The organism is Dactylosporangium siamense (assembly GCF_016862795.1).
Classification (GTDB): domain Bacteria; phylum Actinomycetota; class Actinomycetes; order Mycobacteriales; family Micromonosporaceae; genus Dactylosporangium; species Dactylosporangium siamense.
This window is the reverse complement of the sequence record NZ_BONQ01000071.1, coordinates 115,344-171,318: the sequence shown is the minus strand read 5'-3', so window position 1 is coordinate 171,318 and position 55,975 is coordinate 115,344. Positions and strand designations below refer to the sequence as shown.

Genomic DNA, 55,975 nt, shown 5'->3' with positions numbered 1-55,975 from the left:
GCCCTTCCAGTTCCAGCTCGACATTCGCAGAGAGTGAACTGCCTGGATGTCGCCGTCACGTCTGAGCTTCGGCCACGTCGCGTGACCGGAGGACTACGGGCCTCGGGAACTGTCGGACCCTGGTCGTAGCGTGCGGGCATGAACACCTTCGACTGGGATTTCGACGACCACCCGACCCGCGGCACGGACGTCCGGCGCCGCCTGATGCTCGACCATCGCAGTTATGACGTGACCGCGTTCGACGACGGTTCGGGCTTCGTCGGGCTGCGGCTGGTCGGCTGGGATTCGGGCTATGTCTTCACGGAGCTGGTGGTCGAGCTGCCGGTCGGCGATGCGACCGACGTCGGGCAGTTGCTCGCGTCCGCGCTCGCCGGCTTCCGAGGTGGCGGCTCACCACCGCCGGGCTCACCGCTGGGTTCTCCGCCGCTGGGCCCGCCGTCCTCGGGTGAATGGCTGCCATATGACCGCTCGGCGCGGGACCCCCGACCGGCGGCGCCGAAGTCCGGCCAGCCGTGGGAGCCGGCCGATCTCGAGCTGCTGGTGCGACGTTTCCGCGAGGGCGCCACCATCAAGACTCTGACCGTTGAGCTGGGACGGACGGATGGTGCGATCCGCCAGCGGCTGCAGATCCTTGGTGAGGTCCGGCCTGCTCCGGCTGCGGTGCTGTCCACGGACGGTGTGCCGGAAGGTGTGCCTGCCGGCGAGCCTGAGGGGGCACCGGCGGAGGCGCCGCGTGGGTCGCCTGAGGAGGTGTCGGCCGTGGTGCGGGGTGGGCCGTCCGAGGGACCACCGGTGCGGGTGCCGGGTGGCTCGCCGGTGCGGGCGGCGCTGGAGGAGGTGCCGGAGAGGACTGACTGACGGGCGTGCCGGGCGGTCCACCGCGCCCTCCCGCGGTGAACCAGCCGAAGGCCGCGCCGAGCGACCTGCGGCGACGCGTTGACGACTGAGGAGCGGTGGCCGACTGAGGATCCGTGGCCAGCTGAGGAGCCGTGGCCAGCTGAGGAGCCGTGGCTGACTGACGGGCGGTGGGCGGCTGGGGAAAGGCGGGTTGCTGACGGCCGACGGATGGCTGAGGACCGGTGGCTGACTGACGGGCGGTAGATGGCTGATGGCCGGTGGATGCATGCGCCGGTCGGGGTCCGAAGGCGACACCGGAGGAGCGGAGCGTGACGCCTGGCTGGCGGCGAGGCAGTCGGCCGTAGGTGCGCAGGGTCCCCTCGGCGGCGCGGCGGAATGCGCACGGCATCGGCTGGGCACAAGCCGAGCAGCGGTCGCTGGTGGCCGACTCGACGTGGACGGCCACGGCGTGGTTCGCGGCCGCGATCTGGTCCGCGACGACCCGGTCAGCAACGGCCCGGTCCGCAGCGATCTGGTCAGCGACGGCCCGGTCCGCGGCAATCCGGTCCCCGGCAATCCAGTCAGGCGCGACCCGCTCCGCGGCAATCCAGTCGGGCCTGGTCTGTTCAGCGATGCCTCGGTCCGCGGTGATCCAGTCGGACGTGACCCGCTCCGCGGCAATCCAGTCAGGCTTGGTCTGATCAGCGACGCCCCGGTCAGCAACGACCTGGTCCCCGGCAATCCAGTCAGGCGTGACCCGCTCCGCGGCAATCCAGTCAGACTTGGTCTGATCAGCGACGCCCCGGTCCGCGGTGATCCAGTCGGACGCGACCCGGTCAGTGACGTCCTGGTTCGCGGTAATCCAGCCAGGTGCGACCCGGTCAGCGACAACCTGGTCCGCGGTGATCCAGTCGGGCCTGGCCCGGTCAGCGACGCCCCGGTCAGCAACGACCGGGTCCGCGGCAATCCAGTCAGGCGCGACCCGTTCCGCGGCGATCTGGGAGGAGCGCAACGTGCTCACGCCGGTCGGCATTCGCGCGGCGTGATCCGTGTGGCGTGGGCTGGGTTCGGTCGGCATCGGCGGCCCCCTCGAGGAATCGAGAAAAGGGGGCGGGCGCCCGGGGTCACCAAGGCCAGTTGGCTAGGCGAGCGCCCGCCCGTTCACCCGACCGCGCGGACCCCTCAGTACGACACACGGTCAGGGGTTCGGGCGCTGCGACGCTCGGTAACGACGTATGCACAACCTTGCCGCACTCAATGCGATTCTGCAAGTGCGAGATTGCACTAAGCGGCGCCGCGGCGGCGGAGTGTAGCGACGGCCGAGCCGGCAAGCGTCATCAGGCAGTCGGGGAGCTTGCCGTCGACCAGCGCGACGGTGAACAGCGCCGTGCCGCTGGGGATGTCCTCGTTCACGTAGGCGCTGACAAATCGGGCGACCCAGCGCTTGTCGTAGTTGGCGTCGTCGATGTCGGGGAACTCCAGGCGCCAGGGTCCGCGGGCGAGGTTCTCGCCGACCATCTCACCGGCGAGGCGCCATGCGACGTCGTAGGCGGCGCTCATCCCGCGCCGGTCGACCACCGCGTCGAAGGTGTGGACAACGCCTTCACCGTCGCCCGCTAGGGCAGACTCCAGGACCATGGCGGCGTCCTGGTAGGTCTCGTCTCCGGGCTCATCCACGCCGACACCGTATGCGCCTCAGTCAAGCCACGCGGGCGAAACCGTGGACTACGACCCGCCCGACGATCGGCGGAGTGCGCAGGTCAACCGGGCCGTGCAGATGCGGTCGCCGGTTTCGTCGGTGATGGCGATCTCGTACGAGGCGATCATCCCGCCGAGGCGCAGCGGTGTCGCGACCCCGGTGACGAGACCGGCGCGGGCCGCCTTGTGGTGGGTGGCGTTGACCTCGATGCCGACCGCGATGCCGTTGAAGAGGCGGGCCGCGTGGAGGGCCGCGCCGATCGAGCCGAGGGTCTCGGCGAGGACGACCGAGGCGCCACCGTGCAGCAGTCCGTAGGGCTGGGTGTTGCCGGCGACGGGCATCGTGCCGACGACCCGCTCGGGTGCCGCTTCCAGCAGGTTGATACCCATGCGCTCGGCCAGCGTGCCGTGCATCGACATGCCGTCGGGCAGGGAATCACTCTCGGTGACGCCAGTGTCCTCCATGCCGCTAGAGGTTACCGGGTGGTACGCCCGCGGCGGCCACCTCCCCACTTAAGTCCGTGGCCGGACCGCGCTATGGTGCGCACGGCACCTTTGGGGAGGAGAAACACTCATGCGCGCACGGTCGGCCAAAGCCATCGTGGGAGCAATCACCGCGATTGGTCTGTTGCTCACCGCGTCCGGCTGCGGTTCAACCGCGCAGAGTAACGGCGACACTGAGACAAAGAGTGACATTCACTTCTATGGCTCAGATGGCAACATGGCCAACTCGTTCGGTGAGGCGCTCAAGGATTCACCGGCGGTGCTCGCCGGGATGAAGGGCACGACCCCGCTGACCCCGCTCAGCGACGACTTCAAGCGCCGGGTCAAGTCCATCGACTCCGGCCTGACGGACTTCAACTACGCGGGCGAGTCGTATGACGCGGTCGTGGTGGCCGCGCTGGCCGCCGAGGCCGGCAAGTCGGTCGAGTCCGCATCGATCGCCAAGCAGCTGATCGGCGTGACCACCGGCGAAAACGTGTGCGACACGATCGCCGCGTGCCTGCTGGCAGCCAAGTCCGGCAAGGATTTCAAGTACCGCGGGATCTCACTGCGACGCAGTGGCTTCACCGATGCCGGCGAGCCGTCCTCCGCCATGTATGGCGTGCTCAACTTCGGTCGTAACAACACCATCGACGACGCGAAGACCGAGTTCGTCGGCGCCGGCGACGAGAAGACCGAGAACAAGGCCGCGGCGCCGCCCGCCAACGGCAACAAGGGCGGCGGGAAGGGGCCGGCGCTGAAGTTCGGCCTGCTGCTGCCGAAGACCGGCGCGCTGGCGTTCCAGGGCCCGCCGATGTTCGCCGCGGCCAAGCTGGCGGTCAAGGAGATCAACGAGGCCGGCGGCGTGCTGGGCCAGCAGGTGCTGGTCGAGGAGGGCGACGACGGCACCAACCCTGACGTTGCCAAGGCGACGGTCGAGCGGTTCCTCACCTCGAACGTTCAGGTGATCATCGGCGCCGGTGCGTCGGGGGTGAGCAAGGCGGTCATCCCGCGGGTCGCGCAGGCCGGCAAGGTGATGATCTCGCCGTCGGCGACGTCGGACGAGCTGACGAAGTTCGACGACAAGGGGCTGTTCTTCCGCACCTCGCCGCCCGACATGCTGCAGGCCAAGGCGATCGCCGACATCATCATGCGGGACGGGCACACCAAGGTCGCGATCATCGCCCGGGACGACTCGTACGGCAGCGGCCTGGCCGAAGGGGTCCGCACCGACCTCATCGCCGCCGGTATCAAGGCCGGCAACATGCAGGTCCTCAAGTACGAGGCGAAGGACAACTACGACCCGAAGGCCGACGCGGCGAAGCTGTTCACGCCGATCGCGGGTCAGGTCAAGACCTTCGAGGCGACCGCGATCCTGCTGGTGGGCTTCGACGAGTCGGCGCTGGTGATTAAAGCTCTGGTCGCCGCGGGCATAAAGGCTCCAGCGGCCTAGCAGCACGGTTCCGAGTGAAGCCCGATTGACGTGAGAGGACCAGCATGAGCGAGAACGAGACCGTCGAGACGCGTGGCGACCAGCGCATCGAGCTCCTTGTCGGCGACACGAACAACGACGGCAAGCCCGACCTCTGGGCGATCGACACGGACGGGGACGGCAAGGCCGACGTGTTCCAGTTCGACACCAACGGCGACGGCAAGGTCGACATCACGATGAGTGACATCGATGAGGACGGCACGCCGGAGCAGGTCGTGGACGGCGACGGCGGCCTCCCGCCCGCAGCGGTCTGACCGATACAGAAGACCGATACAGCAGCAACCGGCACAGCAGTAACCGAGCAGCGCGGCGGAGGGGGAACCCTCAGCCGCGCTGCTGTGCTACATAGTCCCGCCACTGCTGCTCGAGCGCGCTCACGCCGATGCCCAGCACCGAGCGGGCCGCGGACTCGACCTCCGAGACGTTCTGGAACGCCTCGTAGAACGCGATCAGCTTGGCCTCCCCGTACTTCTCCGCGATCATCCGGTTGGCCAGCCAGCTGGCGATGTAGTTGCGCGGCTCCGCGTAGAACTGCTCGTCGGTCGGCAGGGTCGAGATCACGAGATCGCCCAGCGCGTTGCGGATGCCGTTGGCACGCACCTTGTCCTTCTTGTACGCGACGTACTCCGCGAACCCCTCCACCACCCACCGTGGCGTCCGGGCGGTCGTCACCGGGCCCATGGCGGCGTGCGCGAACTCGTGCGTGAGGTCGTGGGCGAGCTCGTCGGGCTGCGCCGTCAGCTGCGTCGGGTTGAACACCACCCGCGTCGAGCTGTACGCCGGCGACGTCGCCCAGTCACCGACCTGGTTGTAGTACGGCACCGCGATCGCCGCCACCTGCGCGACCCGCTCCTGCGACTCGGCGAAGTACGTGTCGAAGATCCGCTTGTCCTGCACGGCGGTGAACAGCACCTTGCCGTCCCAGCCGGTCGGGCGCACCTCCACGACCTGCTTGAGGCTCGTCTCGGCCAGCTGCAGTAGGCTACGGCCCCGCTCGGCGTCGTCGACCGAGACCACGGCGATGACGCGGTCGTTGCGCAGCACCGCGACCGGCCCGGTCGAGTCCCACGGCTGACCGTTGGCGCCGAGCGGCATGTCCTTGCCGGCCGCGTCGCCGACGATGCGCCACTTCCCCTTCACCAGCGCCACGACGGGCATCCAGGGGATCGCGACCGTCTTGCTGTCCACGCCCTCGATCCGGTGCCGGATGGTGACCGCTTCGACGTGCACGGCTGCGTGGTACCGGTCGAACAGCTGCGTCGGCAGGAACTTCGCCAGCTGCCGCGCGGGCAGCCTGGTCCGGTCGAAGCTGATGTCCGAGAACGGCATCTTGACCAGGTTGTCGTACAGCTGCTTCTGCCGCTTCGTGAACGCCGCGTCGCTCTGTTCGACGTCCGCCATCCAGGCGTTGAGATCCTTCTTCTTGATCGCCTGCGTGCGCCGCTCCAGCAGTTCCTCGATCGCCTTGACGCCGACCCCGGTCCGCATGTCGACCCACGTCGAGGAGGCCACATCGGTCTCACCGCCGCCCCCGCCGCGCAGGGCCCAGGTGGCCGCTGCGGCCCCGCCGAGGGCGAGGACCATGCTCACCACCAGAAGGGTGGTCAGGACCGGCCAGAGGAAGCTGCGACGTGGTTGCGGCGGCAGTTGCGGCGGCCACCCATAGGCATAGCCGGGATGCGTCTGCGGCATTTGATGGTGTACGGGTGGCGCCCCCACCTGCGCCGCAAACCCCTGTGGCACCCCGAACTGCGCCGGCACTCCGACGTGCGGAGGTCCGATCTGCGACGGCGCGGGGAACCCGTGCTGCTGTGGTGGCCCGAACTGCGGCGGAGTTGTTACCTGCGGCGCCGGCCCGGACTGCACCGGCCCGAACTGCGGTGGCCCGACAACCAGCGGCGGTCCGGCAAGCTGCGGCGGCGCGGCGAATGGCGGCGGCGCACCGTATTGCTGCGGCGGCCCCTGCAGCGGCGGCCCCTGCAGCGGCGTCCGCTGCCGTGGCACGAACTGCGGCGGCACCCCTTGGCCGGGCGCGACCTGGGCCGGCGCGACCTGGGCCGGCACGGCTTGGGCTGGCACGGCCTGCGGCAGCCCGGCCTGCGGTGGCCCGGCCTGCGGTGGCCCGGCCTGCGGTGGCCCGGCCTGCGGTGGCCCGGCCTGCGGTGGAACGGCCTGGGGTGGAACGGCGGACGGTGGCGCGGCCTGGGGCAGCGCGGTTTGAGGCGGCGCGGCCTGGGCCGATACGGCCTGCGGTGGCGCGGCCTGGGGTGGCGCGGCGGACGGGGGCACGGCAGGCGGCGGGGCGGGTGGAGCCGCCTGCCCGGGCAAGGCTTCCGCAGCCGGTGGGCCCGGCTGGGGCGGGATGACAGGCGGCTGGGCCGGGGCGGCGGGCGCCGGTTCAGTCACCACCGCGGCGTCCGGCGTCGCGGCGACGCCGACAGGTGCGGCGTCAGTCGAAGGGGCGGCGGAGGGCGCCGCTGCGGCCGGTTCGGGGTTGGTCACATTGCCTGCCGACGTCGAGGAGCGGAATCACATCCTCCGCCAGGCCGCCTGTCCTTGTCGACCCCGCCCAGAGTTCGCCCCGGAGCCCGCCGCGCCCTACCCCAGCGTGGTCAGCTCGGCGGTCAGCACGTTGGACAGCAGCGCGCCGTCCATGCGCACCTGTCGCAGGTACCAACGCTGCAGTGGGGTTCTGTTCTGACTGAACTGCCAACCGCCGCGCGGGCTGTCGATCTGGCCGAGCTTGCCGATGGCGGCGTTGAGCGAGAACGAGTCGAGGTTCGGCTGGCTCGCGTCGGCGATCGCCTTGTCCAGCACGGCGGCGGCGTCGTAGGAGGCCATCGCGTAGGTCGACGGGATGCTGCCGAAGACCTTCTGGTAGTCGGCGATGAACCGGCGGTTGGCCGCGTTGTCCAGGTCCGGTGAGTAGTTCATCGCGGTGTAGATGCCCTGGGCGTCGGCGCCCTGCTGCTTGAGGACGTAGCCCTCGGTGAGGCTGCCGGGCGCGATGAGCTTGAAGCCGGCCGGGAACTTCGCCGCCTTGAACTGCTTGACGAAGTCGACCGCCGAGGCACCGGCGTAGAAGGCGAACATCGCGGTGGCGCCGGAGTTCTTCACCTGGCCGAGGACCTGGCTGAAGTCCTTCTGCTGGAACGGCGTGAACCGGACGCCGTTGCCGTTGACGGTGCCGCCGGCGCCCTTGAAGTTTTCCAGGAACGAGTTGACCTCGTCGTCATCGCCGGGATAGTCGGCGGCGACGATCGCGAGGGAACCGCCGGCGTTGTCGGCCGCCCACTTGCCCAGGGCCTGGCCGGGCTCGTTGGCGACGAACGAGGTGCGCCAGATGTACTTGGCGCTCTGCAGGCTGGTCGGGGACGCGTTGGACCCGACCAGCGGGACCGCCGCAGCCTCGACGACGTCCTTGATGGCCAGCATCGACGCGGCGGCCGCGACGCCCGTCAGCGCGAGGACCCGGTCCTCCTTGATCAGCTTCTCGGCGGCGGCCCTGCCGATCTCGGGCGTCTCGCCCTCGTCGACCCTGACCAGCTCGACCTTGCGGTTGCCGAGCTTGAAATCGTGCAACTTGAGATACAGCTGGAAGCCGTTGTCCATCTCGTTGCCGAGGTCCTTGCGGCTCCCGGTCAGCGGCACGATCATGCCGATCTTGACCGGTGGACCGGACGGCGTGGAGTTGGACCCGTCGCTGCCGGTGCCGCTGCATGCGGAGAGTAACGGTGCGGTCGCGCCTGCAACGCCCGCGGCCGCGAAGAGTCGGAGCGCCTGGCGGCGGTTCAGGTGGGACACGTACTTTTCCTCCCCAGCACCCTGCGGCGGCGAGAAAACCTCGACACCCACGCTGCGTTCTACCGCCATCGCGGCGGACAGTCAATCGTCAGCTTCGGCCTCACCCCTGGTCACCGTGCCGAACGCGGCAAGGACGGCGGGCCAGGCGGCCGACAACGGATCGATCACAGCGAAGTGTTCCACACCGGCCAACTCGACCAGCGTGGTGTCGTCGCCGGCCCGGCGGGCCATCCGGCAGAAGGTCCTGGACAGCTCGACCGGCACGATCGGATCGTCACCGCCGTGGACGATGACGGTGCGGACGTTCGACGGAAGGTTACGCATCGGATCCGCTGCCGCGTACGCCTCCGGGACCTCGTCCGGCGACCCCCCGAGCAGGTCCGCGACGGCGCCGTCGTCGAGGTGGAGCTCGTGCGCCCGGGCAAGATCGGCGACGGGCGCCAGGGCGACGACCCCGCCGACCGCGTCGGGGGCGACCGCCGCGTACCACAGTGCGAGATGCCCACCGGCCGAGTGCCCGGCGAGGATCGGCGGGGCGACCGAGACGGGCCGCAGCCCCCGGTGCGCGATCTCCTTGGCGAGCAGATCGGGCACGGCAACCGCGGCGGACGCCACGTCGGAGAACGTGCCGGGCCAGCCGCCGCCAGGCTGTCCGGTGCGGCGGAACTCGACGGTCGCGACGGCGTAACCCCGGTCGGCAAGATCCGCGGCGAGCGGGCCGACGTGTGTGCGGTCCCACTCGCTGCGCCAGAACCCGCCGTGAATGAAGAGCACGAGTGGTGCACCCGCCACGGCCGCGAGCCGGACGTCGGCCACCTGGTCGGGGTGCTCGCCGTAGCGCAGGGTGAAGTCGGCGGGTCGGGCAGGCCGGCTCAGCACCTCACGGGGATCACTCGTCACGGGGCGACGTTAGCGCGTCACGAAGCGTGGCAACAGGGCCCCTTGGTGGTCGTCCACACGACGGGTAGGCAAGACTAGGAACCATGGCAGAAGAGGCGCAGGACGAGTCGCGCACCGTGCTGGTGGTCGGGCCCGACGGACGTCCGCTCGGCACCATGTCCACCGACGAGGACGGCGCGGAGGACCCGAGCAAGCTGATCGAGCAACCAGCCAAGGTCATGCGCATCGGCAGCATGATCAAGCAACTGCTCGAAGAGGTCCGGGCCGCCCCGCTCGACGAGGCGGGCCGCAGCCGGCTCAAGGAGATCCACCGCCGCTCGATCCTGGAGCTGGAGGACGGGCTCGCCCCCGAGCTGCGCGACGAGCTGGAGCGGCTGTCCCTGCCGTTCGAGGACGGTTCGACCCCGAGCGAGGCCGAGCTGCGCATCGCCCAGGCACAGCTGGTCGGCTGGCTGGAGGGCCTGTTCCACGGCATCCAGGCGGCGCTCGTCGCACAGCAGATGGCAGCTCGGGTCCAGCTCGAGCAGATGCGCGGCCGGCCGGCACTCACCGGCGGCCCGGGCAGCGTCCCCGGCCAACCCGGCCAGCCCACCCCAACCGGCACCGGCCAATACCTGTGACCCCGAGCCAGTTGTAACCCGTCCGGCCGTTACCCGGGCCGGCGGGAACGCTGGCTGACTCAGTCCACGGTGGCTGCGGCCCAGAGCGGCTGCAGCCCACGCCGGCTGAGGCCACTCGGGACACCGGGTTGGCGCCGCGGTGCGGACACCGACGACGTCGCGCGATCGAAGGACGGACCTGGTCATACAAACGACCAGCGCCGTCCTTCGATCACGAAACCCACCGCCAACCAGCCGCCGCAGAACAAACGGCGATCCGAGGACCGAACCGGCAGGGCACACCACGCCGAAGTGCGATCCAGACGACGGTGGCCGGCCACCGGATGGGCGCGTGTGCGCGATCCCAGCCAGCGCGGCACGCGCGGCTGTGTGAGCGCAGCGAGCATTGGGGGTCCGGGGTGAGAATCCCCCGGCGGGACCCGCCGCGCCAGCGGTGGGGCGGCGAGCTCTGGCGAAGCCACACGCGGGAAACAGCGGGTCCGGGGTGAGCATCCCCCGGCGGGACCCGCCGCGCCAGCGGTGGGGCGGCGAGCTCTGGCGAAGCCAACGGCGGGAAACAGCGCGGCGAGCTTTCGCGCAGCGACAGGCGGGTAACAGCGCTAGCGACTGGCGGGAGACAGCGGGAAGTACTGCTCCAGGTAGGCGGCCACGCCGTCGTCCTCGTTGGTCGCGGTGGTCACGTCGTGTGCCGCGGCCAGGACCGCTGGGTGGCCGTTGGCCATGGCGACGCCACGGCCCGCCCAGGTGAGCATCGCCAGGTCGTTCGGCATGTCCCCGAAGGCGATCACCTCGAGCGCCGTGACCGCGTGCTCGCGGGCGACCCTGGCCAGGGCCGTCGCCTTCGTGACGCCGACGGCGGAGACCTCGACCATGCCGCTGGAGGAGGAGTTCGTCGCTTCCGCCAGGCCGTCGAGGCACTCGCCGACCAGCGCGGTGAACTCGTCGGCCTGCTGGACGCCGGCGCGGACGAGGAGTTTCGCCGCGGGGCGGGTCAGTAGCTCGGCGTAGGAGACCGGACCGACCGACTCGTGGTTGACCTCCCAGGGGCCGACGGGAAACTCGACCTCGTGGCGCATCTGACGGCCGCCGTCGCGCTCGACGGCGAAGACGACGCCGGGGATCTTCGCGCGGAGGCGTTCGCAGGCCTCGGCCAGGGTGGTCGGCTCGATCGGGGTGCTGTGGACGATCGAGTCGGTGCCCGGGTCGTAGGTCGCCGCCCCGTTCGCGCAGATGGCGATCGGGTGGACCGTCAGCTGGTCGTACACCGGATGCAGCCAGCGAATCGGTCGGCCGGTGACCAGCACGATCACGATCCCGGCGGCGTCGAGGCGGTGCAGGACCTCGACCGTGCGGGGGCTGACCGTGCGGTCCCGGCCGACAAGGGTGCCGTCGAGGTCCGTCGCCACCAGTCGAGGGGTCACAGCTTCAACATAGCTTCGAGGTAGGTCGCGACCCCGTCTTCGTCGTTGGTGAGCGTCGTCTCGTCAGCGAGCGCCTTCAGGGCCGGATGGGCGTTGGCGACGGCGACCCGGCCGAACCCGGCCCACCGGAACATCGGCACGTCGTTGGGCATGTCGCCGAAGACCAGGACGTCGCCGGGGTCGATGCCGAGGGCCGTCGCGACGAAACGCAGGCCGGTGGCCTTGTCGACGCCGGGCGGGCAGATCTCGATGTAGCCGAGGCCGGCCTGGGTGATCGTGGCCAGGTCCGGCGGGATGACGCGCTCGGCGACGGCCAGCAGCTCGTCGACGTCGCAGGTGGGGTGCCTGGCGAAGCCCTTGAGGACGGGGCCGGTGAGGCATTCGGCCCGGACCCTGGCCTCGACGACGTCTGGGTAGCGCCAGTGCGGGTCGGCGTCGCCCCACAGCGGCGCCTCGTGGTGGTCGCCGGCCTCGATCAGCACGGAGAGGGTGCCGAGCTCGTGCTCGAGGCGGGTGAGGACCTCGGCGAGGGCGTCGCCGGCGAGCCGCTCGTCGCGCAGGACCACCGGGTGGTCGGTGTCGCGGATGTCGAGGACCCGGCTGCCGCCGCCCATGACCAGGAAGTCGGCGGCGGGGATGTCGAACCGGACCAGCTCGGTCAGTCTGGGGCCGCGGCCGGTGGCGCCCACGATGTGGATGCCGGCCGCCTTGACCCGTTCCAGGACGGCACGGGTGTAGTCGCTCACGGTGTCGTCGCTGTGGACGAGCGTGCCGTCGAGGTCCGTCGCGATGAGTTTGGGCAAACTGCGCATTCGGTGCTCCTTCCGCGTCAGCGGGGCAGCAACCGTACCTCCGCGATCCACCGGGGTCACACCATGCGAGTAAATCTCAACCGAACGTACGACGTCCTGATGACGGACCCTAGTGCAGTGGGGTGACCGTCAGCTCGAGCGGCTCGGAGCCGTCGTGGTGATCTTCCACGGGACGGCGGCGGGTCAGTCCCCGCACGGCGACGATCGCGCCGGCCGCCAGCATCGCGGTTGCCGCCGCCGCCAGCGGGTATCCGGGGCCGACGTGCACGGCGTCGTCCGGCAGCCGGTACGAGCTGAGCGGGCTGTACCCGAGACGGTCGATGATCTGCTTGAAGCCGACGAGCACCAGCGCGTTGCCGGCCAGCATCGCCAGGGCGCCGGCGGCCGCACCACGGCGGACCGCGCCGCGGGTCACCAGCAGGATCCCGATCCCGACCAGGGCGAGTGTGAGGGTGCCGAGGTAGACCACGACCGGGCCGCTGTTGAGGCTGGCCAGGTCGATGTCGATGGTCTCCGGCGTGCTGCCGTTCTCGGCGAGGTCCGGGTCGCCCATGACGGCGGTGCGCAGGTTGATGGAACTCCACGGCAGGTACTGCGCGGCGGCCGCCAGCGCGAACCCGACGGCAAGCAGCGCGATGGCGACCGGGCCGCCGCCGCGCTCCGCCACCCCGGCGGGCGGCGGAGCATCGGCCGGGGTGGCGGAAGGCGGGGAGGACGGCACTGCGGGCGCGACGATCGATGGTCCGCGGACGACCGGCTCAGTCATACCGCGCAGGGTAGCTCAGGAAACGACCCGCAGGTTGAACCGCAGATCACGCTTGGCGCCCCATACCGCGATCCACAGCGGGACGTACTGCTCCATCGCGAACGCCTTGTCGATCCCACCGAGGTCCAGCACGTCGTCCTCGGGCCAGCCGAACTTCGTCAGCACCGTCCTGACCTGCGCTTTGGCGACCGCGTCGTCGCCGGCGACGAACATGGTGTGCGGCTGGGACAGCAGGTCGGGGCGGACCATGACGTCACAGTTGACGGTGTTGAGGGTCTTGACGACCTTGAGCGAAGGGAACGCGGCCTGCAGGCCGGCGGCGACGGGCTTGACCGCGGCCGAGGTCAGGTCGTTGGAGATGTCGGCGAGGACCTTGCCGGTCAGGTCGCCGGCGGAGCGCAGCACGTCGAGCGAGGCGCCGCCGGGGGTGGCGTTGAACAGGAGCGAGCCGTGCGCGGCCGCGTCGGCGAACGTGCCGGCGCGACCGCCGGTGCGCTCCGCCCAGGCGACGGCCTTCGGGTTGGCGGCGTCGCGGGAGCCCATGACGACGTCGTACCCGACCTCGATCAGCCGGGTCGCGATGGCTTCGCCGACCGCACCGGTGCCGAGGACCCCCACATTGAGATCAGTCATGTCCAGCGGCAACATCGGCCGGCGCCGAAACATGCCGTCCGGCGCGGCCGATTGCGAGCAGCCCGCACCCGAAGCCGAGCAAAGGCATCGACACGAGTGCCAGCCAGCTGCCCGCTGACGTGCCCACATCCGCGATCCGGCCGGGGCCGGCGAGTTGGCCGTCGAAAGTAGTGATGAGGCCCACTACGATCGACGCGGTCACCAGCGACAGGACCGGTCCGGCCAGCCCGGCGATCTTGCGGCCCTGGTTGGTGCCCATCGCCGCGGCACCGAGCAGCGCGATGAGGGTGAGCAGCAGGATCACGTACCAGACGCCCTTTTCGAGATTGAGGATCGTGAGGCTGTCCAGGCGCCGCTGAGTCCGGCGGCCGGAGCCGGTCACCACCAGCTGCTGGACCCATGGCACGAAGATCGAGGCAATGCCGGTGAGCAGGCCGGACACGCCCAGCCAGCCGCCGATCTGCACCAGTTTGCGCTGCATCAACTTGATCCCTCCCAAGACTGCCGAGCTCGTCCCAAGGAACACACGGAATGGGCTAGCGTCTGGTTCATGCCTACTCGCACTTCATCCGCCCGCTGGGAGGGCGACCTCAAGTCCGGCGCCGGCACGGTCTCCACCGGCTCGGGCACCTTCCAGGGTTCCTATTCCTTCCCGTCGCGCTTCGAGAGCGGCGAGGGGACCAACCCGGAGGAGCTGATCGCGGCCGCGCACGCCGCCTGCTTCTCGATGGCCTTCTCCAACGGCCTGGCCAAGGCCGGCTTCACGCCCACGTCGGTGGAGACCACCGCCGCGGTGCAGTTCGGCCCGGTCGAGGGCGGTTTCGCCATCACCCGGATCGACCTGACCAGCCGCGGCGACGTCCCCGGCATCGACGCGGGCGAGTTCGACAAGATCGCCGCCGAGGCCAAGGCCGGCTGCCCGATCTCCAAGGCCCTCGCGGCCGTCGAGATCACCCTGGACGCCAAGCTCGTCTGAAGTCCCTTGAGAGGGTCCCCCGCAATGGGGGACCCTCTTTCACATGCCGGTGACGATGAGCAAAGAGCGTTTCGAGGAGCTCGTGGGCGAGGCCCTGGACGAGGTCCCCGAGGAGCTGCTCGACCTCATGGACAACGTGGTGATCCTGGTCGTCGACGACCCTCCGGCGGGCGAACCGGACCTGCTCGGTCTCTATGAGGGGTACTCCCTGACGGAGCGTGGCTGGGACTACTCCGGCGTGCTGCCCGACCGGATCTCGATTTACCGGAACCCGATCCTTGCGATCTGTGACGATGAGGACGACGTCGTCGACGAGGTCGCGATCACCGTCGTGCACGAGATCGCGCACCACTTCGGCATCGACGACCGCAAGCTGCATGCGCTGGGCTGGGGTTGAGACAACGCCGAAGAAGGGACGCTCACATGCGCAGTGCTTTGTTCGCCGCCGAAAACATGGAGAAGGAGTCGCAGCAGCCGGGACTGCGGCTGCAGAACTCCAAGATGCTCAAGGCCGAGCTCAACGGCGAGATCATGGCCCGGACCGGCACGATGGTGGCCTACCAGGGTCAGGTGCAGTTCCAGGCGCTCGGCTCGGGCGGCGTCGGCAAGTGGCTCAAGTCGAAGCTGACCGGCGAGGGTGTCCCGCTGATGAAGGTCTCCGGCCGCGGCGACGTGTTCTTCGCGGACCGCTCCGCCGACGTGCACCTCATCGACCTCGAGCCCGGTGACGCGATCTCGATCAACGGTGCCAATGTGCTCGCGTTCGACGCGTCGTTGCAGTACGACGTCAAGATGGTCCAGGGCGTCGGCATCATGTCGTCCGCGGGCCTGTTCAACTGCGTGTTCACCGGCCAGGGCCGGCTCGCGATCACGACGAAGGGCACCCCGGTCGTGCTGACCGTCGACGCGCCCACATACGTCGACCCGCAGGCCGCCATCTGCTGGTCCGCGAGCCTGCAGACCGGGTATCACCGCGCCGACCAGCTCGGCATCGGCACGCTGCTCGGCCGCAGCACCGGTGAGGCTTTCACGATGAGCTTCGCCGGGCAGGGCTTCGTCGTCGTCCAGCCGTCGGAGGAGCCGCCGCAGGGCCTCGCCGGTGGCCAGGGACAACAGCAGCAGGGCGGCGTCCTGGGCAACCTTCTCGGCGGTTGATCGCGCTTTGGTAACGGGTCCTCCGCGCGGCCTTGGAGGACCCGTTACGCTGCGCAGCGTGCGCGGTGACATCTTCAAGGCCGAAAACATGGCCCAGCCCCCAACCCAGGCAGGCATGAGCCTGCAGCACTCCAAGTGCGTCAAGTACGCCGTGAACGGTGAGGTCATGGCGCGACAAGGCGCCATGGTCGCGTTCCGCGGCAACCTCCAGTTCGAGGTGAAGAGCCAGGGCGTCGGAAACTTCCTCAAGCGTGCGGTCACCGGTGAGGGCTTGTCCCTCATGGCCGTGCGCGGACAGGGCGAGGTGTGGTTCGCCGACGCCGCCTCCGACTGCCACATCGTCGACATCGAGCCCAACGACGCGTTGACGATCAACGGCAGGAACGTCCTCTGCTTCGACCCGTCGCTGCGGTACGAGATCCAGCGCGTCCAGGGTGCCGGCATGTTCGGCGGTGGCCTGTTCAACAGCGTCTTCACCGGTCAGGGCAAGCTCGCGATCGTCACCGAAGGTGCCCCGATCATCATCCCGGTGAGCCCGCAGGCGCCGGTGCTGGTCGACACCGACGCGGTCGTCGGGTGGTCGGCGAGCCTGCAGACCAGCATCCAGAAGAACCAGAGCCTCAAGTCGATCCTCAAGGGCGGCTCGGGCGAGCTGTTCCAGCTGGTGCTGCAGGGTCAGGGCTTCGTCATCGTCCAGCCCAGCGAGGGCAAGCCGGCGGCGGCCCAGCAGAAGCCGGCCGGCCTCCTGGGCGGCATCGGCGGCTGATCGCCATCCACAGGTCGAAGGATGGGCCCTGGGACCACCACCGCCCATCCTTCGACCACTTCGGCGGTTGCGGCGGTACCCCTGAAAAGGGCCTCAGCTGCCGTTGCGGAGCTCACTGAGCCAGCTGGCGGCGTCGGTGAAGTCCTCGTCGGACAGGCCGGGCGCGCGCCGTGGCGGCGTGTCGCCGTGTGACGCCCGCGGATACGAGCCGAGGAACCGCACGTCGGCGCAGATGCGTCGCAGCCCCTGCAACGCCTCGCCCATCTGGGCCTCGGCGACGTGGCCGCCGCAGTCGAGGAAGAACACGTATCGGCCGAGGCGCTCGCCGGTCGGCCGGGACTCGATCCTGGTCATGTTGATCCCGCGGACCGACAGCTCGGTCAGCACGGCCAGCAGCGCGCCGACCCGGTCGTGCGCGATGTAGACCGCGAGCGTGGTCAGGTCGTCGCCGGTCGGTGGCGGCGGCGGGCCGGGCCGGGACACCAGCGCGAAGCGGGTCATCGCGTCGGGGTTGTCGGCGATGTCCTTCGCCAGGACGTGCAGCTTGTAGCGGCTGGCGCCGATCGCGGCGCAGATCGCGGCGTCGAACTCGCCGGTGCCGGCGCCGATCGCGGCGGTCGCGTTGGACAGCACGTCGACGACCGTCGCCTGCGGCGCGTGGTCCCGGAGCCACTTGCGGCACTGCGCACCCGCCTGCGGGTGGGCGGCGACCGACCGGACCGAGTCCAGCGGCCGGTCCTCGGCGCTGGCCAGCACGAACTGCACCGGCAGCACCACCTCGCGGGTGATGATCAGCGGCTCACCGCCGGCGAGCTCGTCGAGGGTGACCCCGACCTGCCCACCGATCGAGTTCTCCAGCGGGACCAGCGCCGCGTCGGCCTCACCGGCGCGCAGCGCGTCGAGGGCCTCCGGAACGCTACGGGCCGGGGTCAGCACCCCGCGGTCGGCGGCCGGGACAGTCCTGAGCGCCTGCTCGGAGAACGTGCCTTCCGGCCCCAGGTACACGAACCGCGTCGGCGGCACACCAGGCATGCCGTCAAGCCTAGACGCTCCGGCCGGCCGCTAAGCAGTCGGCGGTGCCGGGCAGTCGGCGGTGTTGAGCAGCGCGAGCGGTGCGGTCGCCCTGACCTCGACGGTGCACGGATCGGTGCCGACCGTGACGACGGTCAGCGCGGCCGGGGCGCCCTTCGACATGACCTGCAACGGTTCACTGCCCGTGACGGTGAGCACGGTGTACTGCCACACCCCGGCACACAGCGGCCCGGTCTTCACGGTGAGGCCGGCCCCGGCGGGCAGGTTGGGCCGGGCCCGGCGGACCGCCGCGATGACCTGGTCGCCGGTCGGGCGGCCGTTGCACTGCGACACGTACGCATCGGAGAACGGCAGCTGGCTCGGGCTGGCGCTGGCGGAGCGGGAGGGCGTGCCGGTGCGGGCCGGCACGTTGGGCGTGCTCGCCGGGGTCGGGCTCGCCGTCCTCGCCGGAGGGGCCGACACCGGCGGCAGGAGCGGCCCTGAGTCGTCATGCGACCGGGTGCAGCCGGACACCAGGCATCCAAGGCTGACGATCGCGAGCAGGGCGGCCCCGGTGCGCATGGAGCACATCGTAGGGCGTCAGTCCCTGGTCGTTCACGGGTGGTTCAGACAGTGCCAGACGTCGTCACGCGGTGCCCGGCGGCGTTGAGGGCGGCCAGCGCCTCATTCAGCCGCACCGCCGGAACCAGCACGTAGTCGGTGTCGAACGTGGAGAACGCGAAAATGTTGACCCGGGCGTCGGCGAGCGGGGACACGATCGAGGCGAGGATGCCGGTGAGGGCGAGCTGGACCGGTCCGGCGACGCGCAGGCAGCGCCACGGCGTCTCGACCGAGGCACCGCTGGGCACCCGGTCGGCGGGGCACAGGATGGAGACCTCGTCGGGCGTCCAGGTCACCGAGATGACGTCGGGACCGGTCGCCGCCGCCTCGAGGAAACCCGCCGGGAGGGGCGATCCGGCCGGCAGACGGCCGATCGCATAGTCACCTGGCAGCACCTGGAGGTCCAACATGACAAGGAGCGTACGGTGCGAACGCGCTGCGTGGCGGGAGCCGTGAGCCACGTTACGCCGGTCTGTCTTTTCGCCCTATACCGTGCTGAAGAATGTCAGTGAGCCGACGACCTGTCCGTCCTGCAGCAGTGGGGTGGCGATCGCGTCGAACGTGCGCGGTCCCGTCGCGCAGCGCACCCGGACCAGCCCGCGGGCCAGGCGCCCCGAGGACAGGGCGAGCAGCGGCGGCGTCTTGTTGATCTCGGAGGCGTCCAGGGCGCCACCGTCGCCGAAGTCGAGCAACTGCAGGACGCCGTCCACCAGTGGCCGGTCGATGGCGGACTCCGTGAGCCCGAGCAGGTCCTCGAACGAGGCGGACACCGCGACGATGACCGCCTTGTCGTCGATCACCAGGCTCGGCTCCGCCGCGTCGGCGACCGTCGCCGCCCACCGGTCGAGTGACGACTCGGTCGGGTCGGGCGAACGGGCGAGGTGCGGGTCGGAAATGGAAAGCTCGACATGCGCCACAGCGCCTCCTCAGGCACCGGTGCGGCGGATGTGTCCGCGCAACGCACTCATCATCGCATCAGTCAGGGTGTGATCGGTCCCCAGCGATTGCTCAATCCGGCGCTTCGTGTCGAGCGGCTCCACGCCGCAGAGGCTACTCCGCGTCACCCCCGCTTGTCAGCGCCCACACCGGGCTGTCCGTCCTTGTACCACCGGTAGCTGTCAGCGAACGTGGCATACGACTGCGCGGACCACGTCGTCGGGTGCAGCGCGAGCTCGAACACCTTGTCGACGGTGTCCGTCGCGAGCCGGTTGCCCCGGGCGTTGAGGACGCGCGGCAGCTCGTGATACGCGGTGACCAGACAGCCCTTCGGCACCCCGTAGAAGCTGATCTTCCCGGTGCCCGCGAAGGCCAGGATCGGCATGACCGGGATCGACACGCCGGCGCTGCGGGAGAGCGCCTCGGCGGCACCCTTCGCCTCGGCGCGGGTCTCCTCGACGTACTTGGGCCGCTTGCCGTCGATCTGCACGATGTCACCGGCGAACGAGACGCGGCTGCGCCCGTGGTCCTTGACCGTCACCGCGAACACACCACCCGGACCGACGGCGAGGAAGGAGCGGCGTTCGGCGCCGGTCAGCTCGCGCAGGTCGAGGACGTGCCACTCCTCGCCGAGGCGGCCGATGAGGCTGCCCATTCTGCGGTACAGACGGTTGTGCCCTGCCTCTTCCCTGCGGGCTCCGCGCTCGGCGCGTCGCTCGCGCATCCAGTCAATCGGGGAAGGCCGACCGGCATCAACAATGATGCGATCGTCAAACCCTTCGGGCTGCGAATAATCCTTACCGCCGCGGTGCAGCAGTTCGGTCATCTCGCACACCTCCAAGTCGCCGCTCGGTTGCGTGTGTGTTCAAACACCGTACGTGTTCAATCGCGCAACTGGGATGACCGGATGGTTGAAAGACCAGGAATGACTGGGATGAATGCCGCATTCACGACGTCTCATGAATTTGCAGATGGCGCCCAACCGGTGGATATCGGGTCAGCCGTTAGGCTGAGTCGGTGAGCCATCATCACGTCGACAGCGAGGTCGGACGGCTCGGCACGGTGCTGCTGCACCGCCCAGGCCCGGAGCTGGCCCGGCTGACCCCGCGCAACAACGACTCACTGTTGTTCGACGGGATCCCATGGGTCGGACGCGCTCAAGAAGAGCATGACACGTTCGCGCACGCCCTGCGTAGCCATGACGTCGAGGTCCTCTACGTGTCGGACCTCCTCGCCGAGACGGTCGCCGTGCCCGCCGCCCGCGCCGAGGTGACGCAGGCGGTCCTCGACGACGTCCGGCTCGGCGACACGCTGCGGCGGCACGTCGCCGACCACCTCGCCGCGCTCGACCCGGCGACGTTGGCGACCACTCTCATCGCCGGACTCTCCCGGGCCGAGCTGCGGGCCGGTGGCGGCCTGGTCCACGCGCTCATGGACCGGTCCGACTTCGTCATCGACCCACTGCCCAACCTGCTCTTCACGCGCGACTCATCCGTCTGGATCGGCGGGCAGGTCGCGGTGACCAGCCTGGCGATGCACGCCCGCCGCCGCGAGACGACCCTCACCTGCGCGATCTACCGCCATCATCCGCGGTTCGCCGGCACGTCCCTGGTCTACGAGCCGGGCCTGGAACACCTCGAAGGCGGCGACGTGCTGCTGCTGGCGCCGGGCGTGGTCGCGGTCGGCGTCGGCGAGCGCACCCGGCCGGCGGGCGCGGAGCGGCTCGCCCGGCGCTGCTTCGAACGCGGCCTGGCCCACACCGTGCTGGTCGTGCCGATCGCCCAGGAACGCGCGACGATGCACCTCGACACGGTCTGCACGATGGTCGACGTCGACGCGGTCGTCATGTATCCGAACGTCGCCAGCACCCTGCAGGCCTGGACCGTCACGGCGGCCGGCGGCGCCCATGACCCGGCCGTCCCGGGCCCCGCCGCCGATCTGGCCGTCTCGGGGCCGGAGCCCTTCATCGTCGGCGCCGCGAAGGCGATGCGGATCGACACCCTGCGCATCATCGACACGGGTCTGGACCCGGTGACCGCCGAGCGGGAGCAGTGGGACGACGGCAACAACACGCTGGCGATCGCGCCACGGCTCTGCGTCGCATACGAGCGCAACGTGGAGACCAACGCCCAGCTGGAGCGGCACGGCATCGAGGTCATCCGGATCCCCGGCTCCGAGCTGGGCTCGGGCCGGGGCGGTCCGCGATGCATGTCCGCGCCGATCGCGCGAGGTCTCGCCCAGCGCTTCTGAGGCTTTCCTAGCGCAGGGGCTGCAGCCGGCCGAGCAGACCCTGCTTGCTGCGGCGCTCGGCGGCGGTCAGGGGCTCGTTGACGGCGAGCGCCTCCGCGTAGCGCTTCGTGAACTCGGCGACCGGAGCGTCCCACTCCTCCGCTTCGACGTCGAACGGCAGGTCCCAGACCGGAGCGAGCAGGCCGTGCGCACGGAACATGCCGGCGAACTTCGTGTTGTCGCCCAGCAGCAGCCCGCCACCCGCCGACAGCCGCGACAACGCGTCCAGCGCCCGGTCCTCGTCGTCGCCGAGCACCAGACGGACGTGGGACCGGTCGGTGACGCGGCACCAGTACGTCGCCGGCGCCGCCGACAGCCGCACCGTCGGGAAGATGCTGGCGTTGGCTCGCTCCAGCGACGCCCGCACGTTGGGGTCGTCGGTCGCGTTGTCCTCGAGCCAGAACTCAAATCCCGTGTGCACCGTGATGTCCAGCGGCGCGTTGACGATCACGTCCTGCAGCCGCGGCCCCACCCCGGGCAGCGCCGGGATGTTGACGGTCTGTCCCGTCGGCGTGTCCAGCGCACACTGCAGCGCCACCGCGAGGTCACGGGAGACGTCACCGGACTGCACGTGCCGCTGCAACCCGATGAACACCCGACCGTCGGGCTTCGTCATCGCCGGCCACGCCATCGGCAGGACCGTCGCGAGGATCACCGGGCGGTCGCCGTATCGCTCGACCAGATCCGGGGCCAGCTTCAAGGGTGCCGAGGCGGCCGGCACCAGTTCACGCAGCGCGATCCATTCCGGCTCGTCGGCCAGCCCTTCGAACGGGCGGCCCACGTAGACGTCGCGGATCTTCTGGCGCTTCTCGCCGTCGGCGGACCGGCCACGGGGGGTTTTCGCTCGCTTGCTCACGGCGACCCAGCCTAGGCGGTCCCATCGCGCCGCGGGCGAACACCCACCACCCTGGGCGCGTCACTCACCCCAGCGCGCACCCCATTTCCGACAAGTCAGAAATATCCCCCGGACGCGCGGACGCTCGGCAGCAGCGAGAGGGGCGCGGGACAGTGGAGGTGGAACCGGATCAGAGGGTGGCCCAGACGCACTGGCCGAGGCCGTCGCGTTCGACGCCCCAGCCGGTTGCCAGCGCGGCGACGATGGTCAGGCCGCGGCCGTCGATCGCGTCCGGAGCGGCGACCCGCAGCTCGGGACCGGCCGCCGAGCCGCCGTCGGTGACCCGGATCTCCAGGGTGTCGTCGTCGAGCAGGCGCCAGGCCACGCGGATGACGTCGCCGGGGAGGGGGGCCGCGTGGCGGACGGCGTTGCCGACCAGTTCGGCGGCGATGGCGACGGCGTCGTCGAGGCGGTCCTCGGTGAGCAGGGCGTCGAGTTCGTGGGCAAGGCGGTGGCGGGCGACGTGCGCGCCGCGAGCGTGATGCGGGACGACGACGCACCAGGCGCGTTCCGCGACGGTTGTGGACACCCTCTCAAGCCTCCCCATGGGCATCTGCGTCGGCGCGGGGCAGCCGCACCTCCGCGACGGTCCCGCCTCCTTGGCGTGGACGCAACGATACCCATCCATGTTGACGCTCAACGATCCTACGCACGAGATAGAGTCCCAGTCCGACGCCGCCGCGGGTTCGCTGGTCCCCGGTCTCGAGTTGCCAGAAGCGCTCGAACGCCCGCTCGACGTGCTCCGGGCGGATGCCGATGCCCCGGTCGGCAACCCTGAACCAGACGGTTTGCGCGTCCGCACCCGCGGTCAGCACAGCTTCTACCCAGTTCAGGGAGTATTTACCCGCATTCGTAACAAATTCCGCAAGGATGGTAGCGAGGGTGGCGCGTTCGCCGAGGGCCTTCGGAAGGGTCTGCGGCAGCGCGACGGTCAGGGTGCGGCGCTGCTCGGGACTCAGGTCGTCGAGTGCGGCCGTGAGGGTGTCCACCAGGTCGAACGGCAGCAGCGCCGACGCGTCGCCGGGGGTGCCGTCGTCGCCGACCGCGTTGAGGAGGCGGTCGACCAGCCGGCTGAGCTCGCGGGCGCGCTGGCCGACGACGTAGATCGCCTCGCGCCGGGAGCCGTCGTCGAGGGAGTCCCAGTGCTCGACGAGCGTGTCGGCGTACCCCCGGATGACCGTGATCGGGGTCCGCAGTTCGTGGCCGGTGAGGGCGATGAACAGGTCGCGCCCGTCGGAGGTCTGGTCGGCGCGGGAGCGGAACGACACGCTGATGTCGGTGCCGCCGGGCACGGTGGCGGCTCGGATCTCGATCCAGGTGCCACAGGCCATCTGGTGTTCGACCGTTTCGGCGCCGGTGGGCAGCGGAAACGGCCACGGCTCCCCGATCGCGGACTCGGGCGAGCGGGCGGTGAGCAGGGCCGCGGCCGGGTTCCAGGTGCGCACGACGTGCTCGGCGTCGAGCAGTGCGAACGGCTCCGCCACGGGGTCGACCGAGGGGGCGTCGACGTGGATCGGCAGGCCACGGCCCAGGGTGTACTGGAGGCCGACCAGTCCGGCGAGGAACCCGAGGGCGGCGCGCTCGTCGGGACCGGCGGTGCCTTCGGCGTCGTGGTAACCGCCGACGAGGACACCGACGGCGGTCTTGCCGGCGTTGACCTCCGCGGCGACGAAGCGGGCCAGGCCGCGGCCGCGCAGGTGCTCGCCGCCGACCGTGCCGAGAAGACTGACGGGGATTTCACGGACCCTGGAGCCGTACTGCAGCAGCCCCCGCAGCGTCGGATGGATCAGGTCGACGGGCCGGCCGAGGGACCAGTCGAGCGCGGCGGTGGCCGCGACGACCCGGCCGCTGTCCTGACCGTATTCGATGAAGGCGGCACCGGCGGCCGCGGTCGCCTCGACGGTGACGTCGACGGTGCGCTGCAGGGCGTGCAGGCCGCCGGCACCGGTCGCGAGTTGCTCGGCGATCTCGGCCAGCCCACCGAACACGGCGGCGGCGTCGACCGGACGGCGAGCATCGACCATGGTGCGAGTCTGCCTCCCCGCGCTTCGCTTTGAAAGGCTATTGACAAAACTTGTCGACGTGGGATTCCAGCGGGGCGGCCAGGTGCGACGACGGATTCCGTGGTAGCAACCCGATAGCAAGACGATGGTCAGTCTCGCAGGCCCAGCTCCCTGAGCCGTTCGATGACGAACGCGGGCCGGTCGGAGATGATGCCGTTGACCTTCAGTTTCACTACCAGGTCGATTTCGTCGGGTTCGTTGACGGTCCACACGTACACGGGAAATCCCCTGCGGTGGAGGCGTTCGACGAGTTCCGGGGAGGCGCGCAGGAGGGACACCCCGGGCCCGCCGATGCTGCTGCCGGGCGGGAGCCAGCCGATCCGGCTGGGCACGGACCAGATGTCGATGAGCATCACGGTCGGGAGGGCCGGTGCGAGCTGGCGGACCCGGCGCACGGCGGTGGCGGAGAACGACATCATCGTGACGTGGACGGGCTGGTCCTCGCGGGGGCGGTCGAGTCCGTACCGGCGCAGCAGGCTCAGCAGCGCGGTCTCGACGGCGGCACCGTAGCGGGTGGGGTGCTTGGTCTCGATGAGCAGCCGCATCGGGCGGCCGGCGTCGACGGCGAGGCCGAGGAGCCGGTCCAGGGTGAGGACCCGGCCGCGCCAGCGGTCGTCGGCGAGCTTCCGGCTGGTGATCAGCTCGTCGGGTGACTCGGGCAGGTCGGTGCGCCAGGAGCCGAAGTCGAAGCGGTCGAGGTCGGCGAGGGTCTGCACGCTGACCCGGCCCCGGCCGTCGCTGGTGCGGTCGATGCGGGAGTCGTGCAGGCAGACGAGGTGGCCGTCGCGGGTCAGCCGGACGTCGCACTCAAGGCCGTCGGCGCCTTCCTCGATGGCGAGGAGGTAGGCGTCGAGGGTGTGCTCGGCGTGTCGATACGACGAGCCCCTGTGCGCGAACACCCAGGGCCGCTCAGGCGACCCTCGGAGCACCGCCGTCCTCGCTCACCATGGGCCGCCCGGCGGCCGCCCAGTCCGACATGCCGCCGTCGAGGTTGATGGTGCGGGTGAGCCCGCCCTGCTGCAGGTAGGCGACGACCTGCGCGGACCGGCCGCCGACGCGGCAGATGACGACGACGTCGCGGTCGGTCGGGATCTCGTCGATCCGGGCCGGGATCTGCATCATGGGCACGTGGTTGGCGCCGGGTGCGTGGCCCGCGGCCCATTCGTCGTCCTCGCGGACGTCGAGAAGGTAGGCGTCGTCGGCTACGTCGTTGACCGTGACGGTCGGCACAGCGGATCCCCTGAACACCCCACCAGCCTATAAGAGGCTCAGATCGGGTTGACCCAGGTGGGGTTCTCCACCGCCCACGCGTCGAGCGTGTCGCCACGGATCGCGCTGTAGAGCGCCTGCGCGTCTTCGAGACCGACCACGTAGGAGATGCCGCCGATGTCCTGCGGCTCGGACGGCACGGTCAGGCCGAGCAGGCTGCTGGGACGCACGTTGCGCAGGCCGAACATCAGCTCTTCGAGGGCCACGCCGTTGGTGTCGACGGTGAGCGCGCCGCCGAGAGCCCGGATGAGCCGGTCGAGCGCGATCGGGTTGGTGGTCAGGTTCTGCTGCTGCGCCTTGGTGAGGATGGCGCGGATGAACTTCTGCTGGTTCCTCTGCCGGTCGTAGTCGCCGTTGGCCAGGCTCTTGCGCTGCCGGACGAGGTCGAGCGCCTGCCATGACTCGAGGTGCTGGCAGCCGGGCTCGTACACGGCCGGGTGGCCACCGCGGTCGGGTGAGAGGTAGTTGCCCTTGTCGTCGAAGCCGACGTGGATCGACGTGACCTTCTGGTCGATGCACATGTCGACGCCGCCGAGGAGGTCGACCGCGGCCTTGAAGCCGTCGAAGTTGACGATGGCGGCCCCGTCGAAGCGGATGCCGATCAACTCGGTCAGGGTCTCGGCGAGGAGCTGGACGCCGCCGGCGCCGCCACCGCCGTGCTGGAACGCGCCGTTGATCTTCTCGTGGCTGGAGCCGCGGAACTCGGTGGGCTCGAACGCGGGGATCTTGACCCGCAGGTCGCGGGGAATGGACAGCAGGTATGCCCGGTCCAGGCCCACGGGGATGTGCACGATGATGATCGAGTCCGAGCGCTGACCGTCTTCGGGGTCGTTGGCGCGCAGGTCGGAGCCGATGAGCAGGAAGTTGAGCGGGCCGCTGATGGAGCTGCGGCGCTCTTCCGTCTTGTCCTCGGTGCTGACGCGGGCGTTGTTGCCGAGGAGGTTCTCCTGGCGGACGCTGTCGCGGTATCGGTTGGCGAGGACCTGCGAGCCGGTGACGATCGTGGCGGAGGCGATGAGGAGGAACGCGCCGACGACCACGAGGAGCTTGGCCCAGATGGGGTCGCGGCCCGGGAGGGCGGCGCGGGACTTCTTGCTCCGTCGCAGGGTGAGCACGCGCGGGCCGGCCGGGCCCGCGGCGGCAACAGCCTCGGGCTCCGGGACAGCAGGAGCGTCGGCAGCCTCGGACTCCGCCGCCGCAGGAGCGTCGGCAGGCTCAGACTCCGCCGCCGGGAGATCGTCGGCAGGCTCGGGCGCCGAGGCAGCAGGAACGGCGGCAGCCTCAGACTCCGAGACAGCCGGGGACGAAGACTCCGCGACCACCGGGGACGAAGATTCCGCGACCGCCGGGGACGAGTCTGAAATATCCGACGCGGTGGATTTGTCCGCGCTCACCTCGGTCGATGTGGAGGACTCGACCGGCGCCGGTAACACGTCCTCAGGGCTGTCCGCCGGCTGATCCACCGGCGGGTCCTGGTCCTGCTGCATGTCGCCCCCGACTGCGCGCCCGCACTCCGGCGGGAATTTATCCGAGTCTACGTTCGCGGCGGGGATCGTGCCGACCATCGTCACTGCACAAGATCCGAGGAGATGCCACCAATCAGGCGTTTTCTACCCGGTCAGCGGCAGTTCCGGCAATGAGATCTATACGACAGCCCGGGCATGCAACCCCACAGGTAGGGAGACATGCCCGGGATGCCGGAATTATCACTTCTTGGTGCTGGCCTTCGTCGACGGCTGCGACGACCCGCTCGCCGCCGGCTTGGGCGCGTTGGTCGCGGCCCAGTCCGCCATCTTGTCGGTGCGCATCGCGGTGTACAGCGCGTTGGCCTTCTCCTCGTTCGGCACGACGACGTCCTCACCGTTGATCTTCTTGCTGCCGTCGTGCGGGCTGACGAGGAACGTCAGGTCGTCGCTGCGCAGGCTGCGGAACTGCAGCGCCATGTCGGCGAGCGAGAAGTCCTTGTCGACCGTCATCGCCTTGGTGATCGCCTTCAGGAACGCGTTGAGCTTCGTCGGGCTGCTCACCGTGCCGGAGCTGACGGCCTTGTCGAGGATCGCCTTCATCATCTGCTGCTGGTGACGCATCCGGGCGAAGTCGCCGTCGGGGAACTGGTACCGCTGCCGGGCGTAGTCCAGGGCCTCGTCACCGTTGAGGTGGTTCATGCCCTTCTTGAACTTGCGCTTCGGCGGGTGGATGGAGGTGATGTCCTGCTCGATGTTCATGTCGATGCCGCCGAGGGCGTCGATGACCTGCTTGAAGCCGCCGAAGTCGATGAGCAGCACGTGGTCCATGCGGACGTTGCTGTACTTCTCGATCGTCTGCACGGTCAGCGGCGTGCCACCCCACGAGAAGGACGCGTTGAGCTTGGCCTTGGTGTCGCCGTACGGCGTCGTCTTGCTCTTGGGGATGTACACGTACAGGTCGCGGGGCATGGAGACCAGGTACGCCTTGTCGTGGCTGGAGGGGATGTGCAGCATGATCATGGTGTCGGTGCGCCATTCGCCCGGCTTGCCCTTGTTGTCGGGGTCACGGGAGTCACTGCCGAGCAGCAGCATGTTGAGCGCGCCGTCGGCGACCTTCGCCGGCCGGCCGTCGGTGATCTGCGAGAACGGGTCGTCGCGCTGCAGGCCCGCGTCGACGTAGCGGTAGTAGCTGTAGGCGCCGACGCCGGCGAGGAGCGCGAGCACGACGATCGCGGCGCCGGCGACGAGGGCGATCCGGCCCCAGCGGGGACGGATCTTCTTGCGGCCGGGGTACTCGTTGCCGCCGGGGCGTCGCGGGGGCACGACACCGCCGCCACCACCGCCGGAGGCGGCCGCGGGACGGGCGGAGCCGTAGACGCCTGGCGTCGCCGGGCTGGTCGGAGTGGAGGCGCCGGAAACGCGCGCACGAGCTCCCGCGCTGGGCGGGAGGGCGTTGGGCACCGAGGCGCGACCCGACGAGCCGTTGGAGGCAGGCGTGGTGGACATGAAACCCACGATACGAACCGCCGGCCTCTACGCCACGCAACTCGGACGGGCGCGGCACGAAGCCGGGAGATTCACCGGGAGCGGAAGTAGTCCACGGTCCGGCGCAGTCCTTCCTCGGGGCCGACGGTCGGCTCATATCCGAGCAGCTCACGGGCCTTGCCGAGATCGGGGCGGCGGCGCTCGGGATCATCGGCGGTGCGGGGCCGCAGCGACACCGTCGAGGTGCTGTCGGATAGCCGCACGATCGTGTCGGCGAGCTCGAGCATGGTCATCTCGTGTTCGGTGCCGCAGTTGATCGGGCCGGTCTCGCCGGAGTCGAGCAGCAGCAGGATGCCACGGACGAGGTCGGACACGTGGCAGATGGACCTGGTCTGGGTGCCGGTGCCGTGCACGGTGATCGGCTCGCCGCGCAGCGCCTGCGAGATGAACGTGGGGATGGCGCGGCCGTCGTCGGGGCGCATGCGCTCCCCATACGTGTTGAAGATCCGCACGATGCCGACGTCGGTGCCGCGGCCCCGGTGGTAGCCCATGGTGGCCGCCTCGGAGAAGCGCTTCGCCTCGTCATAGACGCTGCGGATGCCGATCGGGTTGACGTTGCCCCAGTAGCTCTCCGGCTGCGGGTGCACCAGCGGATCGCCATACGCCTCGGAGGTGGACGCCATCACGAACCGGGCACCGTCGGCGGCGGCCCGCTCCAGCAGCTGGAGGGTGGCGAGCGAACCGACCCGGAGGATCTCGACGGGCAGCAGCTCGAAGTCGGTCGGGCTGGCCGGCGACGCGAAGTGCAGGATCGCGTCGAACCTGGCGGCGAGGGCTTCGACGGTCGGCAGTGGCTCGCTGACGTCGGCCTCGACCAACGTGAATCGCGGATGATCGACCAGGTGCGCGACGTTGTCCTTACTGCCCGTGACGAAGTTGTCGACCACGACAACCTGCGCACCGCGGGCGATCAGGGCATCGGCGAGGTGAGACCCGACGAATCCGGCCCCACCGGTGAGCAGGACCCGGTGTCCCTCGCCGTAACGCTGCGCAACAACGACCATGGGACCAGCCTAGCGGCAGTGCGCCGGGGTCGGGGTATCGGCGGTGCCCTGACCCCGGCGCACTACATCTCAGTGGGCGCCGGCCCCCGTGAGGGAACGGGCCTCCAACTCGGCGAACTTGTCCGCGTCGCGCTCCTTGCTGCTGAGCGCACCGAGCGCGGCGAAGATGAACCCGATCGGGATCGAGATCAGGCCGGGGTTCTCCAGCGGGATCGGTGCCGCCGTGGTGCAGCTGAACAGCGCCGACGCGTTGGAGACCTCCTTCGACTTCGCGTCCACGCCGCAGGTCTTGGCCTGCGCCGCGGTGAGGGTCGCCGCCGGGCGGGCGTCGCTGGTGCCGCCCCAGGCGATCGGGCTCATGAGCACGATGCCGACCGCGGAGATCAGGCCGGCGTAGATGCCCCAGGTCGCGCCGCGGGTGTTGAACTTCTTCCAGAAGAGGGAGAAGAGGATCGCCGGCAGGTTCGCCGACGCCGCGATCGCAAACGCCAGCGCCACCAGGAAGGCGACGTTGAGGTTGCGGGCGAAGATGCCGAGCACGATCGCGACGGCGCCGATGACGAACGCGGAGTACCGGGCGACGACGACCTCTTGCCGCTCGGTGGTCTGGCCGCGCTTGATGACGTTGGCGTACAGGTCGTGCGCCAGCGACGACGACGACGCGAGGGTGAGCCCGGCGACGACGGCGAGGATGGTGGCGAACGCGACCGCCGCGATGATCGCCAGCAGCAGGGAGCCGCCGAAGTCACCGCCGAGGTAGCGCTTGCCGAGGGCCTCGGCGAGCTGTGGTGCCGCCGTGTTGCCGCCCGGGTCCTGCGCGAGGATGGCCTGCCGTCCGACGAGTGCCGCGGCACCGAAGCCGAGGGCCAGGGTCATCAGGTAGAAGACGCCGATGATGCCGATCGCCCAGACGACGCTCTTGCGAGCCGCCTTGGAGTTCGGGACGGTGTAGAACCGGATCAGGATGTGCGGCAGGCCGGCGGTGCCGAGCACCAGGGCCAGGCCGAGCGAGATCAGGTCCAGCTTGCTGACCAGCGTCGCCGTCGCGTTGCCGGCGATGTCGCGGCCGTATCGCAGCCCGGGCTGCAGGAACGACTCCGGCGGCGTGCGGCCCGACTTGGCGGCCGCCTCGCCGAGCAGCGACGACAGGTTGAACTTGAACGCGGCGAACACCATCAGCGTCAGGACCAGGGCGCCCAGCATGAGCATGAACGCCTTGACGATCTGGACGTAGGTGGTGCCCTTCATGCCGCCGACCGTCACGTAGACGATCATCAGCACGCCGATGAGCCCGATGGTGACGATCTTCGCCGTCTCCGCGGTCATGCCCAGGAACGTGTCGCCGGCCTTGATGCCGAGCAGCAGTGCGACGAGGGCGCCGGCGCCGACCATCTGTGCCAGCAGGTAGAAGATCGACACGATGATCGTGGAGATCGAGCCGGCCGTGCGCACCGGTGCCTGCCGCATCCGGAACGCCAGGACGTCGGCCATCGTGTAGCGGCCCGAGTTGCGCATGAGCTCGGCGACGAGCAGCAGCGCGACGAGCCAGGCGACGAGGAAGCCGATCGAGTACAGGAAGCCGTCATAGCCGTTGAGGGCGATGATGCCGGCGATGCCGAGGAAGCTCGCCGCCGACATGTAGTCGCCGCCGATGGCCATGCCGTTCTGGAAGCCGGTGAACGACCGGCCGCCGGCGTAGAAGTCGGCGGCGCTCTTGGTCTGCCGGCTGGCCCAGATGGTGATGGCGAGGGTGGCCGCGACCAGGACGACGAAGAGCGTGAGCGTCAGCGTCCGGGTGGTGGTCGCACTCACCGCGAGGGTGATCCCGTTGTTCATTCGGGGGTCCCTTCGATCTTGGCGCGCAGCGAGTCGGCGAGAGGATCGACGCGACGGTCGGCGTAGCGGACATACAGCCAGGCGATGAGGAACGTCGACACGAACTGCAGCAGCCCGAAGATCAGCGCGATATTGATGTGGCCGACGACCTTCGTGCTCATGAAGTCGCGGGCGTATGCGGAAAGCAGCACGTACAGCGCGTACCAGACGAGGAACGCGGCGGAGACCGGGAAGACGAAGCGACGCAGGGCGCGACGCAGCTCAGCGAACTCCGGGGTGTTGGCAGCGGAGACGTAGCGGTTGTCTTCCGTGCCGGTCGGCACCGGTGTATCGGTGCTCATGGGGGATCACCACCTGCCGGTAGGGGTGTGGGTACGGCGCACGGTAGGAACCGCCGGGCAGGGCGTGAAGATCCCTGGGTGGGCCCGGCGGACCCCTGCGCTGAACGGCAGGTTCGGTGCGCCGAGTGACAGCGGTCACACCGTTTACCGGCGTTTATATCGAGGTGTACCGACCCCTGTGGTGGAGCAGCGGCTTCGCGGCCGTGGCCGGCAGCTCGACCCGCTGGATCGTCGCCTCGACGAGCAGCGACCAGCCGAATTCCCGGGCGCTGTCCAGGCCGCAGCCGGCCCACGGGTAGCCGCGCGGGACGGGTCCCCAGTCGGTGCCGTCCCAGTCGCCGGTCGCGAACAGGCCACCGGGTGCCGGCATCAGCCCCGCGAACCGCTCCGCGAGCTGGTTGTCCCCCTCGGTGAGCGGCGTGACGGCGAACCGGCCGGTCGCCTCGATCGCCGTCCACAAGTCGCTCTCGTCGTCGACGAGCCCGACGACCCGCCCCGGGTCGCCGTCGACGACCAGCATCGACGACACGGTGAGCCCGGCCGGCGCGCCCGCACCGCCCGCCGTCCACAGCGACACGGCGGCCGGCAGCCGCCCGCGCAGCCGCCGCAACGGCGAGCGCTGGTCATCCGGGGTGGCGAACGGATCCGTGGCGTGGATACTCACCCGTCCATTGTCGGGTATGACCGGAGTGTGCAAACCTTCCTGCCCTACCCCGACTTCGCCGCCAGTGCGCACGTGCTCGACCCGCGCCGCCTCGGCAAGCAACGCGTCGAGGCACTGCAGGTGAGACGCGGTCTCATCGTTCCCGGGTACGGCTGGCGCCACCACCCGGCCGTCAAGATGTGGAAGGGCTACGAGGAGGCGCTGATCCGGTACGGGTTGGAGATGTGCGCCGCCTGGACGGCCCTCGGCCACGCGGACACGGTCGCCGCCACGCTGCTGGAGGGCCGGGGACCCGTCCGGTCGCAGGAGGAACTGGCCCGGCTCGTGGCGGTGCCGCCCTGGCTGGGGCGCGACGACGTGCACCGCAGCCACCGCTCGGCCCTGGTGCGCAAGGACCCGGACTTCTACGGCCCGGTGTTCCCGGACGCGGACCCCGAGGAGCCCTACGTGTGGCCGGTCCCCGACGGGGCGTGAGCGTCAGCCGTGCTTCGGCGTGACGGCGGCGAGGACCTCCGGCGCGCGCCGCTCCAGCAGGTGCCCGGCGAGGCGGGTGCCGAGCCACGCCAGCGCGAAACCCCAGACCAGGCCGCTGGGCAGCAGGATCCACTGCAGGCGGTCGGGTAGGAACACGTAGGCGATCATCAGCGGCGACGCGAGGATCCACGTGACGAACATGCTGACGAAGGACAGCATGCTCTTGGCGCTGCCCTGGCCGGTGTTCATCGCGAACGGGTTGGTGGAGTCCGGCATCGGGTAGGGCGCGAGCACCGACGTGATTCCGGCGGTGCCGACGGAGATGCCGAACGCGCACAGGCCGACGCCGAGCGCGGCCGGCAGCTGCCCGGTGTGGTCGCTCAGCACCGACACGCCGATGGTGCCGGCGGCCAGCAGCGGGAAGGTGAGGAGGCCGACACCGACCGCGCGGGCCGCGAGCTCGACCTGGCCCGGCACGTTGGTGAGCATGTGCAGCGCGTAGGCGGTGCCGTCGTTGCCGAACTGGTTGACCAGGACCAGCCCGACGAACGCGCCCGCGATCAGCAGCGAGAACACCAGGGCGCCGTCACTGAACCCGGCGCTCTGCCGGGCGGCCTCCTGCTCCTCGGCGCTGGATCCGGTGCCGAAGCCGAACGTGAACGCGAACGGGATGACCACGGACGCGGCGAGCAGCGAGATGAGGCTGGCGCGGCGGCGCGGGTCGCGGAACCAGTAGCGCAGCTCCCGGCCGACGAGGCCGGTGAACCGGCCGGCCGGCAGGGACCGCAGGATGGCCGGCAGGAACGCGCGCACCGGCTTGCCGTCGACGGCCTTCGCCTTCTTCGCCGCGCCGGTCGACGCGGTGCCGAGCATCGCGGACTCGATCGTCTGCAGCCACCACCACAGCAGCGCGGCGACCCCGGCGACCCCGATCGCGAGGCGGGCGGCGACCAGGTGCCAGTTGCCGTCGATGGCGTCGACATAGGCGACGAACGGCGCGGCGAGCGGCGTCCACGACAGAACGCCGGCGATCGTCGTGGCCTGCTTCGACTCGCCGTTCTCGACCAGGGCGAAGACCAGTTGGAAGACCGGGTTGCAGGAGATGCCGGCGAGGGCGATCAGCAGCGCCGCCAGGTCACGGACCTTCCGGGAGCGCAGCATCCGGGCGAAGGCGCTGGTGACGGCGCGGCTGGCGGCGACGCAGACGGCGAGGCCCACGGCGGCGCCGAGGACGGCCACCACACCGGCCGCGATGCCGCCCTTGCTGATCGCGCCGATGGTGGAGCCGAGCGCGGCGAGGAGGGTGACCACGGGCGGGATGCCGACGAAGGCGGCGGCGAGCATGCCCAGCACGAGCGTGCGGCGAGGCACCGGCAGCAGCGCGAACCTGGCCGGGTCGAGGGTCTCGTCGACGCCGAAGAACAGCAGTGGCACCAGCACCCAGGCCAGGACGAGGGCGGCGCCGGCGAACGCGGCGAGGGTGGGCCGCAGGTCGTCGCCGGCGACGCTGCTGCCGGCGAAGGCGCCGAACCCGACGAGCGCGGCCCACAGGCCGAAGAAGATGCCGAGGATGAACAGGACGATGCGGGACGCCTTGCCCCGCATCGCGTTGCGCAGGATCCGCAGCTTCAACCGGACGAAGTAGCTGACCTTCGGCTCGCCGCCGCGGATCGGCTCGGGCCGCGGCGCGAAGATCCCGGCGCCGCCGTCGGCCCCCACCACCTGCGACGGGACGGCACCCGGAGGGGCGGCCAGCGGAACGGCGGCCGGGCGTTGCGCGGGGATGTGCGGCGGGTCGCCCGGGACGGGCGGCTGCGGGGTCACAGCCACGACAGCTCCGCGCCGGTCGCGACCCGCCCTCCGACGACGTCGACGAAGACGTCCTCGAGCTCCCGCCCGCCCTTCACCTCGTCCGTCGTGCCGACGACCTTGATCTGGCCGTCGGCGAGGATCGCGATGTGCGTGCAGAGCCGCTCGACGACCTCCATCACGTGGCTGGAGAAGATGACCGTGCCGCCGTTGCGCACATACCGGATGAGGATGTCGCGGATCAGCGCGCCCGAGACGGGGTCGACGGCCTCGAACGGCTCGTCGAGGACCAGCAGCCGCGGCGCGTGCAGCAGCGCGCAGGCCAGGCCGATCTTCTTCTTCATGCCGGCGGAGTAGTCCACGACGAGGGTCCGGCCCGCGTCGGCGAGGCCGAGCACGTCGAGCAGCTCCGCGGCGCGGGCGTCGATGACGTCCTGTGGCAGGCCACGCAGCAGGCCGGTGTACGCGAGCAGCTCGCTGCCCGTGAGCCGGTCGAACATGCGGGCCGAGTCGGTCAGCGCCCCGAGCCGGCGTTTCGCCTCGACGGGGTCGGACCAGACGTCGTGGCCGAGGACATACGCGCGCCCGGCGTCGGGGCGCAACAGCCCGACCGCCATGGACAGCGAGGTCGTCTTGCCGGCGCCGTTGGGGCCGAGGAGGCCGAAGAACGACCCGGTCGGCACGTCGAGGTCGACACCCGCGACCGCGACCTTGCTCTCGAAGCGTTTGGTGAGCCCTCGCAGCGCGAGGGCGGGGCCGGGCCCGCTGTCCGTCACAGTTCGACCGTAGGTCACGCCCGCATCCCCCGCATCCCCCGCACCACGTCACGAGCACTTACATCCGCAGCGCGTCCGGCGCGTGTAGGCGAAGCATGATCGCTCCGAGGTTCTTCGGCAAGCGGTGCCGGGTGAGCAGCGAGACCGAGATCATGACGAGGAACGCCAGCGGCACGCTCCACGCGGCGGGCTGGGTGGTCAGGACGCCGGCCCAGCCGGGCAGCGGACCGCCGAGGACGGTGAGCAGGACCGCCGATGCGGCCGCACCGCCGCCGGCGACGATGCCGGCCGCCGCGCCGACCGCGGTCAGGCCGCGCCACCAGATGCCGAGGACCAGCAGCGGGCAGAAGCTGGACGCGGCGACGGCGAACGCCAGCCCGACGACCTGGGACACGTCGAGGCTCGCCACGAACAGGGCGAGCAGCAGCGGCACGATCCCGGCGACCAGCGCGGAGCGGCGGAAGTCACGCACCGAGCCGTGCCCGAGCACATCGGTGGACAGGACCCCGGCGACGCTGGTGAGCAGCCCCGACGACGCGGACAGGAACGCCGCGAACGCGCCGGCGGCGACGAGCGCGCTGAGCAGCTGGCCGGTGAGACCGCCGCCGAGTGCCGCCGACGGCAGCAGGAGCACCACCGCGTCGGTGTTGCCGGTCATCAACAGTTGCGGTGTGTACACGCGACCGAGCACACCGTACAGCGTGGGGGTGAGATAGAAGACGCCGACGAGCCCCAGCACGACCAGGGTGGTGCGCCGGGCGGCCGCGCCGTCGGCGTTCGTGTAGAAGCGGACCAGGACGTGCGGCAACCCCATCGTGCCCAGGAACGTGGCGAGAATCAGCGAGTAGGTCGCGAACAGTCCCTGGGAGTGGTCGCCGGGCAGCAACCAGTCCGTCGGAGACTCGTCGGAGACGGCGGCGACCTTCGGTACCACCGCGGCAGCCTGGAATTCCAGGGCGGTGCCGGCGTCCGCGACGTGCTCGCCGACCGTGAGCAGCACGGCACCGTCGACCGTGGACCCGTCGAGCCGGCCGTGCGCGATGACGAGGGTCTGCGTCGTGACGGTCAGGCGCGTCGCGTGGTCGACGGTGACCGTCGTCGCGACCGGGAACGTCGGGCCTTCGGGGGCGGTCAGCGCGGGGCGGCCGGCGGACTGCCACTGCATGAGCAGGAAGATGACCGGCACGGCGAGGGCGGTGAGTTTCAGCCAGTACTGGAACGCCTGCACGAACGTGATGGAGCGCATCCCGCCGAGCGCCACGTTGAGGGTGACGACGACGCCGACGAGCAGCGCACCGAGCGCGTACGGGGCACCCGTCACCGTCTGCAGCGTCAGCCCGGCGCCCTGCAGCTGCGGCACGAGGTAGAGCCAGCCGATGAACATGACGAACGCGGTCGCGAGCTTCCGCAGCCGTTTCGAGCGGAGCCTGACCTCGCAGAAGTCCGGCAGGGTGAACGCACCGGAGCGGCGCAGCGGCGCGGCGACGAACAGCAGCAGCGCCAGGTAGCCGGCGGCGAACCCGACCGGATACCAGAGCACGTCGACGCCGTGCTTGAGCACGAGCCCGGCGACGCCGAGGAAACTGGCCGCCGACAGGTATTCACCACTGATCGCGGCCGCGTTCCAGGTCGGGCTGACCATCCTGGACGCGACGAGGAAGTCCGAGGTGGTGCGCGCGAACCGGAGCCCGTAGATGCCGATGGCGACGGTGACGAGGGTGACCGCGATGACCGCCGGCAGGGCGTAGTCACTCATGCCGCGGCTCAAAGACGCACTGCGACATGATCCGCTCGCGGAGCTCGCTCATGACTGCTGGTGGGACCTGTCCTCGACCAGCGCGACGAACTCCTGCTCGTTGCGCTCGGCGAGGCGCACGTAGCCGTAGCCGACGACGAACAGGAACGGGTAGGCGGCGACCCCGAGCAGCAGCCACGGCACCGACACCCCGAACAGCTGCGCCCGGCCGACCGCCGGGGCCGCGGCGAACAGCAGCGGCAGGCCGCCGAGCGCGACCGCGACGACCGCGGCGAGCCGGATCGCGACCGCCAGCTGCGCCCGGACGAGGCCACGGGCGAGCGCCTCGCCGACCGGGCTCTGCTCCTCCAGCTCGGCGCGGGTGCGCGCGGGATCGATCCGGCCGCGGGCGACGTCACCGAGCACCACGCGGACCCGCGGGGCAGGTGGCTCCATGGACCGCAGTCTCGCAACCGGTGCGAAACAAACGCAAGGGGCCGACGTCCCCCGTTTGAACGTCGGCCCCTCGCGTGGTTGGTTACCGATAACTCCGGTAGCAGGGGAACCGTCCGGAATCGACCGGCTCCGGCACGATCCGGCGGGCCTCGACGCGGCCGAGGTTCCAGCCGCGCCAGTCGTCGGCGTCGTGGACTTCGTCCGAGATCTGCGACAGCGCGCACGCCCGCGCGTCCGCCGGCAGCTTGTCGAGCGCGGGCGCCGCGTCGGCGGAAAGCGTCGACAGGTACCAGATGTCGGAGTTGTTGTGGTTGGCGTACCGGGCGACGTTCTGCTCGGCGATGAACCGGTCGGGGTTCAGCACCGCGAGACCCAGCAGCGTGATCACCCAGAGGGCGACCGCGGTCCGCGGCAGCCACCGGGTCACCGGGACCACCCCGGCGATCATGATCAGGACGATGAGGCCACCCAGCCAGAGTTCGAACGCGCTGACCAGGACGCGGAGCCGGCTGAAGCCGTAGGCCGTCTCGTATGCGTTCATCCGCCACAACGCCGAGGCCACCACGACGAGCGCCCCGGCCGACAGCAGCCCGAGCAGCACGCGCAGCAGCACCCGCTCGCGGGTCGTCTCCCGCGCCGCCTTCCGGACCGCCACCGCGATCACGACGATCGTGAGCAGGGTGACGACGAGCAGCTGCCAGAAACCCTTGCGGGCGTAGTCGGCGAAGGTGAGCCCGGCGGTGCGCATGACGTATTCCTCGTCGCCGAACAGGACCGGGATCTGCACGCCGACGAAGATGCCGAAGACCAGGAGGAGGGCGCCGACCGGGACGACCCACTCATACCAGCGCACCGTGCGGGCCGGACTCCGCTTGCCGTCGCCGACGGTGGACGGGCTGTGCAGCAGGTACGCCCCGCCGAACGTCAGGAACGCGAAGATCGCGCCGACGAACGCCCACCGGAACGGCGTCGCCAGGGACAGATCCGGCAGGATCGTCTGCACGATGTGGTCGAACGCTGCGTCGGCGCTGGCGAACAGGGCCCCGAACACCACGAGCAGCAGCACGCCGAGCCCGATCGAGCCGAGGACCCGCATCGTGCTGGACGCGCCCTCCGCGGCCCGGGCCCGGACGATGCCCCAGCGGACCCACGGCAGCGACCGGAACCCGGCGATCGGCAGGTTCAGCACCGCCATGAAGACGGCCGGGACCCGCCGCCCCGCGCCGACGGAGAGCGCGACGGTGGCGAACGCGGCAAGGACGCAGAGCACGAACAGCCAACCGGCGGCCCGGAACACCCCGACCGACAGCAGCGCGACGGTGGCGACGCTCCAGCTCGCCGCCTCGATCACGCTGGTGCCCCGCTGCTTCGGGTCCATCCGCAGGATCACGACGAGCAGGGCGCCGACGAGCCCCAGGCCGGCGATCGGCCAGCCGAGCCCGGGCCGGTCCAGCGGCAGCGCGGCGGCCGCGATGACCGCGGCGACCAGGCCGCCGATGAGCACCTCCGGACCGGCGGCGGTGCTGCGCTGCGGCCAGCGCTGCTGGAACAGCGTCGGGTTCGGCGGGCCGAGGCGGACCGGGTTGATCAGCGCCGGGTTGGGGCCCAGCTGCTGCGGGTGCGTCGGCGGCGGCTGGGTGACGAGCGCCCCCTGCGGCGGCCTGGCCTGCGCCTGCACCGGGTGCCCCGGGTGCCCCGGCTTCGGCGGGCGCGGCGGTTGCACCTGCTGCTGCGGCGGCTTCCACAGGTTCGGCTGGGTCGCACCCGTCGGCGTCGTCGCCGGTGTCGCCGGTGCGCCGTGCGGCTGCGCCGGCCCGGTGGACTGGGACGGCACCGCGGACTGGGACGGCACCGCGGACTGCGCCGGCACCGCGGACTGCGCCGGGCCGGACCCGGCTGCGGACCCGGCCGGCGACTCCGCCGGCGACCCGGCCGGCGACTCCGCCGACGAGTGCGCCGGGCCGGGCTCGGCGGGCGACGCGGGCTCGATGTCCGGCGAAGCGTCGGTGCGCGGCGAAGACTCAGCGCTCGCCGGCGTTGCCGGCACTGGCGGCCCGTCGGGCGGTTCGTGGGTCGGTGTCGACATGTCGGACTCCGGGGTAAGAGGAACCGCGCGTCCGGCGGAGCGCCGGACACGTACTCAAGAAGACGCTTTGGTCAGACGGGCAGGGTGACCCGGATGCGACATCCTGCCATGCCATCCGGCTGCTCGATGACCGCGATCGTGCCGTTGTGCAGCTGGATGAACCACTGCGCGATCGCCAGCCCGAGGCCGGTGCCACCGCCGGAGGCGCGGGCGCCGCGGGTGAACCGCTCGAACACCCGCTCGCGTTCGGCGTGCGGGATGCCGGGACCCTCGTCGGCGACCTCGATCATCACCTGGTCACCGTCGCGGCGGCCGATGATGGTGACGGTCCCGCCGTCGGGGCTGTGCCGGGTGGCGTTGTCGACCAGGTTGGTCAGGACGTGGTGCAGCCGTGCCCGGTCGGCGCTGACCAGGGCGTTCTCCGGGAAGGCACAGAACAGGTAGTCAACCTTGTAGCCGGCTGCGGAGGCCTTGACCTCGGCCTCGGCGACGACCTCGATGAGCAGGTCCTCGATGCGGAAGTCCTCCCGGTCCAGGGGGATCACGCCGGCGTCGAGGCGGGACAGGTCGAGCAGCTCGGTGACCAGCCGGCCGAGGCGTTCGGTCTGGGCGAGGGCGGTGCGCAGCGTCGCCTGGTCGGGCTGGACGACGCCGTCGACGACGTTCTCCAGGACCGCCTGCACGGCGGAGATCGGGGTGCGCAGCTCGTGGGAGACGTTGGCGATCAGTTCGCGGCGCTGCTGGTCGGCGGCGGCGAGCTCGGCGGCCATCTGGTTGAACGCGACGGCCAGCTGCCCGACCTCGTCCTTCGAGGTGGCCCGGACCCGGGCGGAGTAGTCGCCGCGGGACATCGCCTGCGCGGCGGCGGTCATGTCCCGCAGCGGCGAGGTCACGCCGCGGGCCAGGACCTGGGAGGTGAGCAGCCCGACGGTCAGCGCGATCTCCGTCGTCGTCGGCGGGATCCAGCCGATGCCGATCCAGAAGACGCCGAGGCCGGCGCCGGCCGACGCGACGAGCAGGACGGCGAGCTTGAGCTTGATCGAGCGCAGCGGGTCGAGGGGGCGCGGCAGCAGGTCCAGGAAGCTCTTCATGTGGTCTCCAGCGCGTACCCGACCCCGTGGACGGTCCTGATCAGGTCGGAACCGAGCTTGCGGCGCAGCGCCTTGATGTGGCTGTCGACGGTGCGGGTCCCGGACGCGTCGGCCCAGCCCCACACCTCGGCGAGGAGCCGCTCCCGGGGCAGCACCGTCCTCGGCCGGGTCGCCAGGTTGACCAGGAGGTCGAACTCGGTCGGGGTCAGGTGCGCCTCGACGCCGGCCCGGCTGACCCGCCGCTGCGCCCGGTTGATCTCGAGGTCACCCAGGACGATCGGCGCGGCGTCCGGCTCCGGCTGGGCCTGCGCGAGCCGTTCCAGGCGGCGCAGCAGCACGTGGACGCGGGCGGCGAGCTCCCGCATCGAGAACGGTTTGGTGAGGTAGTCGTCGGCGCCGACCGCCAACCCGACGAGCATGTCGGTCTCATCGTCACGGGCGGTGAGCATGAGGACGGCGACGGGTCGCTCCGCCTGGATGCGCCGACAGACCTCGAGGCCGTCGAAGCCGGGCAGCATCACGTCGAGCACCACCAGGTCCGGCTTCAGCAGCCGGGCCGCGGCGACGGCGGACGGACCGTCGTGTGCCTGATCAACGGCGAATCCCTCGGCGCGCAGCCGGGCCGAGATCGACTCCGCGATCATCCGCTCGTCGTCGACGACGAGAACCCTGCGCCGCTCCCCGTTCCCGCCTGCGTTCATGCCAGCAGCGTATTGGGTAGATGCGAGGGGCAACGGTGCGTGATGTGTGGAAGTCGTGAAGACCTCAGGACCAGGATTTGGCGGCGCGGACGAGCCGGTCCTTGAGCTCGCGGGTGTGCCGGCGGCTCACCGGCAGCTCGTGGTCGTCGATCACCACCACATATCCGGTGTTGGTCATCCGCAGCTCGGTGATGAGCTTCAGCTGGACCAGGAACGAGCGGTGGACCCGCACGAACCCGGCGTCGGCCCACCGTTCGGCGAGCGTCGCCAGGGACACCCGCACGAGGTGGGAGGCGTCGGCGGTGTGCAGCCGGGCGTAGTCGCCCTGCGCCTCGACCCAGCGCACCGAGGACCGGGGCAGCATCCTGGTGGTGCCGGCCAGCTCCACGGGGATGGTCGGGTCGTCCTGCCGGTCGCGGCGGCCGGCGACGGCGGGGTGGGTCGGGACGAGCCGGGTGGCCAGGACCCGGCGCAGCGACTCGGCGATCCGGTCGGCGCGGACCGGTTTGCGCACGTAGTCGGCGACGCCGAGGTCGAACGCCTCGGCGGCGCGGTCGTCGTAGGCGGTCACGAACACCACCGCGGGCGGCTTCGCGAACCGGCCCAGGACCCGGGCCAGCTCCATCCCGTCGAGGCCGGGCATGCGGATGTCGAGGAAGACGGCGTCGACGTCGATGTCGCGCAGGACGCGCAGCGCCTCGGTCGCGTCGCCCGCGGTGTGCAGCCGGCCGACGCGGGGGTCGGCGCGCAGCAGGTACGCCAGCTCGTCGAGCGCCGGGACCTCGTCGTCGACCGCGAGGACGCGCAGGAACCCGGTCTGTGCCCCGTGCTCCTGCACGATCTGCACATTCTGGACGATCTGCCCGGTGACGCTCTTGCCCGCGCTCGAATTCATTGGCTGCTCCGCACGCCTGGATGGAACTTCGGGACCCGCATGCTCACCTTGGTGCCGGCGTCGGGGGCGGTCTCGACCACGACCCCGAACCCGTCGCCAAAAACCGACCGTAGCCGCTCGTCGACGTTGCGCAACCCGACGTGCTGCCCGGCGTCGGTGGTGTCGTCGGCGCTGAGCAGCACGGCGGGGTCCATCCCCACCCCGTCGTCCTCGACGGTGATGTGACATTCGGCGCCGGCGTCCCGGGCCACGATGCTGATCGTGCCCATCCCGGGCTTGCGGGACAAGCCGTGCCGGACCGCGTTCTCGACCAGCGGCTGCAGGCACAGGAACGGCAGTGTCACCGGCAGCACCTCGGGAGCGATCTGCAGCCGCACCTGCAGCCGCTCGCCGAACCGGGCGCGTTCGATGGTCAGGTACCGGTCGATGGACCGCAGCTCCTCGGCGAGCGTGGTGAACTCCCCGTGCGCGCGGAACGAGTACCGGGTGAACTCGGCGAACTCCAGGATCAGCTCCCGGGCCAGCTCGGGGTCGGTCCGCACGAAGCTCGCGATCGCGGTCAGCGCGTTGTAGATGAAGTGCGGGCTGATCTGCGCCCGCAGCGCCCGGACCTCGGCGCGGGCCAGGCGGGCCCGGGACGTGTCGAGCTCGGCGAGGGCCAGCTGCGTGCCGACCCAGCGGGCGGTCTCCGCGGTGGCCTGCACGAGGCCGGGCGCGGGCGGGCCGTCGGACAGGGCGACCAGGGCGCCTTCGCGCTGGGCGAGCGGGACGACGACGGCGCCGCGGACGGGGCAGTCGACGAGGTCGCAGGGCAGTTCCTCGCCGCCGAGGACGGTGGAGCGGCCGGCGACGACGGCCTTCGCGGCGGCGCCGGCGACCTGCTCCCGGTGGTGCTCGCCGGCGCCGTCGAACGCCAGGACCCTGGTCGCGTCGGTGACCGCGATCCCGGCCGCGCCGGTCAGGGTCCGCAGGTGGCGGACGGCCTTGCCGGCGGCGGTGTCGGTCAGGCCGTTGCGCAGCGGCTCGGCGGCGAGGGCGGCGATGTGCAGGACGTCGTAGGTGGCCCGCTGCGCGGCGGTCGCGATCGCCCGCCGCGACCGCAGCCGGATGACGGCCCACACGGCGACGGCGAGCGCGACCGCCAGCCCGATGACCGCGATCCCAGCGGCGAGGTTTCCACCCACGCGCTCATCCTGCGGTCAGGAGCCGTCCTGCGGAAGACTCGGCGGCCTTCGCCGTCAGTAGGCGCCCTTGCGGAAGACGACGACGCCGATGGTGCGCCACAGCGTGTGCAGGTCGAGCACCAGCGACCAGTTGTCGACGTAGTACAGGTCGAGGCGGACCGCGTCGTCCCAGGACAGGTCGCTGCGGCCACTGACCTGCCAGAGGCCGGTGATGCCGGGGCGGACCAGCAGGCGGCGGCGGACGTCGCCGAGGAAGTCGCCGTCGTCGGCGGGCAGCGGGCGGGGGCCGACCAGGGACATCTCGCCGGCGAGGACGTTGAGGATCTGCGGCAGCTCGTCGATGGAGGTGGCCCGCAGCCACTTGCCGACCTTGAAGACCCGCGGGTCGTTCTTCATCTTGAAGAGCAGGCCGTCGCTCTCGTTCTGCTCGTCGAGGGTGGCCTGGCGCTCCTCGGCGTCGACATACATGGTCCGCAGCTTCCAGACCTTGAACATCTTGCCTTCGCGGCCGATCCGGGGCTGGCGGAAGAAGATCGGCCCGGGATCGGACAGCTTGATGGCGATCGCCACGAGCGGGAAGAACGGCAGCACGATCAGCAGCGCGATGAGTGCGAAGACCCGGTCGATCACGTTCTTGAACAGCCAGCCGAGGCCGGAGAGCTTCGGCTCCTCGACGTAGAGCAGCGGGATGCCCTCGATCGGCCGGATGTGCACGCGGGGGCCGGCGATGTCGGTGAGCTGGGGCGCGACGGCAAGATCGATGCCGGTGCCCTCGAGCTGCCACGCGAGGCGGCGCAGCTCGACAGGCTCGGCGCTGGCGGAGCCGCAGACGGCGATCGTGTCGGCGTTGAGCTCCCGCACGAGGGACAGGATGTCGCGGCCGGCGTGCACGGGCACCGGGGTGACGGTGCTCGGGTGCGGCGCGTAACCCTCGATGAGGTGGATGCCCACCGGCACGAGCCCGGCCGCCGGGTCGCGGGCGATGGTCTGGTGCACCTCGAGCGCCTCCTGCAGGGTGCCGACGAGCAGCATCCTGTGGGTCGCGAGGTTGAACCTGGTCCGGACGTACTGCAGGCCGCGCCGGGCGAGATATCGCAGGATCAGCACGTAGAGCAGGCCACCCACCAGGGCCGCGCCGACGGACGTCCGGGAGATCTGGGTCTTGGTCGAGAACGCGGCGAACGCGACGATCGCCACGACCGTCCACGAGGCGCGCACGACCCGCTTGAACTCGTCGGTGCCGGTGCCGAGGTAGCGGCGGTCGTAGGCGCCGTGGCCCCACAGGACGAGCAGCCACACGGCCGGCAGCAGCCCAAACGTGATCAGGGTGAACAGGCCGGGATTCTTCTCGAAGACCTCGTTGGTCTTGGTGTCGAGGAACGTCCGCGCGGTGACGCTGGCCAGGACGCAGGCGCTGGTGTCCAGCAGCAGCAGGATTCCCGCATAGGGCCGGTGCCAGCGGGACGCCCGCCGGGCGCGCTGCCAGCCGGAGCGTGGCACGCCGTTGGGGCCGAGTGGGGTGAGCGCGTGCTCGGGAAGGATCTCGAAGCTGTCAAGCTCACCCAAGGTCGATCTCCGGCTCGGCGGGGTGGCCGGACGTTGGAGACTAGCGGTCACCTGAGTGTGTCCTCTCGCACCACGATCCGCGGATCAGGGCGCTCAACTGCTCGACCGGGTGGGTTGTGGTCGCCGACGACAAGGACACCCAATCGCACGCGAGAAGTGTCCCATGTTGGCTTGGGCAACCGACGACGACCGGCCGAGACTAGTTGCTCAACGTGTTGGCTGTCGAGTGCACTGGCGTGGGCCGGACAGAACTCCGCGTGACAATCACCGCGAGTAGCGCACCACCTACCAAGCACGCCAGAAGCGGCACGACACTGCCGAGCGGCGGTTGCCACGTTCCCCCGAACGGGTTCAGCCCTTCGTTGATCCCGCGCTGGAAGCGGGTCATCACCCGGGCCAGGGCGTACAGGTCGAGGGGGATCGTGATCGCGACAAGGCCGAGGGCCAGCCGGTCGAGCCAGCCCCGATCCGACAGCCACGCTGCGTAACGGTCCGCTGTCCCCGCGAGGAGGACCACCCCGACACCGAGCGGCATGACGTACCGGCCGTGCGCGAAGTGACCGACCTTCGGGGCGAAGTACAGCTCCAGGGCGACCAGCAGGACCGCGGAGGTCGCCCCGACGGCCACGATGGCGATGCGCAGCCGGGTGGTGCCGAACCACAGCGCGGGCACGACGAGGGCCGCCGCCAGCAAATACCAGAGCCCGACCAGGCCGATGGAGACCTGCGTCTCGCCGTAGCCGAACTGGCCGATGATCTGCCGCACCCAGAACTCGGCGCGGGCATCAGCGATGTCACGCAGGATCGCACCGCTGGTCGTGGGCGCGATGGGCCGCCCCGGGTCGACGGCGTCACTCCGGGACGCGAAGAGGGACCAGAAGACGGCGAAGGCGGCGGCGCCGGCGAACGGCAGCCAGAACACCCGGGATCTGATCCAGGTGCCGGTCACGAACAGCGACACGGCCAGCACCGCCGCGGCGAAGAAGGGACCCAGGTCCCGGATCGTGAGCAGCAGCGCCACCGACACGCCGGCCGCGGCCCAATGGCGGCGCAGCACGGCGACGTAGAGCAGCACCGCGGCGCTGATCTCCATGCCGTTGGGGTTGAGCGCGCCGTCGAGGTTCATGACCATCGGCGTCGCGGCGAGCACCACCGCGATCCGGAGCAGACCGGACCCGGCGAGGGCGAACGCGGCGGCGAGCAGCAGCGCCGACAGGGCCGCCGACAGCAGTCGCGCCCAGATCAGCCCGGTGCCGTCGGGTGCGATCCGCAGCGGCAGGCCCACCAGCGCGTAGTAGACGGGGCTGTACCGGGCGGCGGCGCTCGGCACCAGCGTCTCGGTGCGGTCGGCGGTGGGCGTGAGGCAGGACGCCGGCTTGTAGGCGTTCTTGTCGATGAACGTGCAGTCCGCGTTGACCGGCACCAGGCTGCGCGGGCCGGTGAACGCGTTGGTGTCGTTGCCGCTCGCGTCCAGGGTGCGGTCGTGTGGCAGCCACTGGCCGGTCCACACCGCCCAGGCCCGCACGAGGTGCTGCTTCTCGTCGTAGGTGCCGTTGACCGGTAGGGCGAGTGCCCACGCCGCGCCGAGCAGGAAGAAACCGACGAACGCGATCAGGAAGGCACGGCGCACCGGGTCAGCGTACGAGCTTCGACAGCCGCCGATCCGCCAGGGGCTTGCCGCCGGTCTGGCAGGTGGGGCAGTACTGCAACGACGTGTCCGCGAACGAGACCTCCCGGACCGTGTCGCCACAGACCGGGCAGGGCAGGCCGGTGCGGGCGTGCACGGCGAGGCCGGAGCGCTTCTCGGACTTCAGCGTCGCCGCCTTCTGCCCGACCGAGCGCGTGACGGCGTCGGAGAGGACGGCCCGGGTCGCGGTGTGCAGCGTCGCCATCGTCTCGTCGGTGATGCGGTTGGTCAGCGCGAACGGGGACATCTTCGCGGCGTGCAGGATCTCGTCCGAATACGCGTTGCCGACGCCCGCGATCACCGTCTGGTCGGTGAGGACGCCCTTGATCTGGCCCTTGCGGCTGCGGATCGCGGCGGCGAACTCGTCGGTGGTGACGGCGAGGACGTCCGGGCCGAGCCGGGCGATGCCGGGGACGAGCCGCGGGTCGGTGACGAAGTAGGCGGCGAGGCTCTTCTTCGTGCCGGCCTCGGTCAGGTCGAAGCCCGACTCGTCGTCCAGCCGCACCCGCACCGCGATCGGGCCGGAGCCCGGCTTCAGCGGGGTCTTGGCGTTGAACGTCTCGCGGTAGTGCAGCCAGCCGGCGCGGGCCAGGTGCGTGACCAGGTGCAGGTCAGGCCCGACGTGGATGTCGAGAAACTTGCCGTGCCGGGACGCTCCGGTCAGCGGCAGGCCGGCGGCGGCGCTCACCGGCGGGTCGAAGGTCTTCAACGCGCTGAGCGAGGAGACCTCGACGCGTTCGACGGTGTGGCCGACGGCGCGGTCGCGAAGGAATGCAGCGAGCGCTTCGACCTCGGGAAGCTCGGGCACTCGTACAGTCTGCCTCAAGTACGCTTTTGCCGTCATGAAGGTCGTTGTCGCGCACAATCGCTACGCGTCCGGCGCACCGTCCGGTGAGAATGTCATCGTCGACGCCGAGATCGCGCAACTGTCCACGGCCGGGGTGTCCGTGCTGCCGTTCCTGCGCAGCTCGGACGAGATCGGCACGTTCTCCACCGCGCGGAAGGTGCTGCTGCCGCTGTCACCGATCCGCAACGGCGAGTCGCAGCACGCCCTGGAAAAGCTGATAAAAGCGGAAAAGCCGGATGTGCTGCACCTGCACAACGCCTATCCGCTGCTGTCGCCCTGGGTGGTGCGGACCGCGCACGCGCACAACGTGCCGGTCGTGCACACCGTGCACAACTACCGGCAGGTCTGCGCGCCCGGGCTGTACTTCCGCGACGGGCACATCTGCACCGAGTGCCGCGGCAAGGCGTTCGGGCTGCCGGCGATCAAACACGCCTGCTACCGGGACTCGAAGGCCCAGTCGGCGGTCATGGCCGCGACCCTCGCCGTGCACCGCGGCACGTGGCGCGGCGTGGACCGGTTCGTCGCGCTCACCGACCGGATCGCGGAGCACCTGCGCGACTTCGGCATCCCCGACGAACGGATCACCGTCAAGCCCAACGGCATCCCGGACACCGGCGCCGCTCCCGGCGCCGGCGAAGGCTTCGTCTATGCGGCGCGACTCTCCCCGGAGAAGGGCCTTGAGCTGCTGCTGGACGCATGGCGGCAGCACCCGGACGGCGCACTGGGCCCGCTGCGGATCATCGGCGACGGCCCGCTGCGCCCACTCGCCGAGGCCGCCGCTGCGGACAGATCCGACATTTCGTATTTGGGAGTTATCCCGAACGCCGAGGTGAGGGCGCAGATCGGTGCCGCGGCGTGCGTGATCGCCGCCTCCACCTGGCATGACGTGCTGCCGACCATCGTGCTCGAGGCGTTGTGCGCCGGCCGCCCGGTGCTGGTCACCGACCGGGGCGGGCTGCCGTTCCTCGCCGGCGACGCGGGCTGGGTCGTCGAGCCCACCCCCGACGCACTTGCCGCCGGGCTGGCGAAGGCGCACGGTGAGGCGCCCGGGCTGGCGGTCACCGCGCGGCGGCGTTACGAGGAGCACTTCGCCCCGGACGTGCTCATCCAACGGCTGATCGACGTCTACCGCAGCGTCCTGCGATGACCGCGCGGGCCGGCTGGGCGGTCGCCGGGATCGTGGCCGTCGGGCTGCTCGCCGGCGCGGTCGAGCTGGTCGTCGCCGACAGCTACCGCGACGCCCTGCTGGCCCTGGTGGCCGGGCTGCTCGCGGGCGCCGTCGGGGTGCTCACCGTGTCCCTGGCCCCCGCCGCCGATCCGCGAGGGCTCGTGCTCGGTGGGGTTTTTGCGATACAGGGTGTGCTGAGCTGGACGTACACCAACCTCGGCGGCGTCACCTGGACCCTGCTGCTGCTGTCGGGTGTGCTGTTCCTCTTCTGGTGCCGGCCGTTGTCACCGGCGGCGCTGCGATCCGGGGCGGCGTGGCTCGGCGTCTCGTATCTGGTCATCGGCGCGCTCGGCGCGGTGCTGGTCATGAAGCCCGAGATCGCACTGCAGCGTTTGGCGTACGCGGGATATTTCGGACTTGTCGTGCTTGCCGTGTTCGCGTTCCGGGGATCGTTCGCGCGGCTCACGCTCGGGATCGCCGTCGCATTCCTGGGCACGGTGGCGGTGCTGCTGCTGGCGGGCTCCGGCAACCTGTTCACGTCGCCACACGTCGTGCCGGACACCCCGTGGGGGCGGGGCTTCGAATACCGCTTCTGGGGCGCGTCCTGGCTGCTGGACCACCCGAACGCGATGGCCTGCATCGCCGCCCTCGCCGCGATCCGGATCGGCGCCGACGCGGGACTGGCCGCGTGGCAGCGGATCGGATCGGTCGCGACGGCCGCGCTGATCCTGTGCACCAGTGACTCCCGCACCGGCTTTCTCCTGCTGCTGACGTCGACGCTGGCGTTCATCTGGTACGGCCGGCGCCAGGCGCTCATCCCCGCCGCCGCCCTCGCTGTGGTGCTGCTGGCCAACGGCCCGTCGTTCCTGATCAAGGAGCGCTACGGCGACGACGCCGGGGTCAGCAGCGGCCGGGTCGAGACCTGGCGGCAGGTGGAGGCCGACTGGCGGCACGACAGCCTCACCGAGCAGCTGCTCGGCAACACCCGGGACGCGCGCGCCACCGTGTACCGGGCCAGCAGCGGCGCCGACATCAAGCTGACCGTCGACAACGCGCCGCTCGCGGCGCTGCGCAAGGCCGGCGTGGTCGGCGTCGCCGCCTTCCTCACCGGCCTCGGCCTGCTGCTGTGGAACGTGTGGCGGCGCCGCCGGGACGCCGACGCCTGGCTGGTCGTGCTGCTTCCCGGCGCGCTGTTCACGATGATCACGAACGAGTGGCTGATCGGCGGCACCGGCGGCACGCTCTGGCTGCTGCTGCTCGCCGGTGAGGCCGCCCTGCTGCTTCGTTCGCCCGGACCGGCTTAGGTCCGTCTGCCTGCCGCCTGGTCAGGCGCTCTGGGTCGCGTCCAGCCGCGTCGCGGGCGTCGCAACCGGTGGGCCGACGGACTTCAGTGCGTAGCCGTACAGGATCACCATGCAGACCAGGCCGGTGGCGGAGCCGGTGAGCAGCCCCCAGGCCGCGCCGAGCAGCCCCTGGCTGGCGCCGACCGACAGGCCGGTCAGCGACACGGTCGCGAACACCACGTACTGCACGAACAGCATCCTGGCCCGGTGCATGCCGCGCATCGCCGCGGTGAACGGCACCTGGAGCAGGTACACCGCGCCCTGCAGCGCGATCGGCAGCGCGAGCGGGGCGGCGTCTTCGAACTTGTGCGTCGCGGTCAGCACCCACGACACCAGCGGCCACACGACGGCAACCATCAGCATGCCCAGCACCGCGAACGCGATCGCCAGCTGCCGCGTCTGACGGCGCAGGGTTGCGGCCGCCTCGGCTCCCTGAGCGCCCGGCTTCACCGCGTCAGCGGCCGCCCGGGACGCCCGCGGCACGAGCAGCCCCTGGATCGCCGCGACGAGGTTCTGCACCGGCTGCAGCTGCACCGTCTGCACGAAGCGCAGGTTGCCGAGCTCGATCTTCGACAGTTTGCCGGCGACCAGGAAGCTGATCGACAGCACCTGCACCTGGGCCACGATCGCGGTGGCGGTGAACCAGCCGGACAGGTGTCTGGTCTCGGTCAGCCACGCCTTCGGGTTGCCGCGCCACGGCACCCGGCGCTCGCGCAGCAGGTACACGGTCGCGCCGGCGGTCGCGCCGATCCCCCACGCGGCGAGCAGCCCGCCGGCGCTGGACTGGCCCGTGAGGATCATCACGATGATCGCGATGCCCTGCGTGCCGAACCACACGAGGTCGATGCCGAGCGCCTTCTCGGGCCGGCCATCGGCGAGATAGTCGCAGCGCGCCGTGTCGTGCAGCATGAGTGGCACCGTGAACGGCACCAGCCAGATCAGCTCGTCCAGGTCGATCTTGCCGTTGTGCGGCCAGGCCAGCCACAGCACGGTGAAGACGACCATTGTGGTGAGCCCGGAGCAGAACGCGGTCGTCAGCCCGTTGCGGATGAGCCGGCCCCGGTGCTCGCCCTCGAACCGGGAGGCGAGGGCAAGCAGCACGTCACCGACGAACGCCCGGTTCAGATACATCGAGAAGTAACCGACGCTTAACGCGAGCGCCAGCGCACCGAACTGGTCCTTGGGCAGCAGGATGCCGCCGAGCAGCGTGTTCGCCGCGTTGGCGGTCGCGATGACGACCTGGTCGAGAAGGCCTGCACCGACGAAACGGGACGCGACACGAAACCCCTGCAAGCGGCGGCGGCGTGATGGCGGCTGGTCGGTCACCCTCGACGGCCATGGTCGCGAACGAGCTTCACGACACGCACCATACGTGACCTGCGGGTGACGAGACTATCCCGTCGACCCGTTCACCAACTGACATCCAGAGGTTTTCCTTCCGCGTACCCCGCTGCGCTCTGAATTCCCACGGTGGAACGCTCCGCGAACTCCTCGAGGTTGCTCGCACCCGCATACGTGCACGCGCTGCGCACCCCCGCGACGATCGCGTCGAGGATGTCCTCAACGCCGGGCCTCCTCGGATCCAGGTACATCCGCGAGGATGAGATGCCCTCCTCGAACAGTGCCTTGCGGGCCCGCTCGTAGACGCTGTCGTCCGCGGTCCGCCGGCTCACCGCACGGGCCGACGCCATACCGAAGTTCTCCTTGTAGAGCCGGCCGTCCGGATCACGGCGCGGGTCGCCCGGTGACTCGTGGGTCCCGGCGAGCCACGAGCCGATCATCACGTTGGACGCACCCGCGGCGAGCGCGAGCGCCACGTCCCGCGGGTGACGCACCCCACCGTCGGCCCACACGTGCCGGCCGCGCCCCTTCGCCTCGGCGGCGCACTCCAGCACCGCGGAGAACTGCGGCCGTCCGACCCCGGTCATCATCCTGGTGGTGCACATCGCACCCGGCCCGACACCCACCTTGACGATGTCGGCACCCGCGTCGATCAGATCGGCGACCCCGTCGCGGGTCACCACGTTGCCGGCGGCCACCGGGACCTTCGGATCCAGCGCCCGCACCGCCCGCAGCGTCGAGATCATCCGCTCCTGGTGCCCGTGCGCGGTGTCGACGACGAGCACGTCGACCCCGGCGGCGAGCAGCTTGTCGGCCCGCCCCGGCGCGTCACCGGTGATGCCGATCGCCGCCCCGATGCGCAGCTTCTGGCCGGCGTCCACGGCCGGCTGATACAGGGTGGCGCGCAGCGCGGCGTTCCGCGTCAGGATGCCGACCAGCCGCCCCGCCCCGTCGATCACCGGCGCAAGCTTGTGATGCCCGGCCGTGAGCTGCTCGAACGCCGCCTCCGGGCTGATGTCCTCCGGCAACGTCTGCAGGTTGCGCGACATCACGCTCCGCAACTGACTGAACCGGTCCACGTCATTGCAGTCGCTCTCGGTCACGACGCCAACCGGCTTGCCGTCCTGCACGACGATCACCGCGCCATGTGCCCGCTTCGGCAACAGGTCCAGCGCCAGCGCCACCGTCTCCGTCGGCCCGAGTGTGATCGGAGTGTCATGCACCAGGTGCCGCTGCTTCACCCACGAAATCGCCTCGGCGACCACATCGATGGGGATGTCCTGCGGAATGATGGCCAGGCCGCCCCGCCGGGCCACTGTCTCCGCCATCCGCCGACCCGCCACCGCGGTCATGTTGGCCACCACGATCGGAATCGTCGTGCCACTGCCGTCGCGCGTGTTCAAATCGACGGCCATGCGCGACTCGACGGCGCTGCGGCTCGGCACCATGAACACGTCGTCATAGGTCAGGTCATAGCCGGGATGCTGATCGTTGAGGAAGCGCACGTCTTCGAACTCTAACGCGCGTTCCGGCGCGGTACCGGGCCTTCTCGCGCGGCTTCTCGCTTCGGGTGCCGCTTCTGGTCCACGCGCAAGGGTGAGCAACTCTTGAGAGTCGCTCTCTGAGCAGGGAAGATTTCCGTAACGTGCTTGCGAGGAGTGATGCCTGATGCAGGTCCACGAAGCGATGTCCACTGCTGTCGTCCAGCTCGGTCCGGACCATACCCTCCGGCAAGCCGCCCAGTTGATGTCCCGCCACCACGTCGGATCGGCCATCGTCGTCGACCCTGACGGCGCGGGCGTCGGCATCATCACCGAACGCGACATCCTCAAGGCGATCGGCGCCGACCTCGACCCCGACGTCGAGCGCACCGCCGAGCACATCACCTGGGAGGTCGTCTACGCGAGCCCGTCCTGGACCATCGAGGAAGCCGCCTCCGCCATGGTCCGCGGCGGCTTCCGCCACCTCGTCGTCCTCGACGGCGACGAAGTCCTCGGCGTGATCTCCGTCCGCGACGTGCTCCGCGTCTGGGTCCACCAGGGCGCCCCCGTCTAACCCCACGCCCTTCCGCGCCGCTCTCGTGATCCGGACGACCTCATGCACTCCTGAGTGCATGAGGTCTTCTGGATCATGAGGCAGGGCCTTGAAAGCATCCGGCCATTCCGCCTCGCGGAGCGGACCTCCCCGTGATCAAGGGCGCGTGCTGGTCGGGCGGAGGACCACGGCGCTCCTTCGATCTGCGTGGGGCGGGAGATCGCTGTTTCGACGCCAGCGTCCGGCTGGTGCCTGGATCACCAACGAGCCGCAGCATCCGCCGCCGCGTTTCGGTGAAAGCGTGAAGCGCAGGGGCCCCTTCACGCTTCCTGCCGAACATCCGCCCGCTCGCCCAGACCGCCACCTGCCGCGCGGGCGATCGGGGCGGGCGTGATCGAAGTCCTATACGGGCTGTTCGATCACCGGGGAGATCCACTCCCAGTGCGAAACAAGCGGGCGACGAGGCTGATCCGGATCGCGCGCCGGGGGGTGGTTGCCGGATTCCTCCACAACCCGAAGGCCCAGGGCTCCTACCTGGAAGCGCGGGTCCGCCATCACTCCGCAACCATGGCTGCCCGAAGCGTGCAGGCCAGCACGACTGCACACCACCACAGCGGACACGACCCCCCATGCTGCTGACAGCCGGCCCTGCTGAGCAACCAACGACGGATAGCGACACCCCTCACCTGCACAGATCATGCGAGAGGCGACGCCGGAAGAACATCACCGCAGACAACGGCACGGCGCTACCGAATCAGATATCCATCGAACGAGGGAAACACGCCGGTGCTCCCCAGGTGCTGAGCGCCGACCACCGCAGCGACGGCGTGGACCACAGCTGGCGGCCACCACCGACGCCGGCGGGCGGAACCGGAGCCCCGCCCCGACAACGCGGCGCTATCGGATCAGACCCGGATCAATGCTCACCGAAAACGGATCATCGGTCGTGAACACGGCGCCCGGATTCACCACGGACGTCGTCCGGTAGCCGTCCGCGTGTGCGGCGGCCAGCGGATCGGTGTGCACGGTCAGGGTGTGGCTCCTCGAGTCGAGGATCCAGAACTGGGCGATGCCCGCCGCGCCGTAGTCGTGGCGGCGCAGCACCAGGCCCGGCAGCGGGTTGCTCAGCGACATGACCTCGATGACGACCAGGACGTCGGCGGCGTGGACGACGTCACCCTCGCCCTCCATGGCTTCGGTCCGCGTCACCATCAGGTCGGGAACATAGGTGCGACCATCGCCACAGTCCACCCCGAGGCCGACCGCCAGCACCGCGAGATCCGGCGGGCAGGCCTTCCGCAGCACCGTCTCGAGGCGGTGGCTCGCCCGGCGGTGGGAGATCGCCGGAGGGGCCGTGGCCAGTGCTCCGTCGATCGTCCAGCCCTGGGTCCGGTGCGGTGTGAACACGGGCATCGTCATGCCCCACATGCTGCCAGCGGGGTATGACATTTTCTCTTTCCACCTGGTGGAGCGGACGGAACTCGGCTGAACCGACCGATGTCACTCTCGTAGGCTGGCGCCATGCAGCTCATCTCTTTCGCCCGTGGCGCACCCAGTCTCGACATCATCGACGTCGACGGGCTGAAGGCCGCTGCGGTGCGGGCATTCGAGGCCGACCCGGCTGGCATCACCGCCTATGGCACGTCGGTCGGTTATCTCCCGCTGCGGTCGTGGATCGCGGCCAAGCACGGCGTCGACGCGGACCAGGTGATCGTGACCAACGGTTCGCTGCAGGCCGACGCGCTGCTGTTCGAGCACCTGGTGAAGCCGGGTGACGCGGTGGTGGTGGAGAAGCCCACCTACGACCGGACGCTGCTCAACCTGCGCAACCTGGGCGCCACGGTGCACCAGGTGACGGTCGACGCCGACGGCATCGACACGGACGAGTTGCGGCGGCTGCTGGAAAGCGGGGTGCGGCCGACGCTGGCGCACATCATCCCCAACTTCCAGAACCCCGCCGGTGTGACCCTGTCGGCGCAGCGCCGCCAAAAGCTCGTCGAGCTGGCGCAGGAGTTCGGGTTCACGATCTTCGAGGACGACCCGTATGCGGACATCCGCTGGCGGGGCGAGAAGCTGCCGACGATGCTGTCGCAGGACACCGCCGGCGTGGTGGTGCACGCGAGCTCGTTCACCAAGACGATCGCGCCCGGGCTGCGGGTGGGTTACCTGGTCGGACCGCAGAAGACGATCGCCGCGATCGCGAAGCGGGCGACCAACCTCTACATCTCGCCGAGCATGGTCGCCGAGGCGATCACGCACCAGTTCTGCGTGACCGGTGACATCGAGCGGTCGATCGCGAAGGTGTCGGCGACGTTGGGTGAGCGGGCCCGCCTCCTCGCGGAGGGGCTGCGCAAGCACGTGCCCGACGCGACGTTCGTGGAGCCCGACGGTGGCTACTTCCTATGGGTGGAGCTGCCGGAGGACATCGACACCACGGAGCTGGAGACGGTGGCCGCGCGGGACTTCGGCGTCGCCGTGG

Annotated in this window: 55 protein-coding genes and 1 pseudogene (2 of these 56 only partly in view); 15 read left to right on the top strand and 41 right to left on the bottom strand. The window is 70.5% G+C overall.

Going from position 1 to position 55,975, the window contains the following annotated elements; all coding sequences use genetic code 11:
* Together Dsi01nite_RS23195 and Dsi01nite_RS23190 are read left to right on the top strand one after the other, a co-directional pair.
* Window positions 1–37: the 3' end of a hypothetical protein gene (locus Dsi01nite_RS23195; protein WP_203848320.1), read on the top strand. 155 nt of this gene lie to the left of the window's left edge; only the last 37 of its 192 coding nucleotides appear in the window; its start codon lies off the left edge, out of view; the stop codon is at window positions 35–37.
* A 101-nt stretch (window positions 38–138) separates the two neighbouring features.
* Window positions 139–858 (top strand): hypothetical protein, encoded by a 720-nt coding sequence (locus Dsi01nite_RS23190; protein WP_203848319.1) that lies wholly within the window; start codon window positions 139–141, stop codon window positions 856–858.
* A gap of 1,263 nt (window positions 859–2,121) precedes the next feature.
* On the opposite strand, the gene Dsi01nite_RS23185 is transcribed toward Dsi01nite_RS23190, so the two are convergent.
* Window positions 2,122–2,514, bottom strand: a complete 393-nt coding sequence (locus tag Dsi01nite_RS23185; RefSeq protein ID WP_239136110.1) for a hypothetical protein — start codon at window positions 2,512–2,514, stop codon at window positions 2,122–2,124.
* 48 nt (window positions 2,515–2,562) lie between these two features.
* Window positions 2,563–3,000: a hotdog fold thioesterase gene (locus tag Dsi01nite_RS23180; protein WP_239136109.1), complete on the bottom strand. Its 438-nt coding sequence runs from the start codon at window positions 2,998–3,000 to the stop codon at window positions 2,563–2,565.
* Window positions 3,001–3,256: 256 nt separating this feature from the next.
* On the opposite strand from Dsi01nite_RS23180, the gene Dsi01nite_RS23175 reads away from it, so the two are divergent.
* Complete coding sequence (locus Dsi01nite_RS23175) at window positions 3,257–4,471, top strand: ABC transporter substrate-binding protein (protein ID WP_239136108.1); 1,215 nt, start codon at window positions 3,257–3,259, stop codon at window positions 4,469–4,471.
* A 44-nt stretch (window positions 4,472–4,515) separates the two neighbouring features.
* The gene (locus tag Dsi01nite_RS23170) at window positions 4,516–4,764 is read left to right on the top strand and encodes a hypothetical protein (RefSeq protein ID WP_203848317.1); all 249 of its coding nucleotides are present in this window, start codon (window positions 4,516–4,518) and stop codon (window positions 4,762–4,764) included.
* Between the two features lie 70 nt (window positions 4,765–4,834).
* Here the strand turns inward: Dsi01nite_RS23170 and Dsi01nite_RS23165 are convergent, their stop codons facing one another.
* The 3 genes from Dsi01nite_RS23165 to Dsi01nite_RS23155 form a co-directional block, all read right to left on the bottom strand.
* Window positions 4,835–6,094: a peptidase MA family metallohydrolase gene (locus Dsi01nite_RS23165; RefSeq protein WP_373318816.1), complete on the bottom strand. Its 1,260-nt coding sequence runs from the start codon at window positions 6,092–6,094 to the stop codon at window positions 4,835–4,837.
* A gap of 1,014 nt (window positions 6,095–7,108) precedes the next feature.
* Entirely contained in the window at window positions 7,109–8,314 is a 1,206-nt protein-coding gene (locus tag Dsi01nite_RS23160; protein ID WP_203848315.1) for an ABC transporter substrate-binding protein, read from the bottom strand.
* A gap of 81 nt (window positions 8,315–8,395) precedes the next feature.
* Window positions 8,396–9,214, bottom strand: coding sequence for an alpha/beta hydrolase family protein (locus Dsi01nite_RS23155; RefSeq protein ID WP_203848314.1), 819 nt, complete (start codon window positions 9,212–9,214; stop codon window positions 8,396–8,398).
* Between the two features lie 83 nt (window positions 9,215–9,297).
* On the opposite strand from Dsi01nite_RS23155, the gene Dsi01nite_RS23150 reads away from it, so the two are divergent.
* Window positions 9,298–9,834, top strand: coding sequence for a bacterial proteasome activator family protein (locus Dsi01nite_RS23150; RefSeq protein WP_203848313.1), 537 nt, complete (start codon window positions 9,298–9,300; stop codon window positions 9,832–9,834).
* A 599-nt stretch (window positions 9,835–10,433) separates the two neighbouring features.
* Here Dsi01nite_RS23150 and Dsi01nite_RS23145 read toward each other — a convergent pair.
* The 5 genes from Dsi01nite_RS23145 to Dsi01nite_RS23125 form a co-directional block, all read right to left on the bottom strand.
* Window positions 10,434–11,255: an HAD family hydrolase gene (locus Dsi01nite_RS23145; RefSeq protein WP_203848312.1), complete on the bottom strand. Its 822-nt coding sequence runs from the start codon at window positions 11,253–11,255 to the stop codon at window positions 10,434–10,436.
* A complete protein-coding gene (locus Dsi01nite_RS23140) occupies window positions 11,252–12,067 on the bottom strand; it encodes an HAD family hydrolase (protein ID WP_203848311.1) in 816 nt (271 codons plus the stop codon). The genes Dsi01nite_RS23145 and Dsi01nite_RS23140 overlap by 4 nt, the downstream gene beginning before the upstream one ends.
* Before the next feature lie 109 nt (window positions 12,068–12,176).
* Window positions 12,177–12,833: a hypothetical protein gene (locus Dsi01nite_RS23135; protein WP_203848310.1), complete on the bottom strand. Its 657-nt coding sequence runs from the start codon at window positions 12,831–12,833 to the stop codon at window positions 12,177–12,179.
* Window positions 12,834–12,848: 15 nt separating this feature from the next.
* Window positions 12,849–13,466: an NADPH-dependent F420 reductase gene (locus Dsi01nite_RS23130; protein ID WP_203848309.1), complete on the bottom strand. Its 618-nt coding sequence runs from the start codon at window positions 13,464–13,466 to the stop codon at window positions 12,849–12,851.
* Window positions 13,459–13,947: a hypothetical protein gene (locus Dsi01nite_RS23125; RefSeq protein WP_203848308.1), complete on the bottom strand. Its 489-nt coding sequence runs from the start codon at window positions 13,945–13,947 to the stop codon at window positions 13,459–13,461. Before Dsi01nite_RS23125 ends, Dsi01nite_RS23130 begins: the two co-directional genes overlap by 8 nt.
* A 69-nt stretch (window positions 13,948–14,016) precedes the next feature.
* Between Dsi01nite_RS23125 and Dsi01nite_RS23120 the strand changes: the two genes are divergently transcribed.
* From Dsi01nite_RS23120 to Dsi01nite_RS23105, 4 genes are read left to right on the top strand one after another with little or no spacing between them, the layout of a single operon-like run.
* Entirely contained in the window at window positions 14,017–14,442 is a 426-nt protein-coding gene (locus tag Dsi01nite_RS23120) for an OsmC family protein (protein WP_203848307.1), read from the top strand.
* Window positions 14,443–14,491: 49 nt separating this feature from the next.
* Window positions 14,492–14,839: a metallopeptidase family protein gene (locus tag Dsi01nite_RS23115; RefSeq protein WP_203848345.1), complete on the top strand. Its 348-nt coding sequence runs from the start codon at window positions 14,492–14,494 to the stop codon at window positions 14,837–14,839.
* A 26-nt stretch (window positions 14,840–14,865) separates the two neighbouring features.
* On the top strand, window positions 14,866–15,597 hold the full coding sequence (locus tag Dsi01nite_RS23110; RefSeq protein ID WP_203848306.1) for an AIM24 family protein: 732 nt from the start codon (window positions 14,866–14,868) through the stop codon (window positions 15,595–15,597).
* A gap of 58 nt (window positions 15,598–15,655) precedes the next feature.
* Window positions 15,656–16,363, top strand: a complete 708-nt coding sequence (locus Dsi01nite_RS23105; protein WP_203848305.1) for an AIM24 family protein — start codon at window positions 15,656–15,658, stop codon at window positions 16,361–16,363.
* A 93-nt stretch (window positions 16,364–16,456) separates the two neighbouring features.
* On the opposite strand, the gene pheA is transcribed toward Dsi01nite_RS23105, so the two are convergent.
* The 5 genes from pheA to Dsi01nite_RS23080 all read right to left on the bottom strand — a co-directional run bounded on the left by pheA (window position 16,457) and on the right by Dsi01nite_RS23080 (window position 19,586).
* Window positions 16,457–17,395, bottom strand: coding sequence for a prephenate dehydratase (gene pheA, locus Dsi01nite_RS23100; protein ID WP_203848304.1), 939 nt, complete (start codon window positions 17,393–17,395; stop codon window positions 16,457–16,459).
* 30 nt (window positions 17,396–17,425) lie between these two features.
* Window positions 17,426–17,956 (bottom strand): hypothetical protein, encoded by a 531-nt coding sequence (locus tag Dsi01nite_RS23095; protein ID WP_203848303.1) that lies wholly within the window; start codon window positions 17,954–17,956, stop codon window positions 17,426–17,428.
* Window positions 17,957–18,000: 44 nt separating this feature from the next.
* Window positions 18,001–18,405, bottom strand: coding sequence for an ACT domain-containing protein (locus Dsi01nite_RS23090; protein WP_203848302.1), 405 nt, complete (start codon window positions 18,403–18,405; stop codon window positions 18,001–18,003).
* A gap of 75 nt (window positions 18,406–18,480) precedes the next feature.
* Window positions 18,481–18,912, bottom strand: a complete 432-nt coding sequence (locus Dsi01nite_RS23085) for a hypothetical protein (RefSeq protein WP_203848301.1) — start codon at window positions 18,910–18,912, stop codon at window positions 18,481–18,483.
* 143 nt (window positions 18,913–19,055) lie between these two features.
* Complete coding sequence (locus Dsi01nite_RS23080) at window positions 19,056–19,586, bottom strand: hypothetical protein (RefSeq protein ID WP_239136107.1); 531 nt, start codon at window positions 19,584–19,586, stop codon at window positions 19,056–19,058.
* A 362-nt stretch (window positions 19,587–19,948) separates the two neighbouring features.
* Here Dsi01nite_RS23080 and Dsi01nite_RS23075 point away from each other — a divergent pair, with 362 nt between their 5' ends.
* Window positions 19,949–21,181, top strand: a complete 1,233-nt coding sequence (locus tag Dsi01nite_RS23075; RefSeq protein WP_203848299.1) for an arginine deiminase — start codon at window positions 19,949–19,951, stop codon at window positions 21,179–21,181.
* Window positions 21,182–21,188: 7 nt separating this feature from the next.
* Here Dsi01nite_RS23075 and Dsi01nite_RS23070 read toward each other — a convergent pair whose 3' ends face one another.
* The 11 genes and pseudogenes from Dsi01nite_RS23070 to Dsi01nite_RS23020 form a co-directional block, all read right to left on the bottom strand.
* Complete coding sequence (locus Dsi01nite_RS23070; RefSeq protein WP_203848298.1) at window positions 21,189–22,076, bottom strand: DUF5926 family protein; 888 nt, start codon at window positions 22,074–22,076, stop codon at window positions 21,189–21,191.
* Between the two features lie 169 nt (window positions 22,077–22,245).
* A complete protein-coding gene (locus Dsi01nite_RS23065; protein WP_239136106.1) occupies window positions 22,246–22,644 on the bottom strand; it encodes an ATP-binding protein in 399 nt (132 codons plus the stop codon).
* 4 nt (window positions 22,645–22,648) lie between these two features.
* Window positions 22,649–24,139: a sensor histidine kinase gene (locus tag Dsi01nite_RS23060; RefSeq protein WP_203848296.1), complete on the bottom strand. Its 1,491-nt coding sequence runs from the start codon at window positions 24,137–24,139 to the stop codon at window positions 22,649–22,651.
* Between the two features lie 128 nt (window positions 24,140–24,267).
* Window positions 24,268–25,077 (bottom strand): glycerophosphodiester phosphodiesterase, encoded by an 810-nt coding sequence (locus Dsi01nite_RS23055; RefSeq protein WP_239136105.1) that lies wholly within the window; start codon window positions 25,075–25,077, stop codon window positions 24,268–24,270.
* Window positions 25,078–25,087: 10 nt separating this feature from the next.
* A complete protein-coding gene (locus Dsi01nite_RS23050; protein ID WP_203848294.1) occupies window positions 25,088–25,426 on the bottom strand; it encodes a rhodanese-like domain-containing protein in 339 nt (112 codons plus the stop codon).
* A 20-nt stretch (window positions 25,427–25,446) separates the two neighbouring features.
* On the bottom strand, window positions 25,447–26,562 hold the full coding sequence (locus tag Dsi01nite_RS23045; RefSeq protein ID WP_239136103.1) for an LCP family protein: 1,116 nt from the start codon (window positions 26,560–26,562) through the stop codon (window positions 25,447–25,449).
* Window positions 26,563–27,153: 591 nt separating this feature from the next.
* The gene (locus Dsi01nite_RS23040; protein ID WP_203848293.1) at window positions 27,154–28,419 is read right to left on the bottom strand and encodes an LCP family protein; all 1,266 of its coding nucleotides are present in this window, start codon (window positions 28,417–28,419) and stop codon (window positions 27,154–27,156) included.
* Between the two features lie 71 nt (window positions 28,420–28,490).
* Window positions 28,491–29,462 carry a UDP-glucuronic acid decarboxylase family protein gene (locus tag Dsi01nite_RS23035; protein ID WP_203848292.1) on the bottom strand — a complete coding sequence of 324 codons (972 nt, stop codon included), beginning with the start codon at window positions 29,460–29,462 and terminating at the stop codon, window positions 28,491–28,493.
* Window positions 29,463–29,531: 69 nt separating this feature from the next.
* Window positions 29,532–31,298: a monocarboxylic acid transporter gene (locus Dsi01nite_RS23030; protein ID WP_203848291.1), complete on the bottom strand. Its 1,767-nt coding sequence runs from the start codon at window positions 31,296–31,298 to the stop codon at window positions 29,532–29,534.
* Window positions 31,295–31,639 (bottom strand): DUF485 domain-containing protein, encoded by a 345-nt coding sequence (locus Dsi01nite_RS23025; protein WP_203848290.1) that lies wholly within the window; start codon window positions 31,637–31,639, stop codon window positions 31,295–31,297. The genes Dsi01nite_RS23030 and Dsi01nite_RS23025 overlap by 4 nt, the downstream gene beginning before the upstream one ends.
* A 154-nt stretch (window positions 31,640–31,793) precedes the next feature.
* Window positions 31,794–32,418: pseudogene (locus Dsi01nite_RS23020) on the bottom strand (flavin reductase family protein).
* Here Dsi01nite_RS23020 and Dsi01nite_RS23015 point away from each other — a divergent pair.
* The gene (locus tag Dsi01nite_RS23015) at window positions 32,331–32,777 is read left to right on the top strand and encodes an MSMEG_6728 family protein (protein WP_203848289.1); all 447 of its coding nucleotides are present in this window, start codon (window positions 32,331–32,333) and stop codon (window positions 32,775–32,777) included. The pseudogene Dsi01nite_RS23020 and the gene Dsi01nite_RS23015 sit on opposite strands and share 88 nt — an antisense overlap.
* Window positions 32,778–32,780: 3 nt before the next feature.
* On the opposite strand, the gene Dsi01nite_RS23010 is transcribed toward Dsi01nite_RS23015, so the two are convergent.
* From Dsi01nite_RS23010 to Dsi01nite_RS22955, 12 genes are all read right to left on the bottom strand, one after another.
* Window positions 32,781–34,607: an ABC transporter permease gene (locus Dsi01nite_RS23010; RefSeq protein ID WP_203848288.1), complete on the bottom strand. Its 1,827-nt coding sequence runs from the start codon at window positions 34,605–34,607 to the stop codon at window positions 32,781–32,783.
* Window positions 34,598–35,362, bottom strand: a complete 765-nt coding sequence (locus Dsi01nite_RS23005; protein WP_203848287.1) for an ABC transporter ATP-binding protein — start codon at window positions 35,360–35,362, stop codon at window positions 34,598–34,600. Before Dsi01nite_RS23005 ends, Dsi01nite_RS23010 begins: the two co-directional genes overlap by 10 nt.
* Before the next feature lie 58 nt (window positions 35,363–35,420).
* A complete protein-coding gene (locus Dsi01nite_RS23000) occupies window positions 35,421–37,118 on the bottom strand; it encodes a sodium/solute symporter (RefSeq protein ID WP_203848286.1) in 1,698 nt (565 codons plus the stop codon).
* 48 nt (window positions 37,119–37,166) lie between these two features.
* On the bottom strand, window positions 37,167–37,553 hold the full coding sequence (locus Dsi01nite_RS22995; RefSeq protein ID WP_203848285.1) for a DUF485 domain-containing protein: 387 nt from the start codon (window positions 37,551–37,553) through the stop codon (window positions 37,167–37,169).
* A gap of 82 nt (window positions 37,554–37,635) precedes the next feature.
* Entirely contained in the window at window positions 37,636–39,639 is a 2,004-nt protein-coding gene (locus tag Dsi01nite_RS22990) for a DUF4153 domain-containing protein (protein WP_203848284.1), read from the bottom strand.
* 71 nt (window positions 39,640–39,710) lie between these two features.
* Window positions 39,711–40,730, bottom strand: coding sequence for a HAMP domain-containing sensor histidine kinase (locus Dsi01nite_RS22985; protein ID WP_203848283.1), 1,020 nt, complete (start codon window positions 40,728–40,730; stop codon window positions 39,711–39,713).
* Window positions 40,727–41,431 (bottom strand): response regulator transcription factor, encoded by a 705-nt coding sequence (locus Dsi01nite_RS22980; protein ID WP_203848282.1) that lies wholly within the window; start codon window positions 41,429–41,431, stop codon window positions 40,727–40,729. The genes Dsi01nite_RS22985 and Dsi01nite_RS22980 overlap by 4 nt, the downstream gene beginning before the upstream one ends.
* A gap of 64 nt (window positions 41,432–41,495) precedes the next feature.
* Complete coding sequence (locus Dsi01nite_RS22975; protein ID WP_203848281.1) at window positions 41,496–42,326, bottom strand: LytR/AlgR family response regulator transcription factor; 831 nt, start codon at window positions 42,324–42,326, stop codon at window positions 41,496–41,498.
* Entirely contained in the window at window positions 42,323–43,510 is a 1,188-nt protein-coding gene (locus Dsi01nite_RS22970) for a sensor histidine kinase (RefSeq protein WP_203848280.1), read from the bottom strand. Before Dsi01nite_RS22970 ends, Dsi01nite_RS22975 begins: the two co-directional genes overlap by 4 nt.
* A gap of 54 nt (window positions 43,511–43,564) precedes the next feature.
* Window positions 43,565–45,076: a sugar transferase gene (locus Dsi01nite_RS22965; RefSeq protein ID WP_203848279.1), complete on the bottom strand. Its 1,512-nt coding sequence runs from the start codon at window positions 45,074–45,076 to the stop codon at window positions 43,565–43,567.
* A 199-nt stretch (window positions 45,077–45,275) separates the two neighbouring features.
* Window positions 45,276–46,706 carry a DUF2142 domain-containing protein gene (locus tag Dsi01nite_RS22960; protein ID WP_203848278.1) on the bottom strand — a complete coding sequence of 477 codons (1,431 nt, stop codon included), beginning with the start codon at window positions 46,704–46,706 and terminating at the stop codon, window positions 45,276–45,278.
* Window positions 46,707–46,710: 4 nt separating this feature from the next.
* Window positions 46,711–47,571: an Fpg/Nei family DNA glycosylase gene (locus Dsi01nite_RS22955; RefSeq protein ID WP_203848277.1), complete on the bottom strand. Its 861-nt coding sequence runs from the start codon at window positions 47,569–47,571 to the stop codon at window positions 46,711–46,713.
* Between the two features lie 34 nt (window positions 47,572–47,605).
* Between Dsi01nite_RS22955 and Dsi01nite_RS22950 the strand changes: the two genes are divergently transcribed.
* Window positions 47,606–48,757 carry a glycosyltransferase family 4 protein gene (locus Dsi01nite_RS22950; protein ID WP_203848276.1) on the top strand — a complete coding sequence of 384 codons (1,152 nt, stop codon included), beginning with the start codon at window positions 47,606–47,608 and terminating at the stop codon, window positions 48,755–48,757.
* Window positions 48,754–50,082: a hypothetical protein gene (locus Dsi01nite_RS22945; protein WP_203848275.1), complete on the top strand. Its 1,329-nt coding sequence runs from the start codon at window positions 48,754–48,756 to the stop codon at window positions 50,080–50,082. The genes Dsi01nite_RS22950 and Dsi01nite_RS22945 overlap by 4 nt, the downstream gene beginning before the upstream one ends.
* A gap of 21 nt (window positions 50,083–50,103) precedes the next feature.
* On the opposite strand, the gene Dsi01nite_RS22940 is transcribed toward Dsi01nite_RS22945, so the two are convergent.
* Entirely contained in the window at window positions 50,104–51,414 is a 1,311-nt protein-coding gene (locus Dsi01nite_RS22940) for an MATE family efflux transporter (protein WP_203848274.1), read from the bottom strand.
* 116 nt (window positions 51,415–51,530) lie between these two features.
* On the bottom strand, window positions 51,531–52,967 hold the full coding sequence (locus Dsi01nite_RS22935; protein WP_203848342.1) for a GuaB1 family IMP dehydrogenase-related protein: 1,437 nt from the start codon (window positions 52,965–52,967) through the stop codon (window positions 51,531–51,533).
* A gap of 163 nt (window positions 52,968–53,130) precedes the next feature.
* Here Dsi01nite_RS22935 and Dsi01nite_RS22930 point away from each other — a divergent pair, with 163 nt between their 5' ends.
* Window positions 53,131–53,517, top strand: coding sequence for a CBS domain-containing protein (locus Dsi01nite_RS22930; RefSeq protein ID WP_203848273.1), 387 nt, complete (start codon window positions 53,131–53,133; stop codon window positions 53,515–53,517).
* 876 nt (window positions 53,518–54,393) lie between these two features.
* On the opposite strand, the gene Dsi01nite_RS22925 is transcribed toward Dsi01nite_RS22930, so the two are convergent.
* On the bottom strand, window positions 54,394–54,915 hold the full coding sequence (locus Dsi01nite_RS22925; protein ID WP_203848272.1) for a Uma2 family endonuclease: 522 nt from the start codon (window positions 54,913–54,915) through the stop codon (window positions 54,394–54,396).
* Window positions 54,916–55,017: 102 nt separating this feature from the next.
* Here Dsi01nite_RS22925 and Dsi01nite_RS22920 point away from each other — a divergent pair, with 102 nt between their 5' ends.
* Window positions 55,018–55,975: the 5' portion of an aminotransferase-like domain-containing protein gene (locus tag Dsi01nite_RS22920; RefSeq protein ID WP_203848271.1), read on the top strand. The gene runs 134 nt beyond the window's last position; the window shows 958 of its 1,092 coding nt (coding positions 1–958); its start codon is at window positions 55,018–55,020; its stop codon lies beyond the right edge, outside the window.

Coding starts and splice junctions, on each gene's coding strand:
- Dsi01nite_RS23190 (WP_203848319.1), top strand. CDS start 139: ATGAACACCTTCGACTGGGATTTCGACGACCACCCGACCCGCGGCACG.
- Dsi01nite_RS23180 (WP_239136109.1), bottom strand. CDS start 3,000: ATGGAGGACACTGGCGTCACCGAGAGTGATTCCCTGCCCGACGGCATG.
- Dsi01nite_RS23175 (WP_239136108.1), top strand. CDS start 3,257: ATGGCCAACTCGTTCGGTGAGGCGCTCAAGGATTCACCGGCGGTGCTC.
- Dsi01nite_RS23170 (WP_203848317.1), top strand. CDS start 4,516: ATGAGCGAGAACGAGACCGTCGAGACGCGTGGCGACCAGCGCATCGAG.
- Dsi01nite_RS23165 (WP_373318816.1), bottom strand. CDS start 6,094: ATGGTCCTCGCCCTCGGCGGGGCCGCAGCGGCCACCTGGGCCCTGCGC.
- Dsi01nite_RS23150 (WP_203848313.1), top strand. CDS start 9,298: ATGGCAGAAGAGGCGCAGGACGAGTCGCGCACCGTGCTGGTGGTCGGG.
- Dsi01nite_RS23140 (WP_203848311.1), bottom strand. CDS start 12,067: ATGCGCAGTTTGCCCAAACTCATCGCGACGGACCTCGACGGCACGCTC.
- Dsi01nite_RS23135 (WP_203848310.1), bottom strand. CDS start 12,833: ATGACTGAGCCGGTCGTCCGCGGACCATCGATCGTCGCGCCCGCAGTG.
- Dsi01nite_RS23130 (WP_203848309.1), bottom strand. CDS start 13,466: ATGACTGATCTCAATGTGGGGGTCCTCGGCACCGGTGCGGTCGGCGAA.
- Dsi01nite_RS23125 (WP_203848308.1), bottom strand. CDS start 13,947: ATGCAGCGCAAACTGGTGCAGATCGGCGGCTGGCTGGGCGTGTCCGGC.
- Dsi01nite_RS23120 (WP_203848307.1), top strand. CDS start 14,017: ATGCCTACTCGCACTTCATCCGCCCGCTGGGAGGGCGACCTCAAGTCC.
- Dsi01nite_RS23110 (WP_203848306.1), top strand. CDS start 14,866: ATGCGCAGTGCTTTGTTCGCCGCCGAAAACATGGAGAAGGAGTCGCAG.
- pheA (WP_203848304.1), bottom strand. CDS start 17,395: ATGCCTGGTGTGCCGCCGACGCGGTTCGTGTACCTGGGGCCGGAAGGC.
- Dsi01nite_RS23095 (WP_203848303.1), bottom strand. CDS start 17,956: ATGCGCACCGGGGCCGCCCTGCTCGCGATCGTCAGCCTTGGATGCCTG.
- Dsi01nite_RS23090 (WP_203848302.1), bottom strand. CDS start 18,405: ATGTTGGACCTCCAGGTGCTGCCAGGTGACTATGCGATCGGCCGTCTG.
- Dsi01nite_RS23080 (WP_239136107.1), bottom strand. CDS start 19,586: ATGGGCAGCCTCATCGGCCGCCTCGGCGAGGAGTGGCACGTCCTCGAC.
- Dsi01nite_RS23060 (WP_203848296.1), bottom strand. CDS start 24,139: ATGGTCGATGCTCGCCGTCCGGTCGACGCCGCCGCCGTGTTCGGTGGG.
- Dsi01nite_RS23040 (WP_203848293.1), bottom strand. CDS start 28,419: ATGTCCACCACGCCTGCCTCCAACGGCTCGTCGGGTCGCGCCTCGGTG.
- Dsi01nite_RS23035 (WP_203848292.1), bottom strand. CDS start 29,462: ATGGTCGTTGTTGCGCAGCGTTACGGCGAGGGACACCGGGTCCTGCTC.
- Dsi01nite_RS23030 (WP_203848291.1), bottom strand. CDS start 31,298: ATGAACAACGGGATCACCCTCGCGGTGAGTGCGACCACCACCCGGACG.
- Dsi01nite_RS23025 (WP_203848290.1), bottom strand. CDS start 31,639: ATGAGCACCGATACACCGGTGCCGACCGGCACGGAAGACAACCGCTAC.
- Dsi01nite_RS23000 (WP_203848286.1), bottom strand. CDS start 37,118: ATGAGTGACTACGCCCTGCCGGCGGTCATCGCGGTCACCCTCGTCACC.
- Dsi01nite_RS22995 (WP_203848285.1), bottom strand. CDS start 37,553: ATGGAGCCACCTGCCCCGCGGGTCCGCGTGGTGCTCGGTGACGTCGCC.
- Dsi01nite_RS22990 (WP_203848284.1), bottom strand. CDS start 39,639: ATGTCGACACCGACCCACGAACCGCCCGACGGGCCGCCAGTGCCGGCA.
- Dsi01nite_RS22985 (WP_203848283.1), bottom strand. CDS start 40,730: ATGAAGAGCTTCCTGGACCTGCTGCCGCGCCCCCTCGACCCGCTGCGC.
- Dsi01nite_RS22980 (WP_203848282.1), bottom strand. CDS start 41,431: ATGAACGCAGGCGGGAACGGGGAGCGGCGCAGGGTTCTCGTCGTCGAC.
- Dsi01nite_RS22975 (WP_203848281.1), bottom strand. CDS start 42,326: ATGAATTCGAGCGCGGGCAAGAGCGTCACCGGGCAGATCGTCCAGAAT.
- Dsi01nite_RS22950 (WP_203848276.1), top strand. CDS start 47,606: ATGAAGGTCGTTGTCGCGCACAATCGCTACGCGTCCGGCGCACCGTCC.
- Dsi01nite_RS22945 (WP_203848275.1), top strand. CDS start 48,754: ATGACCGCGCGGGCCGGCTGGGCGGTCGCCGGGATCGTGGCCGTCGGG.
- Dsi01nite_RS22930 (WP_203848273.1), top strand. CDS start 53,131: ATGCAGGTCCACGAAGCGATGTCCACTGCTGTCGTCCAGCTCGGTCCG.
- Dsi01nite_RS22925 (WP_203848272.1), bottom strand. CDS start 54,915: ATGACGATGCCCGTGTTCACACCGCACCGGACCCAGGGCTGGACGATC.